This window comes from Streptomyces sp. NPDC049585, from assembly GCF_040675615.1.
In the GTDB taxonomy this organism is placed as follows: domain Bacteria; phylum Actinomycetota; class Actinomycetes; order Streptomycetales; family Streptomycetaceae; genus Streptomyces; species Streptomyces luteosporeus.
Genome location: NZ_JBFAPE010000042.1, coordinates 1 through 43,335 on the forward strand (window position 1 = coordinate 1; position 43,335 = coordinate 43,335).

At 72.5% G+C, this 43,335-nt stretch carries 43 protein-coding genes and 1 riboswitch; of the genes, 29 read left to right on the forward strand and 14 right to left on the reverse strand.

Going from position 1 to position 43,335, the window contains the following annotated elements; all coding sequences use genetic code 11:
- Positions 1-175 precede the first annotated feature (175 nt).
- A complete protein-coding gene (locus AB0K17_RS27715; RefSeq protein ID WP_365969389.1) occupies positions 176-1,378 on the reverse strand; it encodes a bifunctional adenosylcobinamide kinase/adenosylcobinamide-phosphate guanylyltransferase in 1,203 nt (400 codons plus the stop codon).
- A 98-nt stretch (positions 1,379-1,476) separates the two neighbouring features.
- Between AB0K17_RS27715 and AB0K17_RS27720 the strand changes: the two genes are divergently transcribed.
- Positions 1,477-1,692, forward strand: coding sequence for a hypothetical protein (locus AB0K17_RS27720; RefSeq protein WP_365969388.1), 216 nt, complete (start codon positions 1,477-1,479; stop codon positions 1,690-1,692).
- 25 nt (positions 1,693-1,717) lie between these two features.
- Here the strand turns inward: AB0K17_RS27720 and AB0K17_RS27725 are convergent, their stop codons facing one another.
- Positions 1,718-2,473, reverse strand: a complete 756-nt coding sequence (locus tag AB0K17_RS27725) for a methyltransferase domain-containing protein (protein ID WP_365969392.1) — start codon at positions 2,471-2,473, stop codon at positions 1,718-1,720.
- A 41-nt stretch (positions 2,474-2,514) separates the two neighbouring features.
- Positions 2,515-3,144: a DUF3043 domain-containing protein gene (locus AB0K17_RS27730; protein ID WP_365969387.1), complete on the reverse strand. Its 630-nt coding sequence runs from the start codon at positions 3,142-3,144 to the stop codon at positions 2,515-2,517.
- A 262-nt stretch (positions 3,145-3,406) separates the two neighbouring features.
- Here AB0K17_RS27730 and AB0K17_RS27735 point away from each other — a divergent pair, with 262 nt between their 5' ends.
- The 4 genes from AB0K17_RS27735 (at position 3,407) to AB0K17_RS27750 (ending at position 6,648) form a co-directional block, all read left to right on the forward strand.
- Entirely contained in the window at positions 3,407-4,198 is a 792-nt protein-coding gene (locus AB0K17_RS27735; RefSeq protein ID WP_344439414.1) for a PspA/IM30 family protein, read from the forward strand.
- A 16-nt stretch (positions 4,199-4,214) separates the two neighbouring features.
- Positions 4,215-4,493, forward strand: coding sequence for a hypothetical protein (locus tag AB0K17_RS27740; protein ID WP_365969386.1), 279 nt, complete (start codon positions 4,215-4,217; stop codon positions 4,491-4,493).
- 123 nt (positions 4,494-4,616) lie between these two features.
- Entirely contained in the window at positions 4,617-5,948 is a 1,332-nt protein-coding gene (locus tag AB0K17_RS27745; protein ID WP_365969385.1) for a histidine kinase, read from the forward strand.
- 10 nt (positions 5,949-5,958) lie between these two features.
- On the forward strand, positions 5,959-6,648 hold the full coding sequence (locus AB0K17_RS27750) for a response regulator transcription factor (protein WP_365969384.1): 690 nt from the start codon (positions 5,959-5,961) through the stop codon (positions 6,646-6,648).
- Between the two features lie 60 nt (positions 6,649-6,708).
- Here AB0K17_RS27750 and nadA read toward each other — a convergent pair whose 3' ends face one another.
- Positions 6,709-7,896 carry a quinolinate synthase NadA gene (nadA, locus tag AB0K17_RS27755; protein WP_365969383.1) on the reverse strand — a complete coding sequence of 396 codons (1,188 nt, stop codon included), beginning with the start codon at positions 7,894-7,896 and terminating at the stop codon, positions 6,709-6,711.
- Positions 7,897-8,156: 260 nt separating this feature from the next.
- Between nadA and erpA the strand changes: the two genes are divergently transcribed.
- Positions 8,157-8,513, forward strand: a complete 357-nt coding sequence (gene erpA / locus AB0K17_RS27760; RefSeq protein ID WP_004946545.1) for an iron-sulfur cluster insertion protein ErpA — start codon at positions 8,157-8,159, stop codon at positions 8,511-8,513.
- Between the two features lie 67 nt (positions 8,514-8,580).
- On the opposite strand, the gene AB0K17_RS27765 is transcribed toward erpA, so the two are convergent.
- Complete coding sequence (locus AB0K17_RS27765; RefSeq protein ID WP_365969382.1) at positions 8,581-10,125, reverse strand: hypothetical protein; 1,545 nt, start codon at positions 10,123-10,125, stop codon at positions 8,581-8,583.
- Between the two features lie 114 nt (positions 10,126-10,239).
- The gene (locus AB0K17_RS27770) at positions 10,240-10,458 is read right to left on the reverse strand and encodes a hypothetical protein (RefSeq protein WP_365969381.1); all 219 of its coding nucleotides are present in this window, start codon (positions 10,456-10,458) and stop codon (positions 10,240-10,242) included.
- Positions 10,459-10,629: 171 nt separating this feature from the next.
- Between AB0K17_RS27770 and AB0K17_RS27775 the strand changes: the two genes are divergently transcribed.
- Positions 10,630-11,604, forward strand: coding sequence for a carbohydrate kinase family protein (locus AB0K17_RS27775; RefSeq protein ID WP_365969380.1), 975 nt, complete (start codon positions 10,630-10,632; stop codon positions 11,602-11,604).
- A gap of 76 nt (positions 11,605-11,680) precedes the next feature.
- Here the strand turns inward: AB0K17_RS27775 and AB0K17_RS27780 are convergent, their stop codons facing one another.
- On the reverse strand, positions 11,681-13,066 hold the full coding sequence (locus tag AB0K17_RS27780; protein ID WP_365969379.1) for an aminotransferase class V-fold PLP-dependent enzyme: 1,386 nt from the start codon (positions 13,064-13,066) through the stop codon (positions 11,681-11,683).
- Between the two features lie 267 nt (positions 13,067-13,333).
- Here AB0K17_RS27780 and coxB point away from each other — a divergent pair, with 267 nt between their 5' ends.
- The 4 genes from coxB to AB0K17_RS27800 all read left to right on the forward strand — a co-directional run bounded on the left by coxB (position 13,334) and on the right by AB0K17_RS27800 (position 17,848).
- Positions 13,334-14,305 carry a cytochrome c oxidase subunit II gene (gene coxB / locus AB0K17_RS27785; protein ID WP_365969378.1) on the forward strand — a complete coding sequence of 324 codons (972 nt, stop codon included), beginning with the start codon at positions 13,334-13,336 and terminating at the stop codon, positions 14,303-14,305.
- Positions 14,302-16,029 (forward strand): cytochrome c oxidase subunit I, encoded by a 1,728-nt coding sequence (ctaD, locus tag AB0K17_RS27790; RefSeq protein WP_344439393.1) that lies wholly within the window; start codon positions 14,302-14,304, stop codon positions 16,027-16,029. The genes coxB and ctaD overlap by 4 nt, the downstream gene beginning before the upstream one ends.
- Positions 16,026-16,424, forward strand: a complete 399-nt coding sequence (locus AB0K17_RS27795) for a cytochrome c oxidase subunit 4 (RefSeq protein ID WP_344439391.1) — start codon at positions 16,026-16,028, stop codon at positions 16,422-16,424. The genes ctaD and AB0K17_RS27795 overlap by 4 nt, the downstream gene beginning before the upstream one ends.
- Before the next feature lie 164 nt (positions 16,425-16,588).
- The gene (locus AB0K17_RS27800; RefSeq protein ID WP_365969377.1) at positions 16,589-17,848 is read left to right on the forward strand and encodes an Ig-like domain-containing protein; all 1,260 of its coding nucleotides are present in this window, start codon (positions 16,589-16,591) and stop codon (positions 17,846-17,848) included.
- 31 nt (positions 17,849-17,879) lie between these two features.
- Here AB0K17_RS27800 and AB0K17_RS27805 read toward each other — a convergent pair whose 3' ends face one another.
- The gene (locus AB0K17_RS27805; RefSeq protein ID WP_365969376.1) at positions 17,880-18,281 is read right to left on the reverse strand and encodes a hypothetical protein; all 402 of its coding nucleotides are present in this window, start codon (positions 18,279-18,281) and stop codon (positions 17,880-17,882) included.
- A gap of 157 nt (positions 18,282-18,438) precedes the next feature.
- Here AB0K17_RS27805 and AB0K17_RS27810 point away from each other — a divergent pair, with 157 nt between their 5' ends.
- From AB0K17_RS27810 to AB0K17_RS27835, 6 genes are all read left to right on the forward strand, one after another.
- Positions 18,439-19,059, forward strand: a complete 621-nt coding sequence (locus AB0K17_RS27810) for a heme-copper oxidase subunit III (RefSeq protein WP_344439385.1) — start codon at positions 18,439-18,441, stop codon at positions 19,057-19,059.
- Between the two features lie 68 nt (positions 19,060-19,127).
- The gene (locus AB0K17_RS27815) at positions 19,128-19,937 is read left to right on the forward strand and encodes a c-type cytochrome (RefSeq protein WP_365969375.1); all 810 of its coding nucleotides are present in this window, start codon (positions 19,128-19,130) and stop codon (positions 19,935-19,937) included.
- Positions 19,934-20,986 (forward strand): Rieske 2Fe-2S domain-containing protein, encoded by a 1,053-nt coding sequence (locus AB0K17_RS27820; RefSeq protein WP_344439382.1) that lies wholly within the window; start codon positions 19,934-19,936, stop codon positions 20,984-20,986. The genes AB0K17_RS27815 and AB0K17_RS27820 overlap by 4 nt, the downstream gene beginning before the upstream one ends.
- Positions 20,983-22,614 (forward strand): cytochrome bc complex cytochrome b subunit, encoded by a 1,632-nt coding sequence (locus AB0K17_RS27825; protein WP_365969374.1) that lies wholly within the window; start codon positions 20,983-20,985, stop codon positions 22,612-22,614. Before AB0K17_RS27820 ends, AB0K17_RS27825 begins: the two co-directional genes overlap by 4 nt.
- 154 nt (positions 22,615-22,768) lie before the next feature.
- Positions 22,769-23,833: an anthranilate phosphoribosyltransferase gene (gene trpD, locus AB0K17_RS27830; RefSeq protein ID WP_365969373.1), complete on the forward strand. Its 1,065-nt coding sequence runs from the start codon at positions 22,769-22,771 to the stop codon at positions 23,831-23,833.
- A 78-nt stretch (positions 23,834-23,911) separates the two neighbouring features.
- Positions 23,912-24,027: riboswitch (SAM riboswitch) on the forward strand.
- Between the two features lie 136 nt (positions 24,028-24,163).
- Positions 24,164-25,525 (forward strand): aminotransferase class V-fold PLP-dependent enzyme, encoded by a 1,362-nt coding sequence (locus tag AB0K17_RS27835; RefSeq protein ID WP_365969372.1) that lies wholly within the window; start codon positions 24,164-24,166, stop codon positions 25,523-25,525.
- 4 nt (positions 25,526-25,529) lie between these two features.
- Here the strand turns inward: AB0K17_RS27835 and AB0K17_RS27840 are convergent, their stop codons facing one another.
- Both AB0K17_RS27840 and AB0K17_RS27845 read right to left on the reverse strand, forming a co-directional pair.
- Positions 25,530-25,811, reverse strand: coding sequence for an Lrp/AsnC ligand binding domain-containing protein (locus tag AB0K17_RS27840; protein ID WP_344439374.1), 282 nt, complete (start codon positions 25,809-25,811; stop codon positions 25,530-25,532).
- Positions 25,808-26,539, reverse strand: a complete 732-nt coding sequence (locus tag AB0K17_RS27845) for a rhomboid family intramembrane serine protease (RefSeq protein WP_365969371.1) — start codon at positions 26,537-26,539, stop codon at positions 25,808-25,810. Before AB0K17_RS27845 ends, AB0K17_RS27840 begins: the two co-directional genes overlap by 4 nt.
- Before the next feature lie 212 nt (positions 26,540-26,751).
- On the opposite strand from AB0K17_RS27845, the gene AB0K17_RS27850 reads away from it, so the two are divergent.
- From AB0K17_RS27850 to AB0K17_RS27865, 4 genes are all read left to right on the forward strand, one after another.
- Positions 26,752-28,104 (forward strand): NYN domain-containing protein, encoded by a 1,353-nt coding sequence (locus AB0K17_RS27850; RefSeq protein ID WP_365969391.1) that lies wholly within the window; start codon positions 26,752-26,754, stop codon positions 28,102-28,104.
- A 222-nt stretch (positions 28,105-28,326) separates the two neighbouring features.
- Positions 28,327-29,385, forward strand: a complete 1,059-nt coding sequence (locus AB0K17_RS27855) for an NlpC/P60 family protein (protein WP_365969370.1) — start codon at positions 28,327-28,329, stop codon at positions 29,383-29,385.
- Positions 29,386-29,636: 251 nt separating this feature from the next.
- Positions 29,637-30,710 carry an NlpC/P60 family protein gene (locus tag AB0K17_RS27860; RefSeq protein WP_365969369.1) on the forward strand — a complete coding sequence of 358 codons (1,074 nt, stop codon included), beginning with the start codon at positions 29,637-29,639 and terminating at the stop codon, positions 30,708-30,710.
- Between the two features lie 35 nt (positions 30,711-30,745).
- Entirely contained in the window at positions 30,746-31,891 is a 1,146-nt protein-coding gene (locus tag AB0K17_RS27865; RefSeq protein WP_365969368.1) for a hypothetical protein, read from the forward strand.
- A gap of 57 nt (positions 31,892-31,948) precedes the next feature.
- Here the strand turns inward: AB0K17_RS27865 and AB0K17_RS27870 are convergent, their stop codons facing one another.
- A complete protein-coding gene (locus AB0K17_RS27870; RefSeq protein WP_365969367.1) occupies positions 31,949-33,187 on the reverse strand; it encodes a glycosyltransferase family 87 protein in 1,239 nt (412 codons plus the stop codon).
- 132 nt (positions 33,188-33,319) lie between these two features.
- Here AB0K17_RS27870 and AB0K17_RS27875 point away from each other — a divergent pair, with 132 nt between their 5' ends.
- Positions 33,320-34,462, forward strand: a complete 1,143-nt coding sequence (locus tag AB0K17_RS27875) for a glycosyltransferase family 4 protein (protein WP_365984665.1) — start codon at positions 33,320-33,322, stop codon at positions 34,460-34,462.
- Positions 34,463-34,490: 28 nt separating this feature from the next.
- Here the strand turns inward: AB0K17_RS27875 and AB0K17_RS27880 are convergent, their stop codons facing one another.
- Positions 34,491-36,290: an AMP-dependent synthetase/ligase gene (locus tag AB0K17_RS27880; RefSeq protein ID WP_365969366.1), complete on the reverse strand. Its 1,800-nt coding sequence runs from the start codon at positions 36,288-36,290 to the stop codon at positions 34,491-34,493.
- 277 nt (positions 36,291-36,567) lie between these two features.
- On the opposite strand from AB0K17_RS27880, the gene AB0K17_RS27885 reads away from it, so the two are divergent.
- From AB0K17_RS27885 to AB0K17_RS27910, 6 genes are all read left to right on the forward strand, one after another.
- A complete protein-coding gene (locus tag AB0K17_RS27885; protein ID WP_365969365.1) occupies positions 36,568-37,335 on the forward strand; it encodes a metallophosphoesterase in 768 nt (255 codons plus the stop codon).
- A gap of 96 nt (positions 37,336-37,431) precedes the next feature.
- On the forward strand, positions 37,432-37,878 hold the full coding sequence (locus AB0K17_RS27890; protein ID WP_365969364.1) for an SRPBCC family protein: 447 nt from the start codon (positions 37,432-37,434) through the stop codon (positions 37,876-37,878).
- Positions 37,879-37,935: 57 nt separating this feature from the next.
- On the forward strand, positions 37,936-39,165 hold the full coding sequence (locus tag AB0K17_RS27895; RefSeq protein ID WP_365969363.1) for an ArsA-related P-loop ATPase: 1,230 nt from the start codon (positions 37,936-37,938) through the stop codon (positions 39,163-39,165).
- Positions 39,166-39,221: 56 nt separating this feature from the next.
- The gene (locus AB0K17_RS27900; RefSeq protein ID WP_365969362.1) at positions 39,222-39,674 is read left to right on the forward strand and encodes a DUF5304 domain-containing protein; all 453 of its coding nucleotides are present in this window, start codon (positions 39,222-39,224) and stop codon (positions 39,672-39,674) included.
- 57 nt (positions 39,675-39,731) lie between these two features.
- Positions 39,732-40,673 carry an ROK family glucokinase gene (locus AB0K17_RS27905; RefSeq protein WP_365969361.1) on the forward strand — a complete coding sequence of 314 codons (942 nt, stop codon included), beginning with the start codon at positions 39,732-39,734 and terminating at the stop codon, positions 40,671-40,673.
- 4 nt (positions 40,674-40,677) lie between these two features.
- Complete coding sequence (locus AB0K17_RS27910) at positions 40,678-41,442, forward strand: endonuclease/exonuclease/phosphatase family protein (protein WP_365969360.1); 765 nt, start codon at positions 40,678-40,680, stop codon at positions 41,440-41,442.
- An 8-nt stretch (positions 41,443-41,450) separates the two neighbouring features.
- Here AB0K17_RS27910 and AB0K17_RS27915 read toward each other — a convergent pair whose 3' ends face one another.
- Positions 41,451-42,107, reverse strand: a complete 657-nt coding sequence (locus tag AB0K17_RS27915) for a sulfite oxidase-like oxidoreductase (RefSeq protein WP_365969358.1) — start codon at positions 42,105-42,107, stop codon at positions 41,451-41,453.
- Between the two features lie 159 nt (positions 42,108-42,266).
- On the opposite strand from AB0K17_RS27915, the gene bfr reads away from it, so the two are divergent.
- Entirely contained in the window at positions 42,267-42,755 is a 489-nt protein-coding gene (bfr, locus tag AB0K17_RS27920; RefSeq protein ID WP_365969357.1) for a bacterioferritin, read from the forward strand.
- A 173-nt stretch (positions 42,756-42,928) separates the two neighbouring features.
- Here bfr and AB0K17_RS27925 read toward each other — a convergent pair whose 3' ends face one another.
- Positions 42,929-43,165, reverse strand: coding sequence for a (2Fe-2S)-binding protein (locus AB0K17_RS27925; RefSeq protein ID WP_365984664.1), 237 nt, complete (start codon positions 43,163-43,165; stop codon positions 42,929-42,931).
- Between the last annotated feature and the right edge of the window lie 170 nt (positions 43,166-43,335).

Genomic DNA, 43,335 nt, shown 5'->3' on the forward strand with positions numbered 1-43,335 from the left:
CCGGTCCGCCCGCGGGGCCAGGCTGTGTCCGGCGGATGGTGCAGCGCCCCGTAGGGGCGCGGGGAACTGCGCGATCGGCCACCGACGGCCCGCAGTCGAGGCGCCTCCCCGGCACCCCGTCTGCGGGCACGTCCTGGCTGATCGCGCAGTTCCCCGCGCCCCTACGGGGCACGGCCTAGCCCCGCAGGGGCAGCGCCTGGCCGGCTACGACCAGCACGACGTGCTCGCACTCGTCGGCCAGCGCAGCGTTCAGGCGGCCCAGCTCGTCGCGGAAGCGGCGCCCCGACGCCGTCGCGGGCACCACGCCGGAGCCGGTCTCGTTGGTCACCAGCACCACCGACCGCCGTGTCCGCCGTATCGCCGCCACCAGTTCCCCCACCCGCTCGGCCAGGGCCGCCGCCCCGCCGCCGGCCCACGTCTCGTCGTCCCAGGCGCCGACCGTGTCCATCGCGTCCGTCAGCCACAGCGACAGGCAGTCGATCAGCAGGGGCGGCCCGTCGTCCGCGAGGAGCGGCACCAGGTCGCAGGTCTCGAGCGTGCGCCAGGAGCCGGGGCGGCGTTCGCGGTGCCGGGCCACGCGGGCGGCCCAGTCGCGGTCGCCGTCGCGGGTGCCGCCGGTGGCGACGTAGAGGACGTCGGGGAAGGACTCCAGGCGGCGTTCGGCCTCGACGGACTTGCCGGAGCGGGCCCCGCCGGTGACGAGGGTGCGGCGGGGCACGTCGGGTACGGCGTGGTAGTCGCCGACGACGAGGGTGGTGCCGTCGGGCACGGCCCGGGCGCCGGCCGCGGCGAGGCGTCGGCGCAGTTCGCGCCCGGGGGGCACGTCGTGGTCGAGGTGGACGGCGATGACGTCGGTGGTCGCCCCCACGGCGCCGGTCTCCCGCAGCCGGGCCAGGGCGTCGGGGCGGCCGACGACGTCCAGCAGGACCATGGCGTACGGGGCGGGGGGCGCCCCGGCCAGTCCGGCCGGTGCCGCGCCGGGGGGCAGGTACAGCAGCCGTTCCCCGTCGGGGCCGGTGACCTCGTACCCCGTACCGGGCGCGTCGAGGGCCAGGGCCCGCACGCGGTGTCCGCTGATGACCGACAGCTCGCGCCCGTCGGGGACCCGGACGGGCGCCGGCAGGCCGGCGGGGAGTTCGACGGCGGGGCCGTCGTGCGGGTGGGAGAGCAGCACCTGCCGGACGCCGGCGATGGAACGTCCCGCCCGCGCGGCGGCGAAGACCGGCCCCGGGGTGAGGTCGAGCAGCAGGGCGTCGTCGACGAGCAGGGCCGTCGCGGCCCGCGCGGCCTCACCGGTGGCGCAGGCGCAGGCGGCGCAGGGGCAGCCGGGGCGGGGCAGGCCGTCGGGGGCGCCGGTGCCCAGGAGAGTCAGTTCCACATCACTGATCGTCTCGCGTCCGGATCCGGTGGTCGCGCGGGGCTCACCCTTTCTCGTCCGGCCGATACGCTGGGACCCCCGATGCCCAGGAGGCGCACATGGCGTGGACGTGGCGGTTCGAGAAGACCGACGGGACGGAGACGGCTCCGGGTGTGGAGCCGGAGGAGTTCACCACGCAGGGGGACGCGGAGTCCTGGCTCGGCGAGCACTGGCGGGCGCTGCTGGAGGGCGGCGCGGACCAGGTGCGGCTCTTCGAGGACGACTCCGAGGTCTACGAGGGCCCCATGAGCCTGCACGCGGCCGCCGAGGAGTGAGTCGCGCCGGTGCGCGGCGGCGGGGTCAGCCGCCGCGCACCCCGCACAGGTGCAGCAGGGCCGCGACCGCCCGGTAGGGGTCGGTGCGGCCGGCCCGTTCCTCGGCGGCGAGCAGCCGGTGGAGTCCGTCCGCGGCGGGGGCCGGGCCGTCGTCGGGGGCGAGGTCGGTGAAGACCCGCACGCCGTACCAGGCACGCAGCGGGGCGCCGATGCCGGTCAGAGTCGCGGTGAGCGCCTCGCGCCCGTCGGCGCGGGCGGCCAGGCCCAGGCGGTTGGTGTAGTGGGGCGAGTCGAAGGCCGCGAGCGCGGTGTCCCAGTCGCCGGCCAGGCCCGGCCGCAGGGCCAGGGCGTCGGCGTTGCGCACGAGCAGGGACAGCAGTCCGCCGGGGGCCAGCACACGGGCCAGCGCGGCGATCATGGGGTCGGGCTCGGGCACGTACATCAGCACGCCGTGGCAGAGCACCACGTCGAAGGCGCCGGGCGGGAAGTGGGCCCCGGCCTCCCGGCCGTCACCGCGCACGACGCGCATGCGCTCCTGGATGCCGGGCGGTTCGGCGGCCACGGCCCGCTGCAGGGCCGTGATCATCGCCGGGTCCCGCTCCAGGCCGGTGACCTCGTGGCCGGCCCGGGCCAGCCGCACCGCCTGGGTGCCCTGGCCGGGGCCGACATCGAGCACGCGCAGGCGTCGGCCGACCGGGAAGAGGGCGGATATCTGCTCGTCGACCTGGCGGGCGACGAGCTCCTGACGGACGGTGTTCCGCAGCCCCCCGAGCCCGCTCAGCCACTCCTGTGCGCCGCCGCCGAAGCCGGGGGCGTAACCGCTCAGTGCTTCTCCCCGCGCTTGACCTTCGGCTTGGGCAGCCGCAGGCGGCGCATCTGGAGGGTGCGCATCAGCGCGTAGGGCACGGCGCCCTTGAGGTTCTCATCAGGGAAGCGCTGCTTGAGGGCGCGCTTCAGGGTGAGGCCGAGGAAGACGGAGTTGAGGACGATCGCGAGGATGACCACGAGCCAGGCCAGCAGCACGTAGGCCTGGAACGCCCCGCGGTTGATCATGCTCAGGACGAGGATCAGCACCGCCAGCGGCAGGAAGAACTCCGACACGGAGTAGCGGGCGTCGACGAAGTCGCGGGCGTAGGCGCGCACCGGGCCCTTGTCGCGCACGGGCAGGTAGCGCTCGTCGCCGTTGGCCAGGGCCTCGCGCTGGCGGGCGAGGTCGGCGCGGCGCGCCTCCCGGGCCCGCTTGCCGGCCTCCTTGCGGTCGGCCGGCGTGTGGGCCAGGCTGCGCCGCCGGGCGGTCTCGCTGCGCTTGGGCGTGGGGCGGCCCTTGGGGGCCTGCGGGTCACGGGGCTGCTTGGGCCGGTCCACGCTCACCTGGGGCGACGTGGCCTGCGCTTCCTTCGAACGGCTTCGGAACACGGAACCCAAGGGTACGGCCTTCGCCCGGCGCCCCACCGGCCCGCCCGGGCACGATCCGGCAACGACGGGTGCACGCCCGGCGCGGAGCGCCCCCTTCCGCCCCCGGGGGCCCACTACTCCTCGGGCCGGAGACGACGCGGTCCGCGATCGTCCTGCAGGAGGAGCGCATCCGGGCTCGGACAGTGCGGTAATGGAAGCAGGGCCCGTAGTGTGGGTTCTGCAAGGTTGTGCTGGAGTCCTGGCCGGTCCGCCCGGTCGGTCGGAGAGCTAGACGGTCAGAAGGGGGCGCGCGAGGCCCATGAGCGGTGTCATGAAGCGGATGGGGATGATCTTCCGCGCGAAGGCCAACAAGGCCCTGGACCGGGCCGAGGACCCGCGCGAGACCCTCGACTACTCGTACCAGAAGCAGCTGGAGCTGCTGCAGAAGGTGCGCCGCGGGGTCGCGGACGTCGCGACGTCCCGCAAGCGCCTGGAGCTGCAGCTGGGCCAGCTGCAGAGCCAGTCGACCAAGCTGGAGGAGCAGGGCCGCAAGGCGCTCGCGCTCGGCCGCGAGGACCTGGCCCGTGAGGCGCTCACCCGTCGGGCGGCGCTCCAGCAGCAGGTCAGCGACCTGCAGACGCAGCACCAGACCCTCCAGGGCGAGGAGGAGAAGCTCACCCTCGCCTCCCAGCGCCTGCAGGCCAAGGTGGACGCCTTCCGCACCAAGAAGGAGACCATCAAGGCGACCTACACCGCCGCCCAGGCCCAGACCCGCATCGGCGAGGCCTTCTCCGGCATCTCCGAGGAGATGGGCGACGTAGGCCTGGCCATCCAGCGCGCCGAGGACAAGACCGCCCAGATGCAGGCCCGGGCCGGTGCCATCGACGAGCTGCTCGCCTCCGGCGCGCTCGACGACCCGACGGGCATGGCCAAGGACGACCTCACCGCCGAGCTCGACCGCCTCTCCGGCGGCTCGGACGTGGAGCTGGAACTGCAGCGGATGAAGGCCGAGCTCGCCGGTGGCGGCGAGCGCCAGGCCATCGAGGGCGGCGCCGGTCAGCAGGCGCAGCAGGCCCACCACCAGGACCGCCCGCGCTTCGACAAGAGCTGACCCGAGGAGGCCGGACATGATCGTACGGATCATGGGGGAGGGCCAGTGGAAGGTCGACGACGCGCACTTCGCCGAGCTCAACAAGCTCGACGACGAGCTGCTGGAGGAGATGGAGAGCGGTGACGAGGCCGGCTTCCGCCGCACCCTCGGTGCCCTGCTCGACGCCGTGCGCCGGCTGGGCGGCCCGCTGCCCGACGACGCCCTCGAACCGTCCGAACTGATCCTGCCCGGGCGCGACGCCACGCTGGCGGAGGTCCGCGAGCTGCTCGGCGACGACGGCCTCATCCCCGGGTGACCGCACCGCCGGCCGGCACGCGCCGCACGGCACGACCCCGACCACCGCATCGCGCCCCCGTCCGCCCGGGACGGGGGCGCGACTCGCTCACCGCCCGCGCCACGGCCCCGGAGGGGACCTGCGATGACCGCCCTCGCCGGCACCGGCCTCGCCCGGCCGCACCGCTGGCTGCGCAGCCACCCGTACGCCGCCGACGGCCTGCTGGCCGTCGTCGTCTTCGCGCTCGTCCTCATCGGCGTCTACCTCGGCCCGCACCCCGACCGCCGGATCCCGGCGGCCGGCTTCGTGCTGCTGTCGGCGGCCGCCTCCGCCTGTCTGATCGCCCGGCGCCTGGTGCCGCGCGCCGTCCTCGCCCTGACGTGCGTCCTGACCGTCGTGGCCACGGTCGCCGACCACGACGGGCCGGCCCGCACCCAGATCGCCATGAGCGCCGCCGTCGCCCTGTACACGGTCGCCGCCCGCACCGAGCGCCCCACCGCCTGGCGGATCGTGGCCGGCACGGTCGCCGTGCTGACGGGCGTCGTCATGTTCTTCGGGCCCCCGCCCTGGTACGCGCAGGAGAACTTCGGCCTGCTGGCCTGGACCGCGCTGGCCGGTGCCGCCGGCGACGCCGTCCGCAGCCGCCGGGCCTACGTGGCCGCCGTCGAGGAGCGCGCCCTGCGCGCCGAGCGCACCCGCGAGGAGGAGGCCCGCCGCCGCGTCGCCGAGGAGCGGCTGCGCATCGCCCGTGAGCTGCACGACGTCGTCGCCCACCACATCGCGCTGGTCAACGTCCAGGCCGGGGTGGCCTCGCACGTCATGGACAGCCGCCCCGACCAGGCCCGGCAGGCCCTGGCCCACGTCCGCGAGGCCGGCCGCTCGGCCCTGGAGGAGTTACGGGCCACCGTCGGGCTGCTGCGGCAGTACGGCGACCCGGAGGCGCCCACCGAGCCGGCGCCCGGCCTCGGCGTGCTGGACCAGCTCGTCGACGGCTTCGGCCGGGTGGGCCTGCACGTCGACGTCGTCGCCGCCTCCACGTTGCCCGGCGGGCCCGGCACCGGCCGGGGCGCGGCGAAGGCCGCCGCGGTCGTCGGGCCGCTGCCGGCGGCCGTGGACCTCACCGCCTACCGGGTGCTGCAGGAGGCCCTGACGAATGTGCACAAGCACGCCGGCCCCGGCGCCCGTGCCGAGGTCGCCCTGCTGCGCAGCGCGGACCGGCTGGACCTGACGGTGCTGGACGACGGCGGGGTCCGCGGGGAGGCACCCGGGACGGAGGCGGACCAGGGTGAGGACGAGGGCGAGGACGCGCCGGGCGGGCACGGCCTGATCGGCATGCGCGAGCGCGCCGCTGCGCTCGGCGGCACCTGCGAGGCCGGCCCGCGCGGCGGATCGGTGGCGGCCGGCTTCCGGGTGCGTACCGTCCTGCCGCTGCAGTCGCGCTCCGCACGGGACGGGCAGGGGCCGGCCGGACCCTAGGCTGAGCCGCATGACTGAGCCGATCACCGTGGTCCTGGCGGACGACCAGGCGCTGCTGCGCAGCGCGTTCAAGGTACTGGTCGAGTCCGAGCCGGGCATGCGGGTCGTGGGGGAGGCGGCGGACGGTGCCGCGGCGGTGCGCCTGGCGCGTGCGCACGTGCCGGACGTGGTGCTGATGGACATCAGGATGCCGGGGACGGACGGGCTCGCCGCCACGCGCGAGATCTGCGCCGATCCGGCGCTGGGGGCGGTACGGGTGGTGATGCTGACGACGTTCGAGGCCGACGAGTACGTGGTGGAGGCGCTGCGGGCCGGCGCCTCGGGCTTCCTGGGCAAGGGCGCGGAGCCGGAGGAGCTGCTGGCCGCGATACGCATCGCGGCGGCGGGGGAGGCGCTGCTGTCGCCGGCGGCGACGAAGGGCCTGATCGCGCGGTTCCTCGCGCAGCCGCAGGGCACCGGGCACGACCCCTCGGGCCCGGGCCCGACGGGCCTGGAGGGGCTGACGGCGCGGGAGCGGGAGGTGCTGGTGCAGGTGGCCCGGGGGCTGTCGAACGACCAGATCGGCGAGCGGCTGGCGGTGAGCCCGCTGACCGTCAAGACGCATGTGAACCGCGCGATGGCCAAGCTGGGCGCGCGCGACCGGGCCCAGCTGGTGGTGGTCGCGTACGAGTCGGGCCTGGTGCAGCCGGGCACGGGGTGAGCGCAGAACGAACGAAAAGGGCGGGGCGCGCACGTAGCGCCCCGCCCTTTTCGTTCGCCGCTACGGCAGGGCCAGCATCCGCTCCAGGGCGAGCTTGGAGAAGCTCGCGACCTCGGGGTCGACCTCGATGCGGTTGACGACCTTGCCGTCGGCCAGGGACTCCAGGGCCCACACCAGGTGCGGCAGGTCGATGCGGTTCATGGTGGAGCAGAAGCAGACGGTCTTGTCGAGGAAGACGATCTCCTTGCCCTGGTCGGCGAAACGGTTCGCCAGGCGCCGGACCAGGTTCAGCTCCGTACCGATGGCCCACTTCGAGCCGGCCGGGGCGGCCTCCAGCGTCTTGATGATGTACTCCGTGGAGCCGACGTAGTCGGCCGCCGCGACGACCTCGTGCCGGCACTCGGGGTGCACCAGGACGTTCACGCCCGGGATGCGCTCGCGCACATCGTTGACGGAGTCCAGCGAGAAGCGGCCGTGCACGGAGCAGTGGCCGCGCCACAGGATCATCTTGGCCGCGCGCAGCTCCTCGGCGGTCAGGCCGCCGTTCGGCTTGTGCGGGTTGTAGACGACGCAGTCCTCCAGCGACATGCCCATGTCGCGCACTGCGGTGTTGCGGCCCAGGTGCTGGTCGGGCAGGAAGAGCACCTTCTCGCCCTGCTCGAACGCCCACTTCAGGGCCCGCTCGGCGTTGGAGGAGGTGCAGATGGTGCCGCCGTGCTTGCCGGTGAAGGCCTTGATGTCGGCGGAGGAGTTCATGTACGAGACGGGGACCGTCACCTCGGCGATGCCGGCCTCGGTCAGCACGTCCCAGCACTCGGCGACCTGCTCGGCGGTGGCCATGTCGGCCATCGAGCAGCCGGCGGCCAGGTCCGGGAGGATGACCTGCTGGGCGTCGCCGGTGAGGATGTCGGCCGACTCGGCCATGAAGTGCACGCCGCAGAAGACGATGTACTCCGCGTCCGGCCGGGCGGCCGCGTCGCGCGCCAGCTTGAAGGAGTCGCCGGTCACGTCCGCGAACTGGATGACCTCGTCGCGCTGGTAGTGGTGGCCCAGGACGAAGACCTTGTCCCCGAGCCGCGCCTTGGCCGCCCGGGCCCGCTCCACCAGGTCCGGGTCGGACGGTGCCGGCAGGTCGCCGGGGCACTCCACGCCACGCTCGCTCTTCGGGTCGGCCTCACGGCCGAGCAGCAGCAGGGCGAGCGGCGAGGCGGAGGGGTCCTGGAACTCCAGGGGCTGGGCGGTGGTCACGACACGCACCCTTTCTTTCTGCGGACGGCCGGTAGGCTTAATCGTCAATTTGACGCTATCTATCATAACCGGTTCGTGTCAGCTTGACGATGCCGCTCGCGTCAATGTGACGCATTCCCGATCCGGCGACGGGTGTGCGAGCATGAAAGGCGGGCGTCACCGTGTGGACACCCGCAGCCCCGGAATGAATCCGGGACCACGTCGGTTGCTGGCGTAAGCAAGCAGTCCGCACCCGTACCAAAGACCCGGGAGTGAAGCAGATGTCCGTTCAGGACGAGAAGACCACTGTGAGCGACGGCATCCTCCTGTCCGACGCCGCGGCCGCCAAGGTCAAGAGCCTGCTGGAGCAGGAAGGCCGCGACGACCTCGCCCTGCGCGTCGCCGTCCAGCCCGGTGGCTGCTCCGGTCTGCGCTACCAGCTCTTCTTCGACGAGCGCTCGCTCGACGGCGATGTCGTCAAGGACTTCGACGGCGTCAAGGTCGTCACCGACCGCATGAGCGCCCCGTACCTGGGCGGTGCCTCCATCGACTTCGTCGACACCATCGAGAAGCAGGGCTTCACGATCGACAACCCCAACGCCACCGGCTCCTGCGCCTGCGGCGACTCGTTCAGCTAAATCGGCCGAACGCCCGACGTGAGGAAGGGCGGCACCCCTCGGGGGTGCCGCCCTTCTGCCACTTCGGCTACTTCTCCTGCAGTGCGTTCACCTTGGCACCCGTCGCCAGGTCCACCACCGACCGGTCGCCCAGCGGCTCGTCCAGCGAGACCGTCGTGTCGAAGCGCTTGAGCATCAGGACGCAGTAGCGGCCCGGCTCCTTCTCGGTCGCGGTGACCTTGACCGTCACCGCCCGCTCCGACTGCTCGGCGGAGGCCGCGAAGGTGCTGCACACCCCGCCCCAGAAGTGCAGGACGAGCTTCCTGCCGCCGTCGGCCGGCGTGTACGACTCCACGCGCACCGGCCCCGACTTCGCCGGCGGCGAGGTCGGGGTGCCGGACGGCGCCGCGCTGCCGCCGCCCCGCCCGGCGATGAACTTCGGATCGACCGCCGGCTGGGCCACCGTGATCGTGTCGCCCTTGGGCATGCCCGGCATCTCCACCGCGAACAGCCACGACGGCACCAGCGCCGGCCGGCCCCCCACGGACTGCGCCGACAGCGCGAACGTCGCCCCGCGCACCGTCGCCGGCTCCGGACCCCTGCCGGGCGGCGTCGAGCACCCGGCGTCCGGCGTCGGGGCGTCCTCCCGGAAGGGGACCGCCGTCGCGCAGCCGCCCGTCGTCGGACGGCCGGTGCCGGCGCCCTTGTTCAGCTCGTCGAGCGCCTGCCGCGCGGTCACCAGCGGATACGTCGCCCCCGCCGGCGGCAGCTGCAGCTGCCCGTTGCCCGAGGCCACCTTGCCGTCCGCACCCACCTGCAGGGTGGTCTGCCAGCCATAGGTGGGCAGCGAGCCCACCACCGGATCGGCCGTCACCGTGCGCAGGGCGCCGAAGACCTTGCTAGCGTCCGTCCTCGCCCCCTCCTGACCCAGGGCCTTCAGCACGGGGGCCGCGGCCTTGCGCGCCGTGTCCTGCGACACCGGCTGCGCGGCGGCGGGGTCCGGCGGCGGGGGCGAACCGTCCTTGAACGAGGGGCACTTCGCTCCGGGCCCCTCGGGCTCCTGCCGCGGGCCCGCACCCGGCGGGTGCTCGCAGTGCGCGCCGCCGGGCACGCCGTAACGCGTGTACGCCCAACTGCCCGGGCCCTGCCGGCCCACCTGCAGCGTGGGCCCCGCCGCGTCGGGGGTGCCGCCCACCGTCCAGGTGTCGCCGTTCAGCCGGGGCGTACCGGAGATCCCCAGCGCCTCGGCCAGCGCGGCCACCTGGTCGGCGGTCACCTCGCGCGCCGGCAGCCGGACGGCGGCCGTGCGCGGCCCGTCCGGCAGCGTGCCCGCCGCCCGGTAGAGCACGCCGTGCGGATCCGGCTCGCCCGGTGCAATGCCCTGCGAGGGCCCGCCCGAGCCCGTCCGGGCGCCGTAGCCGTCCAGTGCCAGGGGTGGTGGGGTACTGCTGTTGCCGCCGGCCGCGGGCGCCGGGGCGCCGCCGCCCTCCGAGGCCGTGGACGCCCAGTACGCGGCGCCGCCACCGGCCAGCAGGACGGCCGCCGCCACCGACGCCACCACCAGCGGCGAGCGCCGCCGCCGTGTGCCCGGGCCGCCGCCCGAAGTGCCGCCCTCGGTGCCCTCGGTGCTCACCGCATCGCTCCTTCGCTCCGCTCAAAGTGAAGTACTGCCGCATCCCCCCGGAAGAGGACGCCACTTGGACGGGGCGCAGGAGCCGTCGGTTCCACCCGATGCCGGACCGCGTCGTCAGTCGCCGTACTCCGCCATCGCGTCCAGCAGCCGGGCCGAGCGCGCGGGCACCGAGATCCCGTGGATGAGCGACAGCGGCGTCCGCTCGGCGGCACCCCGCCCCCCGGGGGTCCTGGGGGTGCCCCACTCCGGGGCCATCCGGGCGCAGCAGCGGCACAGCTCGGCCAGCGAACCCGGCTCCCGGGGCGATGTGACGTCCTTCACAGTCTTCGGCATACCCGCACCGTACGCACGCGACGGCGTGCCGTGAAAGACCTACTATTAGGTAGATTTATGCACGGAGCGGCGAGAACCGGACCCGGTCGTGCTCCCGCGAACCGGTAACGTGGGATGGCTCGTCATGCTCAGCCATGTCCCCGTCCCACGCCCTCAGGGAGCAGACCCTCCGTGCGTATCGCTGTCACCGGCTCCATCGCCACCGACCACCTGATGACCTTCCCCGGCCGCTTCGCCGACCAGCTCGTGGCGGACCAGCTGCACACCGTCTCCCTCTCCTTCCTCGTCGACGAACTCGACGTGCGTCGCGGCGGCGTCGGTCCCAACATCTGCTTCGGCATGGGCCTGCTGGGTCTGCGGCCCGTCCTCGTCGGTGCCGCCGGCAACGACTTCGCCGACTACCGCGCCTGGCTCGACCGGCACGGCGTCGACACCGCCTCCGTGCACATCTCCGAGGTCCTGCACACCGCGCGGTTCGTCTGCACCACGGACACCGATCACAACCAGATCGCGTCCTTCTACACCGGTGCCATGAGCGAGGCCCGCCAGATCGAGCTGCAGCCGGTGGCCGACCGCGTCGGCGGCCTGGACCTCGTCCTCATCGGTGCCGACGACCCCGAGGCGATGCTGCGCCACACCGAGGAGTGCCGCACCCGCGGCATCCCCTTCGCCGCCGACCCCTCCCAGCAGCTCGCCCGCATGGACGGCGACGACATCCGGGTGCTGGTCGACGGGGCGACGTACCTGTTCAACAACGAGTACGAGAAGGCGCTCATCGAGTCCAAGACGGGCTGGACGGGCGAGGAGATCCTCGAGCGCGTCGGCACCCGCGTCACCACCCTCGGCTCGCGCGGCGTGCGCATCGAGCGGCGCGGCGAGCCGGTCATCGAGGTCGGCGTCCCGCAGGAGGAGGCCAAGGTCGACCCGACCGGCGTGGGCGACGCCTTCCGCGCGGGCTTCCTGGCCGGCCTGACGTGGGAGCTGTCGCTGGAGCGCTCGGCCCAGCTGGGCTGCATGCTGGCGACGCTCGTCATCGAGACGCTGGGCACCCAGGAGTACGAGCTGCGCCGCGGCCACTTCATGGAGCGCTTCACCAAGGCGTACGGCGAGGACGCCGCCACCGAGGTGCGCGGGCACCTGGCGTGACAGTCCCCACCTCGCCCGCCCGGTTCGGGGCAATCGGGCGGGCGGGTGGGCGGGGCCGCCGCGGCAGCGGCGGCCGTCAGGCGCGGCGCCGCACCGTGTAGGCCACCCCGCGCTCCGCGGCGCGCTCCCCGAGGTACTCCTGCCCCCGCATCTCGCACCACGCCGGAATGTCCAGGCGCGCCGCCTCGTCGTCGGACAGCACCGTCACCAGCCCCCCGACCGGCACGTCGCCGATCACCTTCGCCAGCTCGATCACCGGAATCGGGCACCGCTTGCCGAGCGAGTCGACGACCAGTTCCTCGCCGGCGGGGGAGACGACGGCCGACGCCCCCGTCGGCGCCCCCAGCTGCTCGCGCACCTCCGCCACCACCCGCGGCAGCGTGTCGAGGAACGCGTCGACCTGCTCCGCCGTCGTGCCGCGCGGCAGCGAGACCCGTACGTTGCCCTCCGACAGCACCCCCATCGCCCGCAGCACATGGCTCGGTTCCAGCGTGCTGGACGTGCACGAGGAGCCGGAGGAGACGGAGAAGCCCGCGCGGTCCAGGGCGTGCAGCAGCGTCTCCCCGTCGACGTACAGGCAGGAGAACGTGACCAGGTGCGGCAGCCGGTGCACCGGGTCGCCGACCACCTCCACGTCGGGGACGAGCTGTGCGACCCGCTCCCGTACGTGGTCGACCAGGACGCGCAGCCGGGCGTCCTCCGCGGCCGCCTCCGCACGCACGGCGCGCAGCGAGGCGGCGGCCGCGACGACGGCGGGGATGTCGGGGTAGCCGGGGGCGCGTCCGTTCTCCCGCTCGTCGGCCGGGCCGGGCAGGGCGAAGCGGGTTCCCTTGCGCACGGCCAGCAGGCCGACCCCGGGCGGGCCGCCCCACTTGTGGGCGCTGGCGGTCAGCAGCGACCAGCCCTCCTCGACCGGGCCCCAGCCCAGCGACTGGGCCGCGTCGACCAGCAGCGGTACGCCCGCCTCCCGGCAGGCCGCGGCCGCCTCGGCCACCGGCTGGCGGGTGCCGACCTCGTGGTTGGCGGACTGCAGGGCGGCGAGGGCGGTGTCGGGGCGCAGGGCGGCGGCCCAGTCGGCGGGGGCGATGCGGCCCGTGCGGCCGACGGGGACCTCGGTCACGGTGCCGCCGGCCGCTTCGAGTGCGGCGCCGGCGTGCAGCACGGCGGAGTGTTCGACGGCGGACACGACCAGGTGGCGGCCGACCCGGCGGCGTCCGGCGAGGGCGCCGGCAATGCCGTCGTGCAGGGCGCGCGTACCCGATGGGGTGAAAACCAGTTCGTCCGGTCGACAGCCCACGGCTTCCGCGGCGGTCTCGCGGGCGGCGTCCAGCAGCAGCCGGGCGCGCCGGCCCTCCCGGTACAGGCGGCTGGGGTCGGCCCAGCCCTCGTCGAGGGCGGCCAGCAGCGCCTGGCGGGCGACCGGGTGCAGAGGGGCGGAGGAGGCGGCGTCGAAGTAGGGCACGAGGGGAACGCTAACCCCATCGCGGGGGGAGTCGGAGCCTGCCCGGCCGGGCGTCTGACGGAGTGCCGGAAGGCCTCCGGAGCTGCAGATTCCACCCCTTCGGGGACCGGACCGGCGCGTTGGGCACCCTCCCCGCGCGGCCCCAGATAGCGTCCAGTAGGGTTTGGTCCGCATAAACATCCAAACCCCTGCCCGCAGCGGGCCGGCGACCGACCAGCGAGACGGCCGCAGCCGGCCGCACGGGCGAGACTCTCGGGAAGGCGCTACGTGAGTCCCAACGGCTCCGACCGCTCGTCGCGGCGCCCGGTGCGGCGGAAGCTGCTGCAGGCGCTGGCCGCGGGCGCTGTCCTGGCGACCGCCACCGGTTGCACATCGAAGGACTTCCCCCGCCTCGGCATGCCAACGCCCGTCACGGAAGAGGCGCCGCGGATCCTCTCCCTCTGGCAGGGCTCCTGGGCCGCTGCCCTGGCGATCGGTGTCCTGGTGTGGGGCCTGATCATCTGGAGCGTCATCTTCCACCGGCGCAGCAGGTCGAAGGTGGAGATTCCCAAGCAGACCCGGTACAACATGCCCATCGAGGCGCTGTACACCGTGGTCCCGATCATCATCGTCTCGGTGCTCTTCTACTTCACCGCGCGCGATGAGAACAAGCTCCTGACGAACCCTGACAAGCCGCAGCACGTCGTCAACGTGGTGGGCTTCCAGTGGAGCTGGGCGTTCAACTACCTGGAGAACGTCGACGGCAACACGGCCACCCCGGCCAAGCCGCTCCGCGAGAACAAGGAGCTCGACGCGATCCCGGACCGGTTCCTGAGCAAGGCACCGCAGGGAGCGGAGGGCGTCTACGAGGTCGGCGTCCCCGGCGACCGCAACCCGCAGACGGGCAACCCGGGCCCGACCCTGTGGCTCCCCAAGGGTGAGACCGTCCAGTTCGTCCTCACCTCGCGCGACGTCATCCACTCCTTCTGGGTGGTGCCGTTCCTGATGAAGCAGGACGTCATCCCGGGCCACACCAACAGCTTCACGGTGACCCCCAACAAGGAGGGCACCTTCCTGGGCAAGTGCGCCGAGCTCTGCGGCCAGGACCACTCCCGGATGCTCTTCAACGTCAAGGTCGTCTCCCCCGAGCGGTACCGGGCGCACCTGAAGGAGCTGGCGGCAAAGGGTCAGACCGGCTACCAGCCGGCGGGCATCGCGCAGACGGATCACGCGAAGAACGCGGAGACCAAGAACAAGTGAGCATCCTCAACGAACCCCAGGGTGCCGCCGCCGCAACAGCCACGGCAGCACCACCCGTACGCCAGAAGCAGCCGGGCAATCAGGTGATCAAGTGGCTCACCACCACTGACCACAAGACCATCGGCACGCTCTACCTGGTCACGTCGTTCGCGTTCTTCTGCATCGGCGGCCTCATGGCGCTCCTCATGCGCGCCGAGCTGGCCCGTCCCGGCACGCAGATCATGTCGAACGAGCAGTTCAACCAGGCGTTCACGATGCACGGCACGATCATGCTGCTGATGTTCGCGACGCCGCTGTTCGCCGGTTTCGCGAACTGGATCATGCCGCTGCAGATCGGTGCGCCCGACGTGGCGTTCCCGCGGCTGAACATGTTCGCCTACTGGCTCTACCTGTTCGGCTCGCTGATCGCGGTGGCCGGCTTCCTCACCCCGCAGGGTGCGGCCGACTTCGGCTGGTTCGCCTACTCCCCGCTGTCGGACGCGGTCCGCTCGCCGGGCGTCGGCGCCGACATGTGGATCATGGGTCTGGCCTTCTCCGGCTTCGGCACGATCCTCGGTTCGGTCAACTTCATCACCACGATCATCTGCATGCGTGCGCCGGGCATGACGATGTTCCGCATGCCGATCTTCACCTGGAACGTGCTGCTGACCGGTGTGCTGGTCCTGCTGGCCTTCCCGGTGCTCGCGGCCGCGCTGTTCGCCCTGGAGGCGGACCGCAAGTTCGGGGCCCACGTCTTCGACGCGGCCAACGGCGGCGCCCTGTTGTGGCAGCACCTCTTCTGGTTCTTCGGCCATCCCGAGGTGTACATCATCGCCCTGCCGTTCTTCGGCATCATCTCCGAGGTCATCCCGGTCTTCTCCCGCAAGCCGATGTTCGGTTACTGGGGCCTGATCGCGGCCACGATCTCGATCGCGGGTCTGTCGGTGACCGTGTGGGCGCACCACATGTACGTCACCGGTGGTGTGCTGCTGCCGTTCTTCTCCTTCATGACCTTCCTGATCGCGGTCCCGACCGGTGTGAAGTTCTTCAACTGGATCGGCACCATGTGGAAGGGCTCGCTGTCCTTCGAGACCCCGATGCTGTGGGCCGTCGGCTTCCTGATCACCTTCACCTTCGGTGGTCTGACCGGCGTCATCCTGGCCTCGCCCCCGATGGACTTCCACGTCTCCGACTCGTACTTCGTCGTCGCGCACTTCCACTACGTCATCTTCGGCACCGTGGTCTTCGCGATGTTCTCCGGCTTCCACTTCTGGTGGCCGAAGTTCACGGGCAAGATGCTGGACGAGCGCCTGGGCAAGATCACCTTCTGGACGCTGTTCGTCGGCTTCCACGGCACCTTCCTCGTCCAGCACTGGCTGGGTGCCGAGGGCATGCCGCGCCGTTACGCCGACTACCTGGCCTCCGACGGCTTCACCACGCTGAACACCATCTCGACCATCAGCTCCTTCCTGCTGGGCCTGTCGATCCTGCCGTTCTTCTACAACGTCTGGAAGACCGCCAAGTACGGCAAGAAGGTCGAGGTCGACGACCCGTGGGGCTACGGCCGTTCGCTGGAGTGGGCGACCTCCTGCCCGCCGCCGCGGCACAACTTCCTCACCCTGCCGCGGATCCGCTCGGAATCCCCGGCGTTCGACCTGCACCACCCGGAGATCGCGGCCCTCGAGCTCGAAGAGAACCTCGCGGGCGAGAAGGCCCTCGCGGGCGGCAAGGAGGCCGGCAAGTGAAGATCCAGGGCCGGATGTTCCTGTGGCTGTCCCTCTTCATCCTCGCCATGGCGGTCGTCTACGGCGTGTGGTCGAAGGAGGTGGCCGGTACCACCGCGCTGTTCATGGCCTTCGGTCTGTGCGTCATGGTCGGCTACTACCTGGCGTTCACTGCGCGCCGGGTGGACGCCGGTGCGCAGGACAACAAGGAGGCCGACGTCGCCGACGACGCCGGTGAGCTGGGCTTCTTCGCCCCGCACAGCTGGCAGCCGCTCTCCCTGGCCGTCGGTGGTGCCCTCGCCTTCATGAGCATCTGCTTCGGCTGGTGGCTCATGTACTTCTCGGCACCGATCATCCTGGTCGGCCTCTTCGGCTGGGTGTTCGAGTTCTACCGCGGCGAGAACCAGAACCAGTAAGGGCTCGCCCCGGCGAACCCCGAAGGGCCCCGCACACCGTCACGGTGTGCGGGGCCCTTTCGCGTGCGGCGGTCGCACACCGCGGGCGCATGCACCGGGACGGGCGGCACCCGTTTGCAGGCGCAGCGAGCGCCGTGCGCGGCCGTTTTTCCTACGGTATGACCATGAACCACTCACCTCGCCGCCGTCCGGCGCGCGGCCGCACGGCAGTGGCCGGCGCCCTGCTGCTGGCCTGCGCGGCCCCGGGGCTCACCGGCTGCGGATCGGGCAACCCGCTGGCCGACCGGCCGTACGACGCCTCGGACCAGGTGGGTGTCGCCGGCGCGGGGGAGACCCGGCAGGCGGACCCGGCCAAGCCGCTGGAGGTGGAGGCCACCGGCGGCGACCGCATCACCGACGTCACCGTCACCGACGCCGCCGGACGCTACGTCAAGGGCGAGCTCGCGCCCGACGGCTCGCGCTGGCACAGCACCGGCGCCCTGTCCGCCGGCGTCCACTACACCGTGCGCGTCAGCACGGAGGACGAGGACGGCGCCCAGGGGCGCCGCACGATCGACTACGAGACCAGCCGGGCCAAGCGGGTGCTGCGCCTCGCCTTCGGCCCGCAGAGCGGCACCTACGGCGTCGGACAGCCCATCACCGCCGAGCTGAGCGAGCCGGTCTCCGACCCGGCCGCCCGGGCCGTGGTCGAGCGCACCCTGCGGGTGGAGTCCGACCCTCCGGTGGAGGGCGCCTGGCACTGGGTGGACAACCGCACCCTGCACTACCGCCCCCAGGAGTACTGGCCCGCGCACGCCACCATCGACGTCCAGGCGGCCCTGGAGGGCATCAAGGTCGGCGGCGGGCTGTACGGCGGGCCGGTGCAGGGCGTCCACCTGACCACCGGTGACCGGGTGGAGGCCATCACCGACGCCAGCGCCCACTACATGACGGTGCTCAAGAACGGCCAGGAGGTCCGCTCCATCCCTGTGACCACCGGCAAGCCCGGCTACGCCACCCGCAACGGCATCAAGGTCGTCCTCGGCCAGGAGTCCTTCGTGCGCATGCGCGGCACCAGCATCGGCATCTCCGAGGGCAGCTCCGACGCCTACGACCTGCCGGTCTACTGGGCCACCCGGGTCACCTGGAGCGGCGAGTACGTGCACGCCGCCCCCTGGTCCGAGGGGTCCCAGGGCTGGGACAACGTCAGCCACGGGTGCACCGGCATGAGCACCGCCAACGCCAAGTGGTTCTTCGACAACGTGCGCGTGGGCGACATCGTCAAGGTCGTCGGCAGCGCCGGGGCCACCATGACGCCCTTCGACAACGGCTTCGGCGACTGGAACATGCCCTGGAAGCAGTGGCGCGAGGGCAGCGCCCTGGTGGCCGGCAAGCGCGAGGGCACCGGCCCGGCCGACACCGCCCGGCTGCGCCCCCAGGTGTGAGTGCGGGGCCTCTTGGGCCCCTTCGGCCTCTTCAGGCCTCGATGGACAGCCGCTGGCGCAACAGCTCCGCCAGCGCCTCGGCGAACGCCACCGGATCCACCGGATGGGTGACAACGGCCTCCGCCCTGCTCCAGGAGGCCAGCCAGGCGTCCTGCGGCCGGCCGATCAGCAGCAGCACCGGCGGGCAGCGGAAGACCTCGTCCTTCAGCTGCCGGCACACCCCCATGCCGCCCGCAGGGGCCGTCTCGCCGTCCAGCACGCACACGTCCACCCGACGCTCCTCCAGGGTCCGCAGCACCGCCGGCAACGTGGCGCACTCCAGGTACTCCACCTCGGGAAGACCGGTGGCCGGGCGCCTGCCGCCCGCCAGCCGCACCTGTTCGCGCGTGTGCGCGTCATCGCTGTACACCAGCACCGTTGCGGTCGGCTGCATCGTTCCTCCAGGTCGTGGGAGTGACGCTCATGGACGGACGGCTCAGCGCGGATGCTACTCCGCGCGGGGGCCGCGATGGGCCGTACGAGCAGCACACAGCGTCTTGACACACCGAACGGCACCCCCCGGAGTGAGCGCGAGATAAGCGACCGACATAATGTCGGTCGTGGCGACAGCAACAGCAGTAGATACCGGGCACGCGCACCCCTCGGTCAACCGACCGAACCTCACCAGCGTCGGAACCATCATCTGGCTGAGTTCCGAGCTGATGTTCTTCGCGGCCCTCTTCGCGATGTACTTCACCCTGCGATCGGTGACAGGTGCCGACCACTGGAAGGAAATGGCCTCGGCCCTGAACCTTCCGTTCTCGGCGACCAACACGACGATCCTGGTGCTCTCCTCGCTCACCTGTCAGCTCGGCGTGTTCGCGGCCGAGCGCGGTGACGTCAAGAAGCTGCGCACCTGGTTCATCGTCACGTTCGTGATGGGTGCCATCTTCATCGGCGGTCAGGTGTACGAGTACACGAGCCTGGTCAAGGACGAGGGCCTGTCCCTGTCCTCCGACCCGTACGGCTCGGTGTTCTACCTGACGACCGGCTTCCACGGCCTGCACGTGACGGGCGGTCTCATCGCCTTCCTGCTGGTCCTGGGCAGGACGTACGCGGCCAAGAGGTTCACCCACCACCAGGCGACGGCGGCCATCGTCGTGTCCTACTACTGGCACTTCGTCGACGTGGTCTGGATCGGCCTCTTCGCCACGATCTACTTGATCAAGTAATCGGTCCCGTCCCGCACCGGACCATCAGTCCAGCATCGACGCAGAAGATCCTGACACCGGGGTAATCCGTGAAAAAGCTCTCCGCACGACGACGCCATCCGCTGGCGGCGGTCGTCGTCCTACTCTTCGCGCTGGCGGTAACCGGGGGGCTGTACGCCGCGTTCGCGCCGGCCGAGTCGGCCAAGGCCGATGACAGCGCCCAGTCCCTCGCCATCGAGGAGGGCAAGAAGCTCTACTCCGTGGGCTGCGCCAGCTGCCACGGCACCGGCGGTCAGGGCACCTCCGACGGGCCGAGCCTGATCGGCGTGGGCTCCGCCGCCGTGGACTTCCAGGTCGCCACCGGCCGCATGCCGCTGCAGCAGCAGGGCGCCCAGGCGCCCCGCAAGAAGGTGATCTACTCGCAGGCCGAGATCGACCAGCTCGCCGCGTACATCGCCTCCCTCGGCGCGGGCCCGGTCGCCCCGACCAAGAGCCAGTACAGCCCCGACGGCGCCGACATCGCCAAGGGCGGGGAGCTCTTCCGTACGAACTGCGCCCAGTGCCACAACTTCACCGGCAAGGGCGGCGCGCTCTCGAACGGCAAGTACGCCCCGTCGCTCGAGGGTGTCAACCCGAAGCACATCTACGAGGCCATGCAGACCGGCCCGCAGAACATGCCTTCCTTCCCCGACACGACGATGTCCGAGAAGAACAAGAAGGACATCATCGCGTACCTCGACACGGTCAACAGCGACAAGACCAAGAGCCCGGGCGGCCTCGAACTGGGCGGTCTCGGCCCGGTCAGCGAGGGTCTGTTCGCGTGGATCTTCGGTCTGGGCGCGCTGGTCGCCGTCGCCATCTGGGTCGCCGCCCACACCGCCAAGGCCAAGAAGTCATGAGTAGCCAAGACATTCCAGAAGAGACCCTGCCGAGCGCGCAGGGCGCGCACGAAGGTGCCGTAGCCACCGCGGGCGACCCGTTCGCCGACCCGGGACTGCCGCCGCACGAGCCCCGTAAGCAGGACATCGACGAGCGGGCCGCCCAGCGCTCCGAGCGCGTGGTCGCCTTCCTGTTCCTGCTGTCGATGCTGGCCACGGTGGGCTTCATCGCCTCCTACGTGACCCTCCCGGTCGACAAGAGCATCTACGTCTTCCCGCTCGGGCACATCAGCGCGCTGAACTTCGCGCTGGGCCTGACCCTGGGCGTGGCGCTGTTCTGCATCGGCGCGGGCGCGGTCCACTGGGCCCGCACCCTGATGTCGGACGTCGAGTACGCCGACGACCGGCACCCGATCGAGGCCTCCCCGGAGGTCAAGGCCAAGGTGCTGGCCGACTTCAAGCAGGGCGCGGAGGAGTCCGGCTTCGGCCGCCGCAAGCTGCTGCGCAACACCATGTTCGGCGCGCTGGCCCTGGTGCCGCTCTCCGGTGTGGTGCTGCTGCGCGACCTCGGTCCGCTGCCCGGCACCAAGCTGCGCAAGACCGCCTGGTCCGCGGGCAAGATGCTCATCAACCAGAACACGATGCAGCCGCTGCGCCCCGAGGACATCCAGGTCGGCTCCCTGACCTTCGCCATGCCCGAGGGCATGAAGGAGGAGGACCACGACTTCCAGCAGGAGATCGCCAAGGCGGCCCTGATGATCGTCCGGCTGCGTCCGGAGAACATCAAGGACAAGCGCGAGCTCGACTGGTCGGCCGACGGCATCGTGGCCTTCTCCAAGATCTGCACGCACGTCGGCTGCCCGATCAGCCTCTACGAGCAGCAGACCCACCACGTGCTGTGCCCGTGCCACCAGTCCACCTTCGACCTCTCCGACGGCGGTCGCGTGATCTTCGGCCCGGCCGGCCACGCCCTTCCGCAGCTGCGGATCAAGGTCAACGACAAGGGCTACCTCGAGGCCATGGGCGACTTCGCCGAGCCCGTCGGTCCTGCCTTCTGGGAGCGCGGATGAGCACTGCAACCGCTACCGACAATCGCCGCAAGGCACCCGCGGGCGAGCGGGTCGCCGACTGGGCCGACGGCCGACTGGGCATCTACAGCCTGGCCAAGGTCAACATGCGGAAGATCTTCCCGGACCACTGGTCCTTCATGCTGGGCGAAGTCTGCCTCTACAGCTTCGTCATCATCATCATGACGGGCGTCTACCTGACGCTCTTCTTCCACCCCAGCATGAACGAGGTCGTCTACCACGGCTCCTACGAGCCGCTGCAGGGCGTCCAGATGTCCGAGGCGTTCAAGTCGACCGTCGACATCAGCTTCGACGTGCGCGGTGGTCTGCTCATCCGGCAGATCCACCACTGGGCGGCGCTGATCTTCCTCGCCGGCATGTTCGTGCACATGATGCGCGTCTTCTTCACCGGTGCGTTCCGCAAGCCGCGTGAGGTCAACTGGCTGTTCGGCTTCCTGCTGTTCGTCCTCGGCATGTTCACCGGCTTCACCGGTTACTCGCTGCCGGACGACCTGCTGTCGGGCACCGGTGTCCGCTTCATGGAGGGCGCCATCCTGTCCGTGCCGGTCATCGGCACGTACATCTCGATGTTCCTCTTCGGGGGCGAGTTCCCCGGCTCGGACTTCGTGCCGCGGTTCTTCTCGATCCACGTCCTGCTGCTGCCGGGCATCATGCTCGGCCTGCTGGTGGCGCACCTGATCCTGGTCTTCTACCACAAGCACACGCAGTTCCCCGGCCCCGGCCGGAAGAACGAGAACGTGGTCGGCATGCCGCTGCTGCCGGTCTACATGGCCAAGGCCGGTGGCTTCTTCTTCCTGGTCTTCGGTGTGATCGCGGCCATCGCCGCCATCGCGACCATCAACCCGATCTGGGCGATGGGCCCCTACCGGCCGGACCAGGTCTCCACCGGCGCCCAGCCCGACTGGTACATGGGCTTCGCCGAAGGCCTCATCCGTGTGATGCCGGGCTGGGAGATCAACGTCTGGGGCCACACGTTCGTCCTGGGCGTGTTCATCCCGCTGGTGATCTTCCCGCTGGTGCTGGGCGCGATCGCGGTCTACCCGTTCATCGAGTCCTGGGTCACCGGCGACAAGCGGGAGCACCACCTGCTGGACCGCCCGCGCAACGCCCCGACGCGCACCGGTTTCGGTGCCGCCTGGATCGCCGCGTACTTCGTGATGCTGATCGGTGGTGGCAACGACCTGTGGGCCACCCACTTCCACCTGTCGATCAACGCCATCACCTGGTTCGTCCGCGTCGGCTTCTTCGTGATCCCGGTCCTGACGTTCATCGCGACCCGCCGCATCTGCATGGGTCTGCAGCGCCGCGACAAGGACAAGGTGCTGCACGGTCGCGAGACCGGTGTCATCAAGCGCCTGCCGCACGGTGAGTTCATCGAGGTCCACGAGCCGCTCTCGCAGGAGCAGCTGCACACGCTGACCTCGCACGAGCAGCCCAAGCCGCTCGAGCTCGAGCCGGCGGTGGACGAGAACGGTGTCGCCCGCAAGGTCGGTGCCGGCCAGAAGCTCCGCGTGAAGCTCTCCAAGGGCTTCTACGGCGAGGGGACCCAGATCCCCAAGGCCACCGCGGAGGAGTACCGGGAGATCACCAGCGGTCACGGCCACCACTGATCCCCCGACTGATCACTGACGACTGATCGCCACGGCAGGAGCCCCGTCCATCGCTTGGACGGGGCTCTTCGCCGTCCGGGGCCGGTCGATAGGCTGGACGGCAGACGGGGCCATGTGGAGCGCCCCGCCCCAGACCACTCCAGGAGTGTGGACCATGAACGTTGCGACCCCATCTGGCGGCGAGCGCTCGGTGGCCCCCTCCTGGCCGGGCATCCTGGACGCCCTGCTGCGCGGCGTGGATCTCAGTGCCGACGACACGGCCTGGGCCATGGACCGGATCATGCGGGGGGCGGCCAGCGACGCCCAGATCGCCGGCTTCGCCGTGGCCCTGCGGGCCAAGGGCGAGACCGTCGCCGAGATCTCCGGCCTGGTCCGCGCGATGTACCAGCACGCCAACCTCATCGAGGTGCCCGGGCCCAGTGTGGACATCGTGGGCACCGGCGGCGACGGCGCCAAGACCGTCAACATCTCCACGATGTCCTCGATCGTCGTGGCCGGCACCGGCGCGAAGGTCGTCAAGCACGGCAACCGGGCCGCCTCCTCCGCCAGTGGTTCCTCCGACGTCCTGGAGAAGCTGGGCGTCAACCTGGAGCTGACGCCCCGCCGGGTGGTGGAGGTCGCCGAGGAGGCCGGCATCACCTTCTGCAACGCCGTCAAGTTCCACCCCTCCCTGCGGCACGTCGCCCCGGCCCGCCGCGAACTGGGCATCCGGACGACCTTCAACGCACTCGGCCCGCTGACCAACCCCGCCCGGGTGCGCGCCCAGGCCACCGGCGTCGCCGACCCCCGCATCGCGCCCGTGCTGGCCGGGGTGCTGGCCGAGCGCGGCTCGACGGCCCTGGTCTTCCGCGGCGACGACGGCCTGGACGAGCTGACCACCACCGCCACCTCGCGGGTGTGGGTCGTGCGTGACGGCCGGGTGCGCGAGGAGGCCTTCGACCCCCGCGAGGTGGGCCTCGACATCGTGCCGGTGGAGGCGCTGCGCGGCGCCGACGCCTCGTACAACGCCGACGTCGCCCGCCGCCTGCTCGCCGGCGAGACCGGCCCCGTACGGGAGGCGGTGCTGCTCAACTCCGCTGCGGCGCTGGTGGCCCTGGCGCCCACCGACGCATCCCTGCCCGAGCAGATCCGCGCCGCGATGGTGCGGGCGGCCGAGTCCATCGACTCCGGCGCCGCCCTGCGCACGCTGGAGAAGTGGGTGGCGGCCAGCAACGCCTGACCCCCTTCCGGCCGGTTGCGTCTCGCCCCGTGGAACGACGGTTCCGCGGGGCGATCACGTATGCCATACTCCTGGCCAGGTCACGAGTGACAGCGTTTCGGCCCCGGCCTGCTGTCCGGCAACCCTCCTTCCGTGGCGGGGTGCCCCGGGTGATGACCGGGCCGCAGGCAGGACGTCTGCGGCAAGCGCGGATCCCTCGCCAGGGATCCTGGTCGTCGAGGGAGATCCTTCCGTGATGCAGCGAATGCGCTAGGGCTCGAAGAGCCCCTTCGAGCCCTTTTCGAGCGTATCCCCCTTCCTCTGCTCGCCTGTCACGTACGGGAGTTCGCCATGCCTGCCGCCGCCGTCGCCACCGAAAGTCCGGTTCGTCCCCCGCTGCCCGTTCTGGGGAACGACGTCCGCGTACCGCTCGTCACCGGGGGCGAGGTGACGTACGCGGCCCTCGACTACGCCGCCAGCGCCCCGGCCCTGCGCCGCGTGTGGGACGACGTCGCCGCGTACGCGCCGTACTACGGCAGCGTGCACCGCGGCGCCGGATACCTCTCGCAGCTGTCCACCGACCTCTTCGAGAACAGCCGGGCCACCGTCGCCCGCTTCCTCGGCTGCCGCGAGGACGACCAGGTCGTCTTCACCCGCTCCACCACCGACTCGCTCAACCTGCTGGCGACCGTCCTGCCCGCCGGCTGCCGGGTGTTCGTCTTCGAGACCGAGCACCACGCCGCGCTGCTGCCCTGGGGCGAGGGCCGCGTCACCTGCCTGCCCGCACCCCGCACCCCCGCGGAGGCCGTCGCGACCCTGGAGCGGGCCCTCGCGGACCGCGAGCCCCATGGGCCCGCGCTGGTCTGCGTCACCGGCGCCTCCAACGTCACCGGAGAGCTGTGGCCCGTACGGGAGTTGGCGGCCGCGGCGCACGCCCACGGCGCGCGCATCGTGCTGGACGCCGCCCAACTCGCCCCGCACCACCCCGTGGACATCCGGGAACTCGACGTCGACTGGGTCGCCTTCTCCGGCCACAAGCTGTATGCACCCTTCGGCTCCGGGGTGCTGGCCGGCCGCCCCGACTGGCTGCGCGAGGCCGAGCCGTACCTGGCCGGCGGCGGCGCCAGCCGCCGGGTCACCCGGCTCCCCGACGGCCGCCTGGAGACCGAGTGGCACACCTCCACCGCCCGGCACGAGGCCGGCTCGCCCAACGTCATCGGCGCCTATGCCATCGCCTCCGCCTGCCGGGCCCTGACCGAGGCGGGTTTCGAGGGCCTCGTCGCGCGCGAGAGGTACCTGGTGGCCCGGGTGCGCGAGGGCCTCGCCGAGGTGCCGGGTGTACGGGTGCTGTCGCTGTTCGGTCCCGACGCCCCGCGCGTGGGCGTGCTTTCCTTCGTCGTCGAGGGCTGGAACAGCTCGCACCTGGCCGCCGCGCTGTCCGCCGAGTACGGCATCGGGGTCCGCGACGGGCTCTTCTGCGCCCACCCGCTGGTGCGCACGCTGCTGGGCGCCGGGCAGGAGGAGGCGGGGGAGTGCGGTGCGCCCGACGAGGACCGTGCCCACAGCGCCGTACGCGTCAGCTTCGGCGCCGGTACCCCCGACGAGCACGTGGAGCGGTTCGTGGGGGCCGTGCGCGAACTGGTCGCAGGCGGCGCGCGGTGGCTCTACCGCACGGAGGGCGGCCGCTGCGTGCCGGCGCAGCGGGCGGCGTGAGGCGTCAGTTGTCCAGGCCGATGGCGAAGGCCGCTTCCAGGTCGTGCTGGGAGTAGGTGCGGAAGGCGATGTGCGTCTCCGTCGAGGTGACGCCGGTGACCTTGCTGATGCGGCCCGGGATGACGTCCGCCAGGTCGTCGTGCCGGGCCACCCGCACGATCGCGATCAGGTCGTAGGCGCCGGTGACCGAGTAGACCTCGCTCACGCCGTCCAGCGCGGCGATCGACTCGGCGATCTCGGGGATGCGGTCCACGTCGGTCTTGATGAGCACGATCGAGGTGATCACGTCGTTCTGTCTCCTTCGGTGGACCCGGATTCGGTGGCCCCGGCTGCGGCCCTCACTCTAACCGCAGGCGTCGGGTGGACCCAGGCGTAGCCGAATCCGAGTGCGAATCCCAGCACGTGGGCGAGGTAGGCCACGCCCGGCCGCCCGGCCTCCGTGCCCGCCGCCAGCCACTGCAGGGCGAACCAGAACAGCAGCACGACCCAGGCGGGAAAGCGCAGCGGCAGGAAGAAGAGGAACGGGAAGAGGCTGGTCACCCGGGCCCTGGGGAAGAGATAGAGGAAAGCGCCGAGCACACCGGAGATGGCGCCGGACGCCCCCACCAGCGTGCGGTCGGAGCCGGCGTGCACGACCGCGTAGCCGAGCAGGGCCAGATAGCCGGTGACGAGGTAGCACAGGGCGAAGGCGGCATGTCCCAGGTGCGCCTCGGTCATGGCACCGAAGACGTAGAGGAAGAGCATGTTGCCCAGCAGGTGCAGCCAGTTGCCGTGCACGAACAGCGCGGTGAGCGGGGTGATCAGATGCGTGGGGGAGCCGTGCCACAGCTCCGCCGGCACCACCCCCCAGCGCTGGAAGTACTCGGTCTGCGCGGTCAGCAGGGCCGTGCCGCTGCCGTAGGAGGGGCTGAGTCCGGAGGCGGGCCCGGCGAGGAAGACCACCCCGCACACGGTCAGGAGCGTCCAGGTCACCCAGGGGGTGCCCGCCTTCCCGGGCGCAGCCGCTGCGATCATGACCAGATCATGGCGTACCGGGCGCAACCGGCACCAAGCGCCTCGCCGGGAGGCGGCCATGGGCCCGCACCACCGTGTCCGGTGGCCCGCAGGCCGTAGGGTTACGAGGAGCACTCGACGAGGACGGACGAGACCATGAGCGTTGCGGAGCGGCCGGGTGCGACGGCCTGAGGAACGGGAGCGGTGAAGCGGTGGTGGAGCACAGGGACGGCGTGGAGGCGGCCGGTGACGCCGGTGGCGCCGACGACGGCGTCCTGGAGGTGCTCGACCGTCCCCTGCCCGAGGGCATCAGGCGGCGCGTCGTCGGGCTCGTCGCCGATGCCTTCGGTCAGCTGACGGTCGCGGAACTGCCCGCACAGCTGCGGCAGTACGCCCGGTTCACCCCGAGCCGGCGCGCGAAGTTCGCCGGCAACGCCATGGCCGCCGCCGTGGAGGGCGACGCCGCCTTCCGCCAGCGCATCGGCGCCAAGCTGCGCGAGAGCGGCTCCGAACTCGCCGAGGCCCTGGAATCCGGTGCCCCGCCCGCCGCCGCCGACCCCGAGGACGTGGCGGCCATGGCCTTCGTGCTGCGCCCGCCCGGCTGGGTCAAGCTGGTCACCGCCGCCGGCGAGGAGGCCGCCCGGGCCGGCGCCGAGCGCGCCGGCGAGGAGGCGCAGCGCGAGCTGCAGCGCCTGCGCGAGGAGCTCGCGACCGTACGGGCCGAGGCCCGCACCGAGGCCGAGCGGATGCGCGCCGAGCTGGACGCGGCCCGCAAGGAGGCCGAGGGGCTGCGCCGCAAGCTGCGCAGCGCCGACAGCGACGTGCGGCGCGGCGAGGCGGCCCTGCGCAAGGCCCGCGAGGAGCTGGAGGCCGTGCGCGCCGAGGCCCAGGCCGACAAGGCGGCGGCCCAGGGCGAGACGCGCCGCGTCAAGGCGCGCCTGGCCGAGGCCGAGGCGGCCCTGGAGGCCAGCCGCCGGGCGGCCCGCGAGGGCCGCAGCGTGGAGGACATGCGGCTGCGCCTGCTGCTGGACTCCGTGCTGGACGCGGCCCAGGGCCTGCGCCGCGAACTGGCGCTGCCCCCCGTCTCCGTACGCCCCGCGGACACCGTCGACGCGGTGCGCCCGGGCACCATGTCGCCCAAGGACATCGCCACCCGGGCCCTGTCGGAGACCGATCCGGCCCTCCTCGACCAGCTGCTGGCGCTGCCTCAGACGCACCTGGTCGTCGACGGCTACAACGTGACCAAGACCGGCTATCCCACCATGCCGCTGGACAAGCAGCGGCTGCGGCTGCTGGGCGGCCTGGCCATGCTGGCCGCCCGCACCGGCGCCGAGGTGACCTGCGTCTTCGACGGTGCGGAGCTGGCGGCCCCGGTGCTGCTCGCGCCGCCGCGCGGGGTGCGGGTGCTCTTCAGCAAGCCCGGCGTGACGGCGGACGAGCTGATCCGCCAGCTGGTGCGGGCCGAGCCGCCCGGCCGGCCGGTGGTGGTGGTCTCCACCGACCGCGAGGTGGCCGACGGCGTGGCCAAGGCGGGTGCCCGGCCGGTCTCATCGGCCCTGCTGCTCAAGCGACTTGCCCGTCCCTGATCGTCGCCCGTCGGCTACGGAACGTGTCCGGCAGGTAAAGGATGGGGTTCTGACGGAATTTTTTCGCTTGAGAATTTGAAAGGATCACATTCCGCTCACTAGGGTCGGGCCTCGAACCTTCACTCGGCGATCATTCATTCGGGATGGTGGTGAAGGTCCCGCCGTGCGCGCGCGACCGCGCGGCAGCGCCGGCGGCCGAGGCAGATGAAGGAGCTCGACTCCGTGGCGTCCCACCGTCGTCCCAAGCAGCCGAGCCGCGCCCGTGCCGGCGTGCTGACCGCGACCGCCGCAGCGGCCGTCGCCCTCTCCGCGCAGGCGGCCCACGCCGATGCGCCCTCCACCTCGGACGCCAAGGCCAAGGTCGACAAGCTCTACGAAGAGGCGGAGCAGGCCACCGAGAAGTTCAACGGGGCCAAGGAGAAGCAGGAGAAGCTGGAGAAGGAGGTCGGCGACCTCCAGGACAAGGTGGCCCGCGGCCAGGAGGAGCTCAACAAGCTCCGCGCCGGCATCGGCGCCATGGCCACCGCCCAGTACCGCACCGGCTCCCTCGACCCCGCCCTGCAACTGCTGCTCTCCTCCGACCCCGAGAGCTACCTGCGCGACGCCTCCACCCTCGGCCAGCTCACCGCCAAGCAGGCCGAGACGCTGCGCCAGATAGCCGCCAAGCAGCGCAGCCTGAGTCAGCAGCGCGCCGAGGCCACCGGCAAGCTCGCCGACCTCGAATCCACCCGCAAGGCGCTCAGCGAGAACAAGAAGGACATCCAGGGCAAGCTCGCCGCCGCCCAGGAACAGCTCAACTCCCTCTCCGCCAAGGAACGCGCCGAGATCACCGGCGAGAGCGGCGGCAGCACCCAGGGCAAGGACGGCCACTCCACCGACGGCGCCCGCGCCGGCCGCTCCGCGAGCCGGCCCAACATCCCCGCCGGCTCCGGCCGCGGCGCCGCCGCCCTCGCGGCCGCCGACGGCAAGGTCGGCTCCCCCTACGTCTGGGGCGCCACCGGCCCTAGCTCCTTCGACTGCTCCGGCCTGACCTCATGGGCGTACGCCCAGGCCGGCGTCGACATCAGCCGCACCTCGCAGGAACAGGCCAACGACGGCACCCGCATCTACGACCAGAGCCAGCTCAAGCCCGGCGACCTGGTGCTCTTCTACGGCGACCTGCACCACGTCGGCCTCTACGCCGGCAACGGCATGACCCTGCACGCCCCCAAGCCGGGCGCCAGCGTGCGCTACGAGGCCATGAGCAACATGCCCTTCCAGTTCGGCGTCCGCATCGGCTGACGGACCGCCACCGGGCGCGCCAGCGCGCCATGCCGCCCTTTCGAGGGAATGACGACTACGGCAACTGACCGCACGCCCCGCCGGTGACCTGCACCTTGAGCGGGGCGTCGGCGTCTCGCATAAGCCTTCGCAGGCGAAGGTCTTTGAACACGGGGTGAGCGCGCCGCTACTGTCTGCCGCGCGGCGCCCGGCCGTCGTCCGCCCGTCACCGGGCGGCAGGGGCCGCACGTCAGGAAGGAGTGCGCCGCCCCGTGGCGTCCCATCGCCGTATCGCTCCCTCCGGCCGCGTCCCGGGCATGCGGGTCAGCGTGCTCTCCGCCGCCGTGGCCACCGCCGCGGCCGCCCTCTCGGCGGCCCCGGCCACCGCCACCCCCGGCGACGGCGCCGAGGACGTCAAGCCCGCCGGAACGGTGCGCGCCCAACTCGACCGGCTCTACGAGCAGGCCGAACGGGCCACGGAGAAGTTCAACGCCGCCGGCGAGCGCGCCGACGCCCTGCGCGAGCAGGTCGAACGGGCCACCGACCGCGTCGCCCGCGGCCAGGAACAGGTCAACCGCATGCGCGGCACCCTCGGCATGATGGCCACCGCCCAGTACCGCAGCGGCGCCGTCGACCCCGCCCTCGAACTGCTGCTCTCCTGCGACCCCGACGGCTACCTCGACAAGGCCAGCACCCTCGACCGGGTGACCGGACGCCAGGCCGAACAACTCCACGCCCTCCTCGCCGCCCAGCGCACCCTGCGCCAGCAGCGCCAGGAAGCCGCCCGCACCCTCGCCGAACTCGAGGACACCCGCCGGGCCGTCGACGCCCACAAACGCGAGGTCGAATCCCGGCTCTCCGCCGCCCGCCGGCTCCTCGACACCCTCCCCGACGCCGAACGCGCCCAGTACGCCCGCTCCTCCCGCTCCGAGGAACGCCCCGCCGGCCCCCTGCACGCCGCCGCACCCGCCCTGCCCGACCTCTCCTCCCTCGGCGGCTCCGGCCGCGGCGCCCTGGCCGCCATGGCCGTGCGCCAGGCCGTCGGCCTGCCCTACGCCTGGGGCGCCAACGGACCCACCGCCTTCGACTGCTCCGGCCTCATGCAGTGGGCCTACGGCCGCGCCGGCGTCGGCCTGCCCCGCACCTCCCAGGCCCAGCGGCACGCCGGACGCCACGTCTCCCTCTCCGAGGCCCGCCCCGGAGACCTCGTCATCTACCGCGACGACGCCAGCCACGTCGGCATGTACGTCGGAGGCGGTCAGGTCGTCCACGCCCCCTACCCCGGCGCCCGCGTCCGCTACGACCGCGCCGACATGATGCCGATCTCCTCCGTCACCCGCCCCTGAACCGGCCGCGCCACCCCTGCCCGTACGATGCGGGCGTGACAGGCGGTGGCGGAGGGAAGCGACGGCGCGCGGCGTACGCAGCCGCCGCCGCGGCCCTGCTCGTCCTCGCGGGCTGCAGCACCCCACCCCACGAAACCGGCACCCAAGGCGTGCGCCGGCTGCTCGAACGCTGGGCCGCCGCCGTCCGCGACAAGAACGAGAACGCCTACCTCGACGCCGTCGACCCCGCCGCCGACCGCTACCGCGCCGAGCGCCGCCGCGTCTACGCCAACCTCGCCGCACTCCCCCTCGCCACCTGGGAATACCGGCTGAAGAGCCTCAAAGGCACCACCGCCGAAGCCCAGCTGCGCTACCGCATCGCCGGCTACGGCGGCACCACCGCCACCGTGCCGGTCCGACTGACCGTCGCCCGGCACGGCGAACGCTGGTACGTCACCGGACAGGACGCCACCCGCGCCGGCAACCAGCTGTGGGAACAAGGCACCCTCACCGCCGTGCACGGCACCAGCACCCTCGTCCTCGGCGTCGACCAGGACCGCGGCCGTCTCAAGGACCTCGCCGACCTCGCCGACCGGGCCGTCCCCGCCGTCACCGCGGCCTGGCCCGGCCCCTGGCCCCGGCGCGTCGTCGTCGAACTCCCCGCCACCCTCGACCGCATGGCCGCCCTCCTCGACTCCCCACCCTCCAAATACCGCGGCATCGCCGCCGTCACCACCGAGGACCGCATCGTCGTCAACCCCGAGGCCTACGCCGAACTCGGCGACTTCGGACGGCGGGTCGTCCTCACCCACGAGACCACCCACGCGGCCACGCGCGACGCCACGACCCGCTCGACACCGATGTGGCTCTCGGAGGGCTTCGCCGACTGGGTCGCCTACCGCGGCACGGCCCGCACACCGCGTCAGATCGCCCCCGAACTCGCCGGCACCGTCGCCGGCGGCGCCCCGCCCGACCGGCTGCCGCCGGACACCGACTTCGCCTTCACCGGCGACGCGGGGCGCTTGGCACGCGCGTACGAGGGGGGCTGGCTGGCGTGCCGCCTGATCGCGGAGCGGTGGGGGGAGGAGCGGCTGGTGGCCGCGTACCGCGCCGCCGGGCGCGGGGGCCTGTGGGGCGCGCTCGGCGTGAGCGAGGCCGCGTTCACGGCCCAGTGGCGCGAGTACGTGGCCGAGGCGTTTTGATTTCCCCCCACCCCGCCCCTTCCCGAAAGCCCGTCCGGCGATCGAGGACCGTGGTGGTCAGTGGCCCACCAGCGCCGACTCCCGGGGCGGGTCCGGTTCCTGCGTGCCCGCCTTCCCCCGTGGGAGCACGGTTTCGCGCCACAGCCGCCGGCAGGAGATCACCGTCGCCGTCACCAGCAGCGCGTTCCGCAGGGTCAGCGTCGCCACCCCCAGCTTGTCGCTGGCGACGACGTGCGAGAACCAGATGGGGAACTCCAGTTGCGTCAGCGGCGCCGCAAGGAGCACCAGCAGCACCGGCAGCTGCTGCCGCGGCGTGCGCATCGTCACGCACACCGCGCCCAGCCCGATGAGCCACACCATGTACTGGGGGCTGATCACCCGGCTCGTCGTGGTGAACAGCAGCACCGCCGCGAACGCCGCGTCGTACGGCGTCGTCGCGGTGAAGCGGCGGGCCCGTACCCGCCACACCAGCAGCCAGGCGAAGGCCAGCACGCTCAGCAGCAGGGCCAGCGCGCTCACCGCGTGCACGTGGCGGCCCAGGAACTCCACCGAGCCGTAGTTCAGCCGGGCCTTGCCGTGCCAGCCGGCGTGCCGGGCCAGATGGAAGACGAGGGAGCCGAGGGATTCGACCTCCGTGCCGCGGTCGCGCTGGAAGGTGAGAAACGCCAGGGCCCCGGGCATCGCGGCGGTGAACAGCATGGTGAGCACCGCGACCGTCAGCAGGGCGGCGCCCCACGTGGAGCGGGTGCGGCGGCCGCGCGGGGTGCCGACGAGCAGCAGGACGGGCCAGACCTTCAGCAGCGCCCCGAATCCGGTGAGCGCCCCCGACAGCCGGGTGCGGCGGCGGGAGGCGAGCAGGGCCGCCACCGCGACGGCGGTGACCATCACGTCGTAGCGGGCGTAGACGATGGGCCCCAGCAGCGGCACTCCGGCGACCCATACCCACACGCCCAGCGGGCTGCGCCGGCCGCCGCGGGCCGCGTACAGCAGCATGCCCATGATGGCCGCGTCCGCGGCGAGGCAGACGGTGAAGAAGGCGGGCGCGTAGCCGAGGAACGGCAGCAGCGCGGGGGAGAGGACCGCGAGCGCGGCGGCGGGCGGGTACTGCCAGGTGACGTCGTCGTACGGGTAGATGCCGGTGCGCAGCACCCCGTACCAGCCCTGATAGATCACCTCGATGTCGACGGAGACGTCCGAGCCGGGCATGTCCCACACGCGGAAGACGCACATCAGCAGTACGGCCCGGGTGACGGCCCACACCACGATCGAGAGTCGCAGACCAGTGCCCGCCACCATCACTCACCTCCGTCGCACCGTCACTGAAGGGAATGATGCCGTTCCGGGGCGCCACCGCGCGACGACGTGGCGGGACGTGGCGCGGTTCACCCCCCAATGCACCCGGTACTGTCGGCGGCGATGCACAAGAGCCTGCACAAGACCCTGATCGTCACCAACGACTTCCCGCCACGCCCCGGCGGCATCCAGGCGTTCCTGCACAACATGGCGCTGCGCCTGGACCCCGCGGGCATCGTCGTCTACGCCTCGACCTGGAAGCACGGCCACGAGGGCCGTGCGGCCACGGCCCGGTTCGACGCGGAGCAGCCGTTCCCCGTCGTCCGGGACCGCACCACGATGCTGCTGCCGACGCCGAGGGTGACCCGACGCGCGTGCGAGCTGCTGCGGGAACACGGCTGCAGCTCCGTGTGGTTCGGGGCCGCGGCCCCGCTGGGGCTGATGGCCCCGGCCCTGCGCCGCGCGGGCGCGCGGCGGATCGTGGGCACCACGCACGGGCACGAGGCGGGCTGGGCGCAGCTGCCGGGCGCCCGGCAGCTGCTGCGCCGGATCGGCGAGGGCACCGACACCCTGACCTACCTGGGCGAGTACACGCGCTCGCGCATCGCCGCCGCCGTGACGGACGAGGCCGCGGCCCGCATGGTGCAACTGCCGCCGGGCGTGGACGAGAAGACCTTCCACCCGGCCTCCGGCGGCGCCGAGGTCCGCGCCCGGCTCGGCCTCGCCGACCGGCCGGTGGTGGTGTGCGTCTCACGGCTGGTGCCGCGCAAGGGACAGGACACCCTGATCGAGGCGATGCCGCGGATCCTGGCGGCGGTGCCGGACGCGGTGCTGCTCGTCGTCGGCGGCGGCCCGTACGAGGGGGACCTGCGCAAGCTGGCCGCCGAGCGGGGCGTGGCGGACGCGGTCCGCTTCACGGGCGCCGTGCCGTGGGAGGAGCTGCCGGCCCACTACGGGGCCGGCGACGTCTTCGCGATGCCCTGCCGTACGCGCCGGGGCGGGCTGGACGTCGAGGGCCTGGGCATCGTCTACCTGGAGGCGTCGGCGACGGGCCTGCCGGTGGTGGCGGGCGACTCGGGCGGTGCCCCGGACGCCGTCCTGGAGGGCGAGACGGGCTACGTGGTGCGCGGCGGCTCCGCCGCACAGGCGGCGGAGCGCATCATCACCCTGCTGCGCGACCCCGAGCTGCGCGAGCGCATGGGCCGCCGGGGCCGCGAGTGGGTCGAGGAGCGCTGGCGCTGGGACCTTCTGGCGGAGCGCCTGAAGGAGTTGCTGTAGGGCCGGGGCCCCGGGGGCGGAGCCCCCGTCACCCGTGGTAGATCGCCTCGATCTCGTCCGCGAAGTCCTTCGCCACCACGTTGCGCTTGAGCTTCAGCGACGGCGTCACATGGCCGGAGGCCTCCGTGAACTGCCCCGGCAGGATGCGGAACTTGCGCACCGACTCCGCCTTGGAGACGGCCGCGTTGCCGTCGTCCACCGCCTTCTGCACGTCCGCCAGCAGCTCGGGGTCGTCGACGAGTTCGGCCGCGGTCAGGTCGGCCGGCTTGCCGTGGCGTTCCAGCCAGCGGGGCAGGAAGTCCTCGTCGAGGGTGACGAGGGCGCCGACGAAGGGGCGGCCGTCGCCGACGACCATGCATTCGGCGACGAGGGCGTGGGCCCGGATGCGGTCCTCGATGACCGCGGGGGCCACGTTCTTGCCGCCGGCGGTGACGATGATCTCCTTCTTGCGGCCGGTGATGCGCAGGAAGCCGTCCTCGTCGAGGGTGCCGAGGTCGCCGGTGTGGAACCAGCCGTCGCTCATCGCGTCGGCGGTGGCGGTCTCGTTGTTCCAGTAGCCGGTGAACAGGTGCTCGCCGTGCAGCAGCACCTCGCCGTCGTCGGCGATGCGGATCACCGAGCCGGGCAGGGGCTGGCCGACGGTGCCGATGCGGGGCTTGTCCCAGGGGTTGAAGGCGGTGGCCGCGCAGGACTCGGTCAGGCCGTAGCCCTCCAGCACGGTGAAGCCGATGCCGCGGTAGAAGTGGCCGAGCCGCTCGCCGAGGGGGGCGCCGCCGGAGATGGCGTGCGTGGCGCGGCCGCCGAGGACCGCGCGCAGCTTGGAGTAGACGAGCTTGTCGAAGACCTTGTGCTTGATCCGCAGCCCGAAGGAGGGGCCGGCCGGGGTGTCCAGGGCGCGGCTGTAGGCGATGGCGGTCTCGGCGGCCTTGTCGAAGATCGCCCCCTTGCCGTCGGCCTGGGCCTTGGCGCGGGCTCCGTTGTAGACCTTCTCGAAGACCCGGGGCACGCCGAGCACGAGGGTGGGGCGGAAGCCCTGCAGGTCCTCGGTGAGGTTGCGGATGTCGCTGACGAGGCCGAGCTTGATGGGCGCGAGGACGGAGGCGACCTCGACCAGCCGGCCGAAGACGTGCGCGGCGGGCAGGAAGAGCAGGACGGAGGACTCGCCGGTGTCGAACAGCGGCTTGAGCCGCTCGACGGCGTTGCCGCACTCGGCGAAGAAGGCCCGGTGGCTGAGCACGCAGCCCTTGGGGCGGCCGGTGGTGCCGGAGGTGTAGACGATGGTGGCGGGGGAGTCGGCGGTGGCCAGCGCGCTGCGCTCGTCGACCTCCTCGTCGCCGATCCCCGCGCCGGCGTCGCGCAGCTGCTCGATCGCGCCGCCGCCCTCGATCCGCCACACGTGGGCGAGGTCGGGCAGCCGGTCGCGCACGGAGTCGACGGCCTCCTCGTGGGCGGCGGTCTCCACCAGGCAGGCCACGGCGCCGGAGTCGCCGAGGATCCACTGGATCTGCTCGGGGGAGCTGGTCTCGTAGACCGGGACGGTGACCGCGCCGGCGCTCCAGATGGCGAAGTCCAGCAGGGCCCACTCGTAGCGGGTGCGCGAGAGCAGGCCGATGCGGTCGCCGGGCTTGATGCCGGAGGCCATCAGGCCCTTGGCGGCGGAGCGCACCTCGGCGAGGAAGGCGGCGGCGGTGACGTCCTCCCAGCGGCTGCCGACCTTGCGCCCCACGACCGCGACATCGGGGTGCACGGAGGCGTTCCGGCGGATGAGATCCGTCAGGTTGCCGTCGGCGGGGACCTCGTACAGGGCCGGAAGGCTGAACTCGCGCAAGACTGCTGCTCCTCGTCGGGCGCCGGCGCCGCCGCGTCGTCGAGGGGCGCTGCGTCGGCTGCGGTCCATTGATCAGGCAGGGGGTGCTGGACAGCGTGGACTGCCCGGACGTTACCCACCAGTACGTCTTTCGAATAGAGGGTCACGCCCAGATGTTCCGTGCGTCACATGCCACCGGACCGCTCCCCGCACCCTAGCCCCTCCGCCGGGTAACCGGGAAGTAACCGCAGGTCGGGGCCCTTCCTGTGGCAGCCGCCCGCACCCTAGGGTGAGCGGCATGCGAGTCCATGTGGTCAGCGACGTGCACGGGAACGCCGAGGGACTGGCGCGTGCCGGCGACGGCGCGGACGCCCTGATCTGCCTCGGCGATCTCGTCCTCTTCCTCGACTACGCCGACCATTCGCGCGGCATCTTCCCCGAACTGTTCGGCATCGAGGCCGCCGACCGCATCGTCGAGCTGCGCACCGCCCGCCGCTTCGAGGAGGCCCGCGCCCTCTCCCGCGGCCTGTGGGACTCGGTGGGCGGCGACCGCAGGACCGTCGTCGAGCAGGCCGTGCGCAAGCAGTACGCGCAGCTGTTCGCCGCCTTCCCCACCCCCACCTACGCCACCTACGGCAACGTCGACGTGCCGCCGCTGTGGCCCGAGTACGCCCGCCCCGGCACCACCGTGCTCGACGGCGAGCGCGTGGAGATCGGCGGACTGGTCTTCGGCTTCGTCGGCGGCGGCCTGCCCTCGCCCATGCGCACCCCCTACGAGATCGACGAGGAGACCTACGCCGCCAAGCTCGCCGCCCTCGGCGAGGTCGACGTGCTGTGCTCGCACATCCCGCCCGACGTGCCCGAGCTGTGCTACGACACCGTCGCCCGCCGCTTCGAGCGCGGCAGCGCCGCCCTGCTGGAGACCATCCGCGCCGTGCGCCCGCGCTACGCCCTCTTCGGCCACGTCCACCAGCCGCTCGCCCGGCGCATGCGCGTGGGCGCGACCGAGTGCGTCAATGTCGGCCACTTCGCGTCCACGAGCACACCGTGGGTGCTGGAGTGGTGACGCGCAGCGGGAGGTAGCCTTCACCGGCAGACAACGATCGCCGGGAATCCCATCCGGCAAGCCGACGCCGCGCACCGGTACGGAGGAGCCACGCAGATGGCGGAACACACCAGCTCGGATATCACGATCGAGGCGACCCCCGCCGAGGTCATGTCGGTCATCGCCGACTTCGACCGCTACCCGGAGTGGACGGGCGAGGTCAAGCAGGCCGAGGTGCTCGAGCGGGACGAGCAGGACCGCGCCGCGAAGGTGCGCCTGGTCCTGGACGCCGGCGCCATCAAGGACGACCACACCCTGGCCTACAGCTGGCCGGGCCCGAACGTCGTCCAGTGGTCCCTGGTGAAGTCGCAGATGCTGCGCCAGCTCGACGGCTCCTACAGCCTGGAGCCCGCCGCGGGCGGCAAGCACACCAAGGTGACCTACACCCTCACCGTCGACGTCAAGATCCCCATGCTCGGCATGATCAAGCGCAAGGCGGAGAAGGTCATCATCGACCGCGCCCTGGACGGCCTGAAGAAGCGCGTCGAGGGCACGGCCTCGTAACGCCGTCACCTCGACGCACTCTCGACGCACCGCAACGAACCACCGGAAGGCTCCACCGTGCGCACGGTCCTCGTCACCGGTCCCGGAGGCGCGGGCCGCACCACCGTGGCGGCGGCCACTGCCCTGGCCGCCGCCCGCACCGGACGCCGCGTGCTGCTGCTCACCAGCGACCGGGGGCCCACCCCGGACGCCGTCCTCGGCACGCCGCTGACCCCCGAGAGCGGGGCCCGGGGCCGGGCGCCGTGGGCCCCGCCCACCGAGGCGGCCCCCGGCCTGTGGGTCGCCCGCATCGCCCCCGGCGAGCACTTCCGTACCCTCGCCGGCGACCTGCAGCAGCGCGGCGCCTCCGTGTTCGACCTGCTGGGCGCGAGCCCCCTCGACCCCGAGGAGCTCACCGAACTGCCCGGCGCCGGCCAGCTGGCGCTGCTGGCCGCCCTGCGGGCCGCCCACGCCGACGCGGACCGGTGGCAGACGCTCGTCGTCGACATGCCGCCCGTCCACGAGACCGTCGCCCTGCTCGCCCTGCCCGAGCAGCTCGGCCGCTACCTCGAGCGCCTGCTGCCCCCCGAGCGCCAGGCCGCCCGCGCCCTGCGCCCCGTCCTCGCCCAGCTGGCCCGCGTGCCGATGCCCGCCCAGCGGCTGTACGAGACCGCCGCCCAGTGGCAGCAGGAGCTCGCCGCCGTACGGCAGGTGATCGAGGCGCCGGACACGACCGTACGGCTCGTCGCCGAACCCGGCGCCGTGGCCACCGAGGCGCTGCGCACCGCCCGGGCCGGCCTGGCCCTGCACGGCTGCCGGATCGACTCCCTGGTGGCCAACCGCCTGCTGCCGGACGGCTCCGCCGACCCCTGGCTCGCGGGCCTGGCCGCCGAGCAGCAGGGCGCCCACAAGGAGCTGTGCGAGGAGTTCCTCGCCGACGGCGTCACCGTCCGCGAGCTGCCCCACCTCGGGCGCTCCCCGCGCGGGGCGCAGGACCTGGCCCTGCTCGCCGCCCGCGCCACCCTGCCGCCGGACGGCCGCGAGAGCGCCGACCCCTGGCGGGTGGCGGACCGCCTGGCCACCGACGGGATGCTGACCTGGCACCTGCCCCTGCCCGGCGCCCGCCGCGAGGAGCTGGACCTGGTGCGGCGCGGCGACGAACTCGTCCTGTCCGTCGGCCCGTTCCGCCGCGTGCTGCCGCTGCCCTCCGCCCTGCGCCGGTGCAGCGTCTCGGGCGCCGCGCTGCGCGACGGCGAGCTGTGCGTACGCTTCGTGCCCGATCCCGATCTCTGGCCGAGGACGCCCTGAACGCCCGGGCGTCGTTCGGGTAACGTCGGAGGAAATACCGCGTGCAGGAGTCCGTCATGAGCGATCCCACCGAGCGCCCCGGCCCCGGCCGGGAGCCCGACCCCGACGCCTGGGAACGGGCCTGCGCCGAGGACCTCGCCGCCGAGCGGGCCCGCCACGGGCGCGGCGGCCCGCAGGAGCCCGGCAGCGCGGCCGAGGAGCTGCGCAGACTCGTCGACGCGGTGGCCGAGAAGGTCGCCGCCATCCAGCTGCCCCTGGGCGGCCCCACCGCCCAGGTCGCGGTGCGGCACTTCGTCGACCGCGCCCGCTCCGTCGTCGAGCCGGTCATCGAGCGCAACCCGGAGGTCTTCGACCACCTCGCCGGCGCCGGCTCCGAGCTGCTGGCCGCCTACCGCGCGGCCGTCCACCGCCAGGAGGCCCGCTGGACGCGCGGCGAGCCCCCGGCCCCCCGCTCCGGCGGCGACGAGGGCCCCTCCTCGGGCGAGAACCACCGCATCGACCTCGACTGATCCGCTGCTCGGGTACGGTGGGTCACGGCGGGGATCGAGCGAAAAACTGAGGGACACATGGGACTCACCATCGGCGTCGACATCGGCGGTACCAAGATCGCGGCCGGTGTGGTCGACGAAGAGGGCACGATCCTGGCGACGTGCAAGGTGCCGACCCCGGAGACTCCCGAAGGGGTCATCGACGCCATCGCGGACGCGGTGCGCACGGTCAGTGAGGGCTTCGAGGTCGAGGCCGTCGGCATCGGCGCCGCCGGCTACGTGGACGACAAGCGGGCCACCGTCCTGTTCGCCCCGAACATCAACTGGCGCCACGAGGCCCTGAAGGACAAGGTCGAACAGCGCGTCGGCCTGCCGGTCGTCGTCGAGAACGACGCCAACGCCGCCGCCTGGGGCGAGTACCGCTTCGGCGCCGGCCAGGGCCACGACGACGTCATCTGCATCACCCTGGGCACCGGCCTGGGCGGCGGCATCATCATCGGCAACAAGCTGCGCCGCGGCCGCTTCGGCGTGGCCGCCGAGTTCGGCCACATCCGTGTCGTGCCGGACGGCCTGCTGTGCGGCTGCGGCAGCCAGGGCTGCTGGGAGCAGTACGCCTCCGGCCGCGCCCTCGTGCGCTACGCCCGCCAGCGCGCCCAGGCCACCCCGGAGAACGCCACCGTCCTGCTCTCCCTGGGCGACGGCACCGCCGAGGGCATCCAGGGCAAGCACATCTCCGATGCCGCCCGCCAGGGCGACCCGGTGGCGATCGACTCCTTCCGCGAGCTCGCCCGCTGGGCCGGCGCCGGCCTCGCCGACCTGGCCTCGCTCTTCGACCCCTCCGCGTTCATCGTCGGCGGCGGCGTCTCCGACGAGGGCGACCTCGTCCTCGACCCGATCCGCAAGTCCTTCAAGCGCTGGCTCGTCGGCAGCCAGTGGCGCCCGCACGCGCAGGTGCTCGCCGCCCAGCTCGGCGGCAAGGCGGGCCTGGTGGGCGCGGCGGACCTGGCCCGTCAGGGCTGAGCCCGTGCTCGGCACGCTGCCGGACCTGCCGGCCTCCCGCACCGAGCCGGACGGCTCGGCGGTCGTGCGCGTGCTGAGCTACAACGTGCGCTCCCTGCGCGACGACGTCGGAGCGCTCGCCCGGGTGATCCGGGCGTGCGCGCCCGACGTCGTCTGCGTGCAGGAGGCGCCGCGCTTCTTCCGCTGGCGCAAGGCCGCCGCCCGCCTCGCGCGGCAGACGGGGCTGGTGTACGTCACCGGCGGCGGCACCGCCTCCGGACCGATGCTCCTGACCACGCTGCGGGCGCACGCCGAGCGCACCGAGGACGTCCTGCTGCCGCGCACCCCGGGGCTGCACCAGCGCGGGCTGGCCACGGCCGTGCTGCGCTTCGGGCCCTCGGCCCGGCTGGGCGTCGTCAGCTGCCACCTGAGCATCGACGCGGACGAGCGGTACGAGCAAGGGCGGCTGGTGCTGGAGCGGCTCGCCGGCCTCGGCGTCCCCCACGCCGTCGTCGCCGGCGACCTCAACGACCGTCCCGACGGCCGGACGTTTCGCCTGCTGGCGGAGCACCTGCAGGACGGCTGGGCGGTGCGCCCGTGGGGGCGGGAGAACACCACGCGCCTGGGCGATCCCCCCAAACGCATCGACGCGCTCTTCGCGACGCCCGGCGTCGAGGTGCTGGGGTGCGGGGTGCCCATGGGGCTGGCCGGCGTCACCGAGGCGGACCTCAGGGCCGCGACGGACCACCTGCCGGTGCTGGCGGCCCTGCGGGTGCCCGCCTCCGGCTGAGCGCCCGGCTACAGCTCGGGGCCGTCGCCCGGTTCCTCCTGGTAGGAGTAGCGCTGCTCGCGCCACGGGTCACCGATGTTGTGGTACCCGCGCTCCTCCCAGAAGCCCCGCCGGTCGGCGGTCATGTACTCCACGCCGCGCACCCATTTGGGGCCCTTCCAGGCGTAGAGGTGGGGGACGACCAGGCGTACCGGGAAGCCGTGCTCGGCGGTCAGCAGCTCGCCGTCCTTGTGCGTGGCGAAGATGGTCCGCTCCGCCGCGAAGTCGGACATGCGCAGGTTGGAGCTGAAGCCGTACTCGGCCCACACCATCACATGGGTGGCCTCGGGCGCGGGCGGGGCGAGCTCCAGGAGCGTCCGCGCGCTCACACCGCCCCACTCGGCGCCGAGCATGCTGTACTTCGTCACGCAGTGCAGGTCGCCCACCACCGTGCTGTACGGCAGGGCGGTGAACTCCTCGTGCGTCCAGCAGTGCTTGCCGCCGTCGGAGGTCGCGCCGAAGACGCGGAACTCCCAGCGCTCGGGCCGGAACTTCGGCACCGGCCCGTAGTGCGTCACCGGCCAGCCGCGCTGGAGGCGCTGTCCCGGAGGCAGCGTGGGGGCACCGCCCAGCGGTGGCTGGGGGCGCTCTCCTTTGCGGCTTTCGGTGTCTTCAGAGGGCCCCATGCCTCAATGGTGTCAGACGGTGGTGGGTGCTGATGACCAAGGATGATCAGGCATAACCGGACGACCCGGATAAGTGTGCACTTACTGGACGACTTCCGGCGCCGGTGCGAGGATGCGCGCAATCCACTGGATCATCACCGCTGGGAAGGAGCCTTGGCGATGCAGGGCGACCCCGAGGTCATCGAGTTCCTCAACGAGCAGCTGACGGCGGAGCTGACCGCCATCAACCAGTACTTCCTGCACGCCAAGCTGCAGGAGCACCACGGCTGGACCAAGATCGCCTCGCATACGCGCGCCGAGTCCTTCGACGAGATGCGGCACGCCGAGACCCTCACCGACCGGATCATCTTCCTGGAGGCGCTGCCCAACTACCAGCGGCTCTTCCACGTCCGGATCGGTCAGACGATCACCGAGATGTTCCAGGCCGACCGGCAGGTGGAGGTCGAGGCCATCGACCGGCTGCGGCGCGGGGTGGAGGTCATGCGGGCCAAGGGCGACATCACCTCGGCCAACATCTTCGAGTCGATCCTCGCCGACGAGGAGGACCACATCGACTACCTCGACACCCAGCTGGAGCTGATCGAGAAGCTGGGGGAGGCGCTGTACCTCGCCCAGTACATCGAGCAGGAGAACGGCGGCAGCGCCTAGGCCCTGTCCGGCGGATCTTCGTGGTGCGACGCCACGGCGCCGGGTAGGGGCGCGGGGAACTGCGCGATCAGCCACCGGTGGCCTGCAGCCGACGCGCTGCCCCGGGGTCCGGCACTTCGTCTGCGGGCACGTCGTGGCTTGTCGCGCAGTTCCCCGCGCCCCTGACGGGGCGCTCAGGCCGCCCGTGTCAGCGTGGGCTCCGCGGCGAGGACGTCGCTCCCGCCGCGGTCGGCGAGCTCGCGGCGGGGGCAGGCGCCGCGGCCGAGCAGGGCCTGGATGCGGCGCACGCAGCTGCCGCAGTCGGTGCCGGCCTTGCAGGCCGAGGCGATCTGGCGGGGCGTGCAGGCGCCCCGGTCCGCGTGGTCGCGCACCTGCTGCTCCGTGATGCCGAAGCACGAGCAGACGTACACGCGGTCACCGCCTCGCCGGTCGTTCCGACCGATTGATCAATAAGGTAACCCTTACCTTACCCGGCGGGGTGGCCGAAAGACAATGCACGGAAACGCCGTGGGGACTGCTGATCGCCGCGAGTGCTGATCGCTTCTTGGTCGGCGTCGCGCGCGCTGCTTGACTCGTCGCA

What these genes read in the sequence shown, in the direction of transcription:
- AB0K17_RS27720 (WP_365969388.1), top strand. Translation starts at nt 1,477, where the DNA reads ATGGCGTGGACGTGGCGGTTCGAGAAGACCGACGGGACGGAGACGGCT.
- AB0K17_RS27735 (WP_344439414.1), top strand. Translation starts at nt 3,407, where the DNA reads ATGAGCGGTGTCATGAAGCGGATGGGGATGATCTTCCGCGCGAAGGCC.
- AB0K17_RS27740 (WP_365969386.1), top strand. Translation starts at nt 4,215, where the DNA reads ATGATCGTACGGATCATGGGGGAGGGCCAGTGGAAGGTCGACGACGCG.
- AB0K17_RS27745 (WP_365969385.1), top strand. Translation starts at nt 4,617, where the DNA reads ATGACCGCCCTCGCCGGCACCGGCCTCGCCCGGCCGCACCGCTGGCTG.
- AB0K17_RS27750 (WP_365969384.1), top strand. Translation starts at nt 5,959, where the DNA reads ATGACTGAGCCGATCACCGTGGTCCTGGCGGACGACCAGGCGCTGCTG.
- erpA (WP_004946545.1), top strand. Translation starts at nt 8,157, where the DNA reads ATGTCCGTTCAGGACGAGAAGACCACTGTGAGCGACGGCATCCTCCTG.
- AB0K17_RS27770 (WP_365969381.1), bottom strand. Translation starts at nt 10,458, where the DNA reads ATGCCGAAGACTGTGAAGGACGTCACATCGCCCCGGGAGCCGGGTTCG.
- AB0K17_RS27800 (WP_365969377.1), top strand. Translation starts at nt 16,589, where the DNA reads ATGAACCACTCACCTCGCCGCCGTCCGGCGCGCGGCCGCACGGCAGTG.
- AB0K17_RS27805 (WP_365969376.1), bottom strand. Translation starts at nt 18,281, where the DNA reads ATGCAGCCGACCGCAACGGTGCTGGTGTACAGCGATGACGCGCACACG.
- AB0K17_RS27810 (WP_344439385.1), top strand. Translation starts at nt 18,439, where the DNA reads ATGTCGGTCGTGGCGACAGCAACAGCAGTAGATACCGGGCACGCGCAC.
- AB0K17_RS27820 (WP_344439382.1), top strand. Translation starts at nt 19,934, where the DNA reads ATGAGTAGCCAAGACATTCCAGAAGAGACCCTGCCGAGCGCGCAGGGC.
- AB0K17_RS27825 (WP_365969374.1), top strand. Translation starts at nt 20,983, where the DNA reads ATGAGCACTGCAACCGCTACCGACAATCGCCGCAAGGCACCCGCGGGC.
- trpD (WP_365969373.1), top strand. Translation starts at nt 22,769, where the DNA reads ATGAACGTTGCGACCCCATCTGGCGGCGAGCGCTCGGTGGCCCCCTCC.
- AB0K17_RS27835 (WP_365969372.1), top strand. Translation starts at nt 24,164, where the DNA reads ATGCCTGCCGCCGCCGTCGCCACCGAAAGTCCGGTTCGTCCCCCGCTG.
- AB0K17_RS27845 (WP_365969371.1), bottom strand. Translation starts at nt 26,539, where the DNA reads ATGATCGCAGCGGCTGCGCCCGGGAAGGCGGGCACCCCCTGGGTGACC.
- AB0K17_RS27870 (WP_365969367.1), bottom strand. Translation starts at nt 33,187, where the DNA reads ATGGTGGCGGGCACTGGTCTGCGACTCTCGATCGTGGTGTGGGCCGTC.
- AB0K17_RS27885 (WP_365969365.1), top strand. Translation starts at nt 36,568, where the DNA reads ATGCGAGTCCATGTGGTCAGCGACGTGCACGGGAACGCCGAGGGACTG.
- AB0K17_RS27890 (WP_365969364.1), top strand. Translation starts at nt 37,432, where the DNA reads ATGGCGGAACACACCAGCTCGGATATCACGATCGAGGCGACCCCCGCC.
- AB0K17_RS27900 (WP_365969362.1), top strand. Translation starts at nt 39,222, where the DNA reads ATGAGCGATCCCACCGAGCGCCCCGGCCCCGGCCGGGAGCCCGACCCC.
- AB0K17_RS27905 (WP_365969361.1), top strand. Translation starts at nt 39,732, where the DNA reads ATGGGACTCACCATCGGCGTCGACATCGGCGGTACCAAGATCGCGGCC.
- AB0K17_RS27915 (WP_365969358.1), bottom strand. Translation starts at nt 42,107, where the DNA reads ATGGGGCCCTCTGAAGACACCGAAAGCCGCAAAGGAGAGCGCCCCCAG.
- bfr (WP_365969357.1), top strand. Translation starts at nt 42,267, where the DNA reads ATGCAGGGCGACCCCGAGGTCATCGAGTTCCTCAACGAGCAGCTGACG.